At 55.5% G+C, this 56,104-nt stretch carries 55 protein-coding genes and 3 tRNA genes (1 of these 58 cut by a window edge); 36 read left to right on the plus strand and 22 right to left on the minus strand.

Features of this window, described 5'->3' with window-relative positions; all coding sequences use genetic code 11:
* On the plus strand, positions 1–408 hold a 408-nt coding region (sdiA, locus tag HMPREF1144_RS04610; RefSeq protein WP_009652028.1), incomplete at its 5' end, for a transcriptional regulator SdiA.
* A 67-nt stretch (positions 409–475) separates the two neighbouring features.
* On the opposite strand, the gene HMPREF1144_RS04615 is transcribed toward sdiA, so the two are convergent.
* The gene (locus HMPREF1144_RS04615; RefSeq protein WP_004852198.1) at positions 476–700 is read right to left on the minus strand and encodes a DUF2594 family protein; all 225 of its coding nucleotides are present in this window, start codon (positions 698–700) and stop codon (positions 476–478) included.
* A 462-nt stretch (positions 701–1,162) separates the two neighbouring features.
* Here HMPREF1144_RS04615 and uvrY point away from each other — a divergent pair, with 462 nt between their 5' ends.
* From uvrY to HMPREF1144_RS04655, 8 genes are all read left to right on the plus strand, one after another.
* Positions 1,163–1,819: a UvrY/SirA/GacA family response regulator transcription factor gene (uvrY, locus tag HMPREF1144_RS04620; RefSeq protein WP_004122102.1), complete on the plus strand. Its 657-nt coding sequence runs from the start codon at positions 1,163–1,165 to the stop codon at positions 1,817–1,819.
* Positions 1,816–3,648 (plus strand): excinuclease ABC subunit UvrC, encoded by a 1,833-nt coding sequence (gene uvrC / locus HMPREF1144_RS04625; protein WP_004852196.1) that lies wholly within the window; start codon positions 1,816–1,818, stop codon positions 3,646–3,648. The genes uvrY and uvrC overlap by 4 nt, the downstream gene beginning before the upstream one ends.
* A 57-nt stretch (positions 3,649–3,705) precedes the next feature.
* Entirely contained in the window at positions 3,706–4,254 is a 549-nt protein-coding gene (pgsA, locus tag HMPREF1144_RS04630; protein ID WP_004122100.1) for a CDP-diacylglycerol--glycerol-3-phosphate 3-phosphatidyltransferase, read from the plus strand.
* A 151-nt stretch (positions 4,255–4,405) separates the two neighbouring features.
* Positions 4,406–4,481 (plus strand) — tRNA-Gly (locus HMPREF1144_RS04635).
* 38 nt (positions 4,482–4,519) lie between these two features.
* Positions 4,520–4,593 (plus strand) — tRNA-Cys (locus HMPREF1144_RS04640).
* Between the two features lie 13 nt (positions 4,594–4,606).
* Positions 4,607–4,693, plus strand: a tRNA-Leu gene (locus HMPREF1144_RS04645).
* Positions 4,694–4,889: 196 nt separating this feature from the next.
* A complete protein-coding gene (locus tag HMPREF1144_RS04650) occupies positions 4,890–5,777 on the plus strand; it encodes a dihydrodipicolinate synthase family protein (RefSeq protein ID WP_004852193.1) in 888 nt (295 codons plus the stop codon).
* Between the two features lie 66 nt (positions 5,778–5,843).
* Entirely contained in the window at positions 5,844–6,512 is a 669-nt protein-coding gene (locus HMPREF1144_RS04655; protein WP_042927040.1) for a YecA family protein, read from the plus strand.
* Positions 6,513–6,542: 30 nt separating this feature from the next.
* Here the strand turns inward: HMPREF1144_RS04655 and tyrP are convergent, their stop codons facing one another.
* Positions 6,543–7,754 (minus strand): tyrosine transporter TyrP, encoded by a 1,212-nt coding sequence (gene tyrP, locus HMPREF1144_RS04660; RefSeq protein ID WP_009651979.1) that lies wholly within the window; start codon positions 7,752–7,754, stop codon positions 6,543–6,545.
* 193 nt (positions 7,755–7,947) lie between these two features.
* Here tyrP and HMPREF1144_RS04665 point away from each other — a divergent pair, with 193 nt between their 5' ends.
* The gene (locus HMPREF1144_RS04665) at positions 7,948–8,187 is read left to right on the plus strand and encodes a YecH family metal-binding protein (RefSeq protein WP_042927065.1); all 240 of its coding nucleotides are present in this window, start codon (positions 7,948–7,950) and stop codon (positions 8,185–8,187) included.
* Positions 8,188–8,229: 42 nt separating this feature from the next.
* Here HMPREF1144_RS04665 and ftnA read toward each other — a convergent pair whose 3' ends face one another.
* Positions 8,230–8,727: a non-heme ferritin gene (gene ftnA / locus HMPREF1144_RS04670; RefSeq protein WP_004852185.1), complete on the minus strand. Its 498-nt coding sequence runs from the start codon at positions 8,725–8,727 to the stop codon at positions 8,230–8,232.
* Between the two features lie 422 nt (positions 8,728–9,149).
* Here ftnA and HMPREF1144_RS04675 point away from each other — a divergent pair, with 422 nt between their 5' ends.
* A complete protein-coding gene (locus HMPREF1144_RS04675) occupies positions 9,150–9,788 on the plus strand; it encodes an RpiB/LacA/LacB family sugar-phosphate isomerase (protein ID WP_004122087.1) in 639 nt (212 codons plus the stop codon).
* A 52-nt stretch (positions 9,789–9,840) separates the two neighbouring features.
* Here HMPREF1144_RS04675 and HMPREF1144_RS04680 read toward each other — a convergent pair whose 3' ends face one another.
* Entirely contained in the window at positions 9,841–11,262 is a 1,422-nt protein-coding gene (locus HMPREF1144_RS04680; RefSeq protein ID WP_009652053.1) for an MFS transporter, read from the minus strand.
* A gap of 206 nt (positions 11,263–11,468) precedes the next feature.
* Here HMPREF1144_RS04680 and azuC point away from each other — a divergent pair, with 206 nt between their 5' ends.
* Together azuC and HMPREF1144_RS04685 are read left to right on the plus strand one after the other, a co-directional pair.
* Positions 11,469–11,552 carry a stress response protein AzuC gene (gene azuC, locus HMPREF1144_RS32565; RefSeq protein WP_014229869.1) on the plus strand — a complete coding sequence of 28 codons (84 nt, stop codon included), beginning with the start codon at positions 11,469–11,471 and terminating at the stop codon, positions 11,550–11,552.
* Between the two features lie 79 nt (positions 11,553–11,631).
* Positions 11,632–11,883: a DUF2766 family protein gene (locus HMPREF1144_RS04685; protein ID WP_004103438.1), complete on the plus strand. Its 252-nt coding sequence runs from the start codon at positions 11,632–11,634 to the stop codon at positions 11,881–11,883.
* 46 nt (positions 11,884–11,929) lie between these two features.
* On the opposite strand, the gene HMPREF1144_RS04690 is transcribed toward HMPREF1144_RS04685, so the two are convergent.
* Together HMPREF1144_RS04690 and HMPREF1144_RS04695 are read right to left on the minus strand one after the other, a co-directional pair.
* Complete coding sequence (locus tag HMPREF1144_RS04690) at positions 11,930–13,441, minus strand: MFS transporter (RefSeq protein ID WP_042927043.1); 1,512 nt, start codon at positions 13,439–13,441, stop codon at positions 11,930–11,932.
* Positions 13,442–13,766: 325 nt separating this feature from the next.
* The gene (locus HMPREF1144_RS04695) at positions 13,767–14,270 is read right to left on the minus strand and encodes a non-heme ferritin-like protein (RefSeq protein ID WP_009652044.1); all 504 of its coding nucleotides are present in this window, start codon (positions 14,268–14,270) and stop codon (positions 13,767–13,769) included.
* 500 nt (positions 14,271–14,770) lie between these two features.
* On the opposite strand from HMPREF1144_RS04695, the gene HMPREF1144_RS04700 reads away from it, so the two are divergent.
* The 6 genes from HMPREF1144_RS04700 to otsA all read left to right on the plus strand — a co-directional run bounded on the left by HMPREF1144_RS04700 (position 14,771) and on the right by otsA (position 21,529).
* Positions 14,771–15,328 (plus strand): DJ-1/PfpI family protein, encoded by a 558-nt coding sequence (locus tag HMPREF1144_RS04700; protein WP_009652004.1) that lies wholly within the window; start codon positions 14,771–14,773, stop codon positions 15,326–15,328.
* 288 nt (positions 15,329–15,616) lie between these two features.
* Positions 15,617–16,597, plus strand: coding sequence for an arabinose ABC transporter substrate-binding protein (locus tag HMPREF1144_RS04705; protein ID WP_004852174.1), 981 nt, complete (start codon positions 15,617–15,619; stop codon positions 16,595–16,597).
* 61 nt (positions 16,598–16,658) lie between these two features.
* Complete coding sequence (araG, locus tag HMPREF1144_RS04710; RefSeq protein ID WP_009652032.1) at positions 16,659–18,173, plus strand: L-arabinose ABC transporter ATP-binding protein AraG; 1,515 nt, start codon at positions 16,659–16,661, stop codon at positions 18,171–18,173.
* A 14-nt stretch (positions 18,174–18,187) separates the two neighbouring features.
* Positions 18,188–19,168: an L-arabinose ABC transporter permease AraH gene (araH, locus tag HMPREF1144_RS04715; RefSeq protein ID WP_004852169.1), complete on the plus strand. Its 981-nt coding sequence runs from the start codon at positions 18,188–18,190 to the stop codon at positions 19,166–19,168.
* A gap of 158 nt (positions 19,169–19,326) precedes the next feature.
* Positions 19,327–20,130: a trehalose-phosphatase gene (gene otsB / locus HMPREF1144_RS04720; protein ID WP_004852167.1), complete on the plus strand. Its 804-nt coding sequence runs from the start codon at positions 19,327–19,329 to the stop codon at positions 20,128–20,130.
* Complete coding sequence (otsA, locus tag HMPREF1144_RS04725; protein WP_004852166.1) at positions 20,105–21,529, plus strand: alpha,alpha-trehalose-phosphate synthase; 1,425 nt, start codon at positions 20,105–20,107, stop codon at positions 21,527–21,529. Before otsB ends, otsA begins: the two co-directional genes overlap by 26 nt.
* Positions 21,530–21,555: 26 nt before the next feature.
* Here the strand turns inward: otsA and uspC are convergent, their stop codons facing one another.
* Together uspC and HMPREF1144_RS32850 are read right to left on the minus strand one after the other, a co-directional pair.
* Entirely contained in the window at positions 21,556–21,984 is a 429-nt protein-coding gene (uspC, locus tag HMPREF1144_RS04730) for a universal stress protein UspC (protein ID WP_004852164.1), read from the minus strand.
* A gap of 103 nt (positions 21,985–22,087) precedes the next feature.
* Complete coding sequence (locus HMPREF1144_RS32850) at positions 22,088–22,273, minus strand: hypothetical protein (RefSeq protein WP_157214905.1); 186 nt, start codon at positions 22,271–22,273, stop codon at positions 22,088–22,090.
* A gap of 75 nt (positions 22,274–22,348) precedes the next feature.
* Here HMPREF1144_RS32850 and HMPREF1144_RS04735 point away from each other — a divergent pair, with 75 nt between their 5' ends.
* Positions 22,349–23,932 (plus strand): MFS transporter, encoded by a 1,584-nt coding sequence (locus HMPREF1144_RS04735; protein ID WP_009652039.1) that lies wholly within the window; start codon positions 22,349–22,351, stop codon positions 23,930–23,932.
* Positions 23,933–23,936: 4 nt separating this feature from the next.
* Complete coding sequence (locus HMPREF1144_RS04740; RefSeq protein ID WP_009651993.1) at positions 23,937–25,076, plus strand: glycoside hydrolase family 105 protein; 1,140 nt, start codon at positions 23,937–23,939, stop codon at positions 25,074–25,076.
* Between the two features lie 120 nt (positions 25,077–25,196).
* Here HMPREF1144_RS04740 and argS read toward each other — a convergent pair whose 3' ends face one another.
* Complete coding sequence (gene argS / locus HMPREF1144_RS04745; protein ID WP_009652018.1) at positions 25,197–26,930, minus strand: arginine--tRNA ligase; 1,734 nt, start codon at positions 26,928–26,930, stop codon at positions 25,197–25,199.
* Positions 26,931–27,160: 230 nt separating this feature from the next.
* Between argS and HMPREF1144_RS04750 the strand changes: the two genes are divergently transcribed.
* Together HMPREF1144_RS04750 and cutC are read left to right on the plus strand one after the other, a co-directional pair.
* Positions 27,161–27,730, plus strand: a complete 570-nt coding sequence (locus HMPREF1144_RS04750) for a VOC family protein (protein ID WP_004852155.1) — start codon at positions 27,161–27,163, stop codon at positions 27,728–27,730.
* Positions 27,731–27,806: 76 nt separating this feature from the next.
* The gene (cutC, locus tag HMPREF1144_RS04755; RefSeq protein ID WP_009651997.1) at positions 27,807–28,550 is read left to right on the plus strand and encodes a copper homeostasis protein CutC; all 744 of its coding nucleotides are present in this window, start codon (positions 27,807–27,809) and stop codon (positions 28,548–28,550) included.
* A gap of 97 nt (positions 28,551–28,647) precedes the next feature.
* Here the strand turns inward: cutC and cmoB are convergent, their stop codons facing one another.
* The 5 genes from cmoB to HMPREF1144_RS04780 are packed head-to-tail and all read right to left on the minus strand — an operon-like array spanning position 28,648 to position 32,280.
* Entirely contained in the window at positions 28,648–29,670 is a 1,023-nt protein-coding gene (gene cmoB / locus HMPREF1144_RS04760) for a tRNA 5-methoxyuridine(34)/uridine 5-oxyacetic acid(34) synthase CmoB (RefSeq protein WP_004852151.1), read from the minus strand.
* Complete coding sequence (gene cmoA, locus HMPREF1144_RS04765) at positions 29,667–30,410, minus strand: carboxy-S-adenosyl-L-methionine synthase CmoA (protein WP_009652021.1); 744 nt, start codon at positions 30,408–30,410, stop codon at positions 29,667–29,669. Before cmoA ends, cmoB begins: the two co-directional genes overlap by 4 nt.
* Positions 30,411–30,449: 39 nt before the next feature.
* Positions 30,450–30,845 carry an MAPEG family protein gene (locus tag HMPREF1144_RS04770; protein ID WP_004852147.1) on the minus strand — a complete coding sequence of 132 codons (396 nt, stop codon included), beginning with the start codon at positions 30,843–30,845 and terminating at the stop codon, positions 30,450–30,452.
* A 53-nt stretch (positions 30,846–30,898) separates the two neighbouring features.
* Positions 30,899–31,717 (minus strand): DUF72 domain-containing protein, encoded by an 819-nt coding sequence (locus tag HMPREF1144_RS04775; protein WP_004852145.1) that lies wholly within the window; start codon positions 31,715–31,717, stop codon positions 30,899–30,901.
* A complete protein-coding gene (locus HMPREF1144_RS04780) occupies positions 31,714–32,280 on the minus strand; it encodes a hydrolase (RefSeq protein WP_009652068.1) in 567 nt (188 codons plus the stop codon). The genes HMPREF1144_RS04775 and HMPREF1144_RS04780 overlap by 4 nt, the downstream gene beginning before the upstream one ends.
* A gap of 268 nt (positions 32,281–32,548) precedes the next feature.
* Here HMPREF1144_RS04780 and aspS point away from each other — a divergent pair, with 268 nt between their 5' ends.
* From aspS to ruvB, 6 genes are all read left to right on the plus strand, one after another.
* Positions 32,549–34,336, plus strand: coding sequence for an aspartate--tRNA ligase (aspS, locus tag HMPREF1144_RS04785; RefSeq protein ID WP_042927047.1), 1,788 nt, complete (start codon positions 32,549–32,551; stop codon positions 34,334–34,336).
* Between the two features lies 1 nt (position 34,337).
* Positions 34,338–34,781 (plus strand): dihydroneopterin triphosphate diphosphatase, encoded by a 444-nt coding sequence (gene nudB / locus HMPREF1144_RS04790; protein ID WP_004852138.1) that lies wholly within the window; start codon positions 34,338–34,340, stop codon positions 34,779–34,781.
* A gap of 30 nt (positions 34,782–34,811) precedes the next feature.
* Positions 34,812–35,552, plus strand: a complete 741-nt coding sequence (locus tag HMPREF1144_RS04795) for a YebC/PmpR family DNA-binding transcriptional regulator (RefSeq protein WP_009652060.1) — start codon at positions 34,812–34,814, stop codon at positions 35,550–35,552.
* A 37-nt stretch (positions 35,553–35,589) separates the two neighbouring features.
* Positions 35,590–36,111 carry a crossover junction endodeoxyribonuclease RuvC gene (ruvC, locus tag HMPREF1144_RS04800; RefSeq protein WP_004852133.1) on the plus strand — a complete coding sequence of 174 codons (522 nt, stop codon included), beginning with the start codon at positions 35,590–35,592 and terminating at the stop codon, positions 36,109–36,111.
* 81 nt (positions 36,112–36,192) lie between these two features.
* A complete protein-coding gene (gene ruvA / locus HMPREF1144_RS04805; RefSeq protein ID WP_004103390.1) occupies positions 36,193–36,804 on the plus strand; it encodes a Holliday junction branch migration protein RuvA in 612 nt (203 codons plus the stop codon).
* An 8-nt stretch (positions 36,805–36,812) separates the two neighbouring features.
* Entirely contained in the window at positions 36,813–37,823 is a 1,011-nt protein-coding gene (gene ruvB, locus HMPREF1144_RS04810; protein ID WP_004852130.1) for a Holliday junction branch migration DNA helicase RuvB, read from the plus strand.
* Positions 37,824–38,031: 208 nt separating this feature from the next.
* Here the strand turns inward: ruvB and znuB are convergent, their stop codons facing one another.
* Both znuB and znuC read right to left on the minus strand, forming a co-directional pair.
* The gene (znuB, locus tag HMPREF1144_RS04815; RefSeq protein ID WP_004852127.1) at positions 38,032–38,817 is read right to left on the minus strand and encodes a zinc ABC transporter permease subunit ZnuB; all 786 of its coding nucleotides are present in this window, start codon (positions 38,815–38,817) and stop codon (positions 38,032–38,034) included.
* Entirely contained in the window at positions 38,817–39,569 is a 753-nt protein-coding gene (gene znuC / locus HMPREF1144_RS04820) for a zinc ABC transporter ATP-binding protein ZnuC (protein ID WP_009652030.1), read from the minus strand. The genes znuB and znuC overlap by 1 nt, the downstream gene beginning before the upstream one ends.
* 78 nt (positions 39,570–39,647) lie before the next feature.
* Here znuC and znuA point away from each other — a divergent pair, with 78 nt between their 5' ends.
* From znuA to lpxM, 3 genes are all read left to right on the plus strand, one after another.
* Positions 39,648–40,592: a zinc ABC transporter substrate-binding protein ZnuA gene (znuA, locus tag HMPREF1144_RS04825; RefSeq protein ID WP_004852123.1), complete on the plus strand. Its 945-nt coding sequence runs from the start codon at positions 39,648–39,650 to the stop codon at positions 40,590–40,592.
* Between the two features lie 15 nt (positions 40,593–40,607).
* Positions 40,608–41,930, plus strand: a complete 1,323-nt coding sequence (mepM, locus tag HMPREF1144_RS04830) for a murein DD-endopeptidase MepM (protein ID WP_004852121.1) — start codon at positions 40,608–40,610, stop codon at positions 41,928–41,930.
* 117 nt (positions 41,931–42,047) lie between these two features.
* The gene (gene lpxM / locus HMPREF1144_RS04835; protein ID WP_004122055.1) at positions 42,048–43,034 is read left to right on the plus strand and encodes a lauroyl-Kdo(2)-lipid IV(A) myristoyltransferase; all 987 of its coding nucleotides are present in this window, start codon (positions 42,048–42,050) and stop codon (positions 43,032–43,034) included.
* 26 nt (positions 43,035–43,060) lie between these two features.
* Here lpxM and dcuR read toward each other — a convergent pair whose 3' ends face one another.
* The 3 genes from dcuR to HMPREF1144_RS04850 all read right to left on the minus strand — a co-directional run bounded on the left by dcuR (position 43,061) and on the right by HMPREF1144_RS04850 (position 46,537).
* Positions 43,061–43,777: a two-component system response regulator DcuR gene (gene dcuR, locus HMPREF1144_RS04840; RefSeq protein WP_009651985.1), complete on the minus strand. Its 717-nt coding sequence runs from the start codon at positions 43,775–43,777 to the stop codon at positions 43,061–43,063.
* Between the two features lie 64 nt (positions 43,778–43,841).
* Positions 43,842–45,527 carry an NAD-dependent malic enzyme gene (locus HMPREF1144_RS04845; protein WP_009652035.1) on the minus strand — a complete coding sequence of 562 codons (1,686 nt, stop codon included), beginning with the start codon at positions 45,525–45,527 and terminating at the stop codon, positions 43,842–43,844.
* A 62-nt stretch (positions 45,528–45,589) separates the two neighbouring features.
* Positions 45,590–46,537 carry an AEC family transporter gene (locus HMPREF1144_RS04850; protein ID WP_009651978.1) on the minus strand — a complete coding sequence of 316 codons (948 nt, stop codon included), beginning with the start codon at positions 46,535–46,537 and terminating at the stop codon, positions 45,590–45,592.
* A 411-nt stretch (positions 46,538–46,948) separates the two neighbouring features.
* On the opposite strand from HMPREF1144_RS04850, the gene HMPREF1144_RS04855 reads away from it, so the two are divergent.
* Positions 46,949–48,283 carry a 2-hydroxycarboxylate transporter family protein gene (locus HMPREF1144_RS04855; RefSeq protein WP_009651968.1) on the plus strand — a complete coding sequence of 445 codons (1,335 nt, stop codon included), beginning with the start codon at positions 46,949–46,951 and terminating at the stop codon, positions 48,281–48,283.
* Positions 48,284–48,346: 63 nt separating this feature from the next.
* Here the strand turns inward: HMPREF1144_RS04855 and pyk are convergent, their stop codons facing one another.
* Positions 48,347–49,789 (minus strand): pyruvate kinase, encoded by a 1,443-nt coding sequence (gene pyk / locus HMPREF1144_RS04860; protein ID WP_004852109.1) that lies wholly within the window; start codon positions 49,787–49,789, stop codon positions 48,347–48,349.
* Positions 49,790–49,914: 125 nt separating this feature from the next.
* Entirely contained in the window at positions 49,915–50,820 is a 906-nt protein-coding gene (locus tag HMPREF1144_RS04865) for a MurR/RpiR family transcriptional regulator (protein ID WP_161505349.1), read from the minus strand.
* Positions 50,821–51,145: 325 nt separating this feature from the next.
* On the opposite strand from HMPREF1144_RS04865, the gene zwf reads away from it, so the two are divergent.
* From zwf to HMPREF1144_RS04880, 3 genes are all read left to right on the plus strand, one after another.
* Positions 51,146–52,621: a glucose-6-phosphate dehydrogenase gene (gene zwf / locus HMPREF1144_RS04870; RefSeq protein WP_004122041.1), complete on the plus strand. Its 1,476-nt coding sequence runs from the start codon at positions 51,146–51,148 to the stop codon at positions 52,619–52,621.
* A gap of 220 nt (positions 52,622–52,841) precedes the next feature.
* Positions 52,842–54,653, plus strand: a complete 1,812-nt coding sequence (edd, locus tag HMPREF1144_RS04875) for a phosphogluconate dehydratase (protein ID WP_009651973.1) — start codon at positions 52,842–52,844, stop codon at positions 54,651–54,653.
* Positions 54,654–54,690: 37 nt separating this feature from the next.
* Complete coding sequence (locus tag HMPREF1144_RS04880) at positions 54,691–55,332, plus strand: bifunctional 4-hydroxy-2-oxoglutarate aldolase/2-dehydro-3-deoxy-phosphogluconate aldolase (RefSeq protein ID WP_004103368.1); 642 nt, start codon at positions 54,691–54,693, stop codon at positions 55,330–55,332.
* Positions 55,333–55,378: 46 nt separating this feature from the next.
* Here the strand turns inward: HMPREF1144_RS04880 and purT are convergent, their stop codons facing one another.
* Positions 55,379–56,104, minus strand: partial view of a formate-dependent phosphoribosylglycinamide formyltransferase gene (purT, locus tag HMPREF1144_RS04885; RefSeq protein ID WP_004852102.1) — the 3' portion only. 453 nt of this gene lie beyond the right edge of the window; 726 of the gene's 1,179 nt are visible here — the last part of the coding sequence; its start codon lies beyond the right edge, outside the window; its stop codon occupies positions 55,379–55,381.

The raw sequence follows: 56,104 nt of genomic DNA on the forward strand, positions 1-56,104 counted from the left end.
TTATGGGACGGCGCGCGCGAGCATGGATTACGTAAGGGCGTCACGCAGTGCCTGACGCTGCCGAACCATGCTCAGGGATTCTTATCCGTTTCAGGAACCAGCCATTGCCAGGGACCCTTTGCAGAAGATGAGCTGGAGATGCGCTTAAGAACGCTAACCGAATTGAGCCTGCTGACGCTTTTGCGCCTGGAGGACGAGATGGTTATGCCGCCGGAAATGAAATTTAGTCGACGAGAACTGGAGATTTTGAAATGGACGGCGGAAGGGAAAACTTCGGCTGAGGTGGCAATGATTCTCTCTATCTCAGAAAATACCGTCAATTTCCACCAGAAAAATATGCAGCGAAAATTCAACGCGCCAAACAAAACCCAAATCGCCTGCTATGCCGTAGCGACGGGCTTAATTTGATCTCATGTGTTGTTCTGCGTGCCAGACGTAAGACCGGCTGTTAGTAATACCTTCAGCCGGTAATTGATTACTGACGATATGCCTGCTTAATTTGCTTGACGGTGCTGGAGAATACGGCAGCCTGAGCCTCATCTTCCATCTGCGCGATTTGTTTTTCCATTTTAATAATCACGCGGCCTGCATCAGCCTGACCCATGGCCTGCAGCATCAGCGTTATCATTGCTTTCAGACACGTAACTTCCTGTGCCAGTTCTTGGTTATTTTCCGCAGTGGAAAAATCTGGAGTACTCATCTATATCCTCGATTGCTTTCTGCGCAATTGCGCATGACTAAAAGTGAAGGCGGCGCAGTATACCACAAGCAAAGCAAAAAAAAGGAGTGCTTGATTTCTGTTCTTTCATCGGAATGGTGAATGATTTAATTGACTGAATAATACGTATTCATGAGATCTAAGCGTGTTAATTTTTTCAACGCGCCCTTTGCGTGTTAATAATTGTTACATATTCAGGCAGGTATTTCTCACCTACGCAATGTGTTGTGTTTTTACGTAATCTGTATGATGAATGTTAAAAAATAACGGTTGTACAACTCTATGTTATGTATGGCTTTCCAGCGGGTGTGCAGACAAATTTCCATAATTGCGCAAGAAATCTCTCCCAGAACATTTTTTGGCTTTTGAAGTTAGCTTAAAACCCGGTAATATGTGGGAGATAAGCTATCAGTAGCGTTATCCCTAATTCTGGAGAATATTCCTTTGATCAACGTCCTTCTTGTTGATGACCACGAACTGGTGCGCGCAGGGATACGACGCATTCTGGAAGATATAAAAGGGATTAAAGTTGCCGGCGAGGCCTGCTGCGGTGAGGATGCCGTGAAATGGTGCCGCGCGAATCCCGTTGATGTAGTCCTGATGGATATGAACATGCCGGGTATCGGCGGCCTTGAGGCTACACGAAAAATTGCCCGTTCCGTTGCTGATGCCAAAGTGATTATGCTGACCGTGCACACGGAGAACCCGCTGCCGGCGAAAGTCATGCAGGCCGGTGCTGCTGGCTACCTCAGTAAAGGCGCCGCGCCGCAGGAGGTCGTGAATGCGATTCGCTGCGTGGCATCGGGTCAGCGCTATATCGCCTCTGATATCGCCCAGCAGATGGCGCTAAGCCAGATTGAACCGGAGAAGGCGGAGTCGCCGTTTGCCAGTTTGTCTGAGCGAGAATTGCAGATTATGCTAATGATTACTAAAGGTCAGAAGGTCAACGAGATCTCAGAGCAGTTGAATCTGAGTCCCAAGACCGTGAACAGCTACCGCTATCGTATGTTCAGTAAACTGAACATACATGGCGACGTGGAGCTGACGCACCTGGCAATTCGCCATGGCCTGTGCAATGCGGAGTCGTTAGCAAGTCAGTGAGTGATGTTTTTGATGCAAAAGCTTTCCTGAAAACAGTAACCAGCCAGCCGGGCGTCTATCGTATGTATGACGCTGGCGGTACTGTCATCTATGTAGGTAAAGCGAAAGACCTGAAAAAGCGGCTGAGCAGCTATTTTCGCAGCAACCTGGCTTCGCGTAAAACCGAAGCGCTGGTGGCGCTTATCGCCCAGATTGACGTTACTGTGACCCACACCGAAACGGAAGCGCTGCTGCTTGAGCATAACTACATCAAACTATACCAGCCGCGTTACAACGTGCTGCTGCGTGATGATAAATCCTATCCCTTTATTTTCCTTAGCGGCGATACGCATCCTCGGCTGGCGACGCATCGTGGGGCGAAGCATGCGAAAGGCGAATATTTTGGGCCGTTCCCCAACGGTTACGCGGTTCGCGAGACGTTAGCGTTGCTGCAAAAAATCTTCCCTATCCGCCAGTGTGAGAACAGCGTCTATCGCAACCGTTCGCGGCCTTGCCTGCAGTATCAAATTGGCCGCTGTCTGGGGCCGTGCGTCGCCGGACTGGTGAGCGAGGAAGAGTATGCCCAGCAGGTCGACTACGTGCGCCTGTTTCTGGCGGGCAAAGACGATCAGGTACTGACTCAGCTGATTGCCCGCATGGAAAAGGCCAGCCAGGCGCTGGAATTTGAAGAGGCAGCGCGGATCCGCGACCAGATTCAGGCCGTACGTCGGGTAACGGAGAAACAGTTCGTCTCCAATACCGGTGACGATCTGGATGTTATCGGCGTCTCGTTTGATGCCGGCATGGCGTGCGTCCACGTGCTGTTTATCCGCCAGGGTAAAGTCCTTGGCAGCCGTAGCTATTTCCCTAAAGTGCCGAATGGCACCGAACTCGGTGAAGTGGTGGAAACCTTTGTCGGGCAGTTCTATTTGCAGGGCAGCCAGATGCGGACGCTGCCGGGCGAGATCCTGCTGGATTTTAACCTGGGCGACAAAACCCTGCTGGCGGATTCGCTCTCAGAGCTGGCCGGGCGCCGGGTTAACGTACAGACCAAACCCCGCGGCGATCGCGCCCGTTACCTGAAGCTGGCGCGCACGAACGCCGCGACGGCGCTGACCACGAAGCTTTCCCAGCATTCAACGATTACGCAACGTTTGCGGGCGCTGGCGACATTACTCAAGCTTCCGGCCGTCAATCGGATGGAATGCTTTGACATCAGCCATACGATGGGCGAACAGACGGTGGCGTCGTGCGTGGTTTTTGATAGCAACGGACCGCTGCGCGCAGAGTATCGCCGTTACAATATTACCGGCATCACGCCGGGAGATGATTATGCGGCGATGAATCAGGTCCTGCGTCGTCGCTACGGTAAGGCAATAGAAGAGAGTAAAATTCCCGATGTTATCCTGATCGACGGCGGTAAAGGCCAGCTTGGGCAGGCGAAGACGGTTTTTGCCGAGCTGGACGTGCCGTGGGATAAAAGTCATCCTCTGTTATTGGGCGTGGCAAAAGGCAGCGATCGTAAAGCGGGCCTGGAGACGCTATTCTTTGAACCGGAAGGCGAGGGCTTTAGTCTGCCGCCGGACTCCCCCGCGCTGCATGTGATTCAGCATATTCGCGACGAGTCGCACGATCACGCCATTACCGGCCACCGTAAGAAACGGGCAAAAGTAAAAAGCACCAGCACGCTGGAAACCATTGAGGGAGTCGGACCCAAACGCCGGCAGATGCTGCTGAAATATATGGGCGGTCTGCAGGGGTTGCAGAAAGCCAGCGTCGAAGAAATTGCGCAGGTACCGGGTATATCTCACGGTCTGGCAGAAAAGATCTTCTACTCGTTGAAACATTAGGGGCTCTGTAGCAACATAGGGCTAATTTTTACTTACAACAGATAGTTACCCGTTACTATGCAATTTAATATCCCTACGTTGCTTACTCTGTTTCGCGTCATTCTTATCCCGTTCTTTGTACTGGCATTTTATCTGCCGTTTACCTGGGCCCCTTTTGCCTGTGCGCTAATTTTCTTTGTCGCAGCGGTGACCGACTGGTTTGATGGTTATCTGGCGCGTCGCTGGAATCAGAGCACGCGTTTCGGCGCTTTCCTCGATCCGGTCGCGGATAAAGTCATGGTGGCTATTGCGATGGTACTGGTTGCCGAGCATTACCATACCTGGTGGGTGACGTTACCGGCCGCCACCATGATCGCGCGTGAAATTATTATCTCCGCGCTGCGCGAGTGGATGGCCGAACTGGGCAAGCGCAGCAGCGTGGCGGTATCATGGATAGGCAAAGTCAAAACTACGGCGCAAATGGCCGCGCTGGTGTGGATGCTGTGGCGCCCAAATATCTGGGTTGAATGGGCGGGGATTGGTCTGTTCCTTGTGGCGGCGGTGCTGACGCTGTGGTCCATGCTGCAGTATTTGAACGCGGCACGCGGCGATTTGCTTGATCAGTGATCGTTTCGGCGCAATTTTCAGCAAACAACACAAGGTTTTAAAAAATATCGTTGACTCATTGCGCCAGGTAAGTAGAATGCAACGCATCGAACGGCAGCACTGTCTGACAGACGATAACAAAATCAAGTAATTAGCAAATTAGCTTGATGATGCGGGAATAGCTCAGTTGGTAGAGCACGACCTTGCCAAGGTCGGGGTCGCGAGTTCGAGTCTCGTTTCCCGCTCCAGTTTAAAACATCGGCATCAGCGGGTGTTCAGGCATTAAGGCGCGTTAGCAAAGCGGTTATGTAGCGGATTGCAAATCCGTCTAGTCCGGTTCGACTCCGGAACGCGCCTCCAATTTCTATCCCGAGCCCGGATGGTGGAATCGGTAGACACAAGGGATTTAAAATCCCTCGGCGTTCGCGCTGTGCGGGTTCAAGTCCCGCTCCGGGTACCATTGGGATAAAGCAGAATAATCAAAGCAATAAGCAGTGTCGTGAAACCACCTACGGGTGGTTTTTTTGTTTTTGTATTTCCATAACTTCGCTTTTGAACCTTAGCCCCACCTCATTCATTTTTGTCATAGGACAAATCCCGCTTCTGTTGTTACTCTGTGTCGGCAATCTATCATTATCTCAATAAGTGGGGATAAAATGTTTACTGGCCTCTGCGCTTTTCCTCTGACTCCGTTACATCAGCATAGCGTTGATGAAACGGCTTTTGCCCGGATTGTCACTCGCCTCGCCGAATCTGCCGTCGATGCTCTCGGTGTGCTCGGCTCCACTGGAAGCTATGCCTGGCTCAGCCGTGAGCAGAGAATGCAGGTTATCCGACAGGCCAAATCGCATGCCGGAGCGGTGCCGCTTATGGCAGGGATCGGGGCGTTGGGGACCGATCGGGTCCTTCGTCTGGCAGAGGATGCGCAGCGGGCTGGCGCTAACGCGCTGCTCCTGCCGGCAATCGCCTATCAGCCCCTGACGGAAGAGGAGATTTTGGCTTTTTACCAGACCGTCACCCGCGAAGTCTCCGTGCCCGTCTGCGTTTACGATAACCCCGTTACCACGCATGTGACGACCTCGGATACGCTTAAAGGCGCGATCGCTGCGCTGCCGGGAATCGCCTCAATTAAAATACCGGGCCCCGCTAAAAATGACGTCGCACGGCGCGTTCAGAGCCTGCGACGGCAGCTACCGGCTGAGGTGACGATCGGGATTAGCGGAGACGCCTGCGCGGCCGATGGCCTGAACGCCGGCTGCGAAGTCTGGTATTCGGTATGCGGCGGCCTGTTTCCGCACGTAGCCAAAGAGCTGGCGGCGGCCGCGACGCGGGGGGAGGCTCAGCGGGCGGAGGCAATAAGCGCCAGGCTGGAGCCGCTGTGGACGCTCTACAGGAAGTATGGCGGAAGCCTGCGGGTCACTGCCGCAGCGGCGACGATCCTCGGTCTGTGCGGTGAGGATTGTTTGCCGCGTCCCCTGCTACCGCTTTCGCCGGATGCCTTTCGTGAGATTGCTGAGACGCTGCGCAGCCTGAACCTTGAGTAGCCGGGTGGTTTTCTCTCGCTATTTCCGCTACTGTAAGCGCCATTTTTTACGACGATGAGCCTGTTTATGAAAACTGGACCCCTGAACGAAAGCGAAGTTGAATGGCTGGATGATATCCTGTCGAAATACGCGGTAGAAGGCACCATCATGGACGTTGCCGAGCTTGATGGGCTGCTGACGGCCATTCTCTCCGGGCCGACGGAGATTGAACCCGCGCAGTGGCTGCTTGCTATCTGGGGCGGAGCGGATAACGTGCCGCGCTGGGCCAACGATCGCGAGCGGGATCGTTTTGTGAACCTGACGCTGCAGCAAATGAGCGACATTGCCGAGCGTTTAAGCGATTATCCCGAACAGTTCGAGCCGATGTTTGGCAGCCGGGAAGAGGAAGGGCAGGAGCTTACGATTGTTGAAGAGTGGTGCTTCGGCTATATGCGCGGAGTGGGATTGAGCGACTGGTCCGCGCTGCCGGCTTCGCTGCAGCCTGAGTTGGATGTGATTGCCCTGCACGGTACCGAGGAGCGATTCGAGGCGCTTGATGAATTATCCGCGGAAGAGTTTGTCGCCAGCGTTGAGCGAATTCGTCCTGCCGCCCTGGCGCTTTATAACTACTGGACTGAGCACGCGCAACCGGCGGAAGTTCAGCAGCCCATCCGGAATGAGGCGAAGGTGGGGCGCAACGATCCTTGCCCGTGCGGCAGCGGCAAGAAATATAAGCAGTGCTGTTTAGCCAAATAAAAGAAGGGGGCCCATATGGCCCCCTTCTTTTTACCCTACCGCGGGCAGCAAGCCTGCGACAATCGCAAACTGGATCGCGACGATGCCGATCCCGCAGAGCAGGACGAGCCACAGCGCCGCTGAGCCTCCCGCAACCCGCCATGCTGCATCAGGATGCTGTTTGCGGCTCTTCATGACCAGCAGCGCAGGCAGCATGAGCGCCAGCACGGCCAGCGCGACGCCCGCATAGCCTAACGCCATCACGAAGCCACGCGGATAAAATAGCGCGAACGCCAGCGGGGGCAAAAAGGTAATCAGGCCGCTCTGTATCCGTCCACCGGCGCTGTTCTGGCGTTGAAACAGATCGGCCAGATAGTCGAATAATCCAAGCGCCACGCCGAGGAACGACGTCGCCAGCGCCAGATCGGCAAACAAATGTACCGCCAGTTCAACGTGCGCAGAGGCAACCACTTCGCGGATAGCTTCCAGCAGGCCATTAAGCCCGGCATTTTTTGCCAGCAGCGCGGTAAAAATGGGAGAGTCAATGCTGCCGAGCGTCGCCAGCTGCCAGAAAATATAGGCGACCAGCGGAATAAAGCTCCCGATGACAAATACCCGGCGCAGCTTGCGAATATCCCCGCCCAGATAGCTCACAATACTGGGTATGCTGCCGTGAAAACCAAAGGAAGTAAAAATCACCGGAATCGCTGACAGAGCCAGTCCCTGCTGTAGCGGCAGCGTCAGTAAATTTACCTGGTGAATATGCGGCAGCAGCAGAGCCAGCATAATGGCGAGAAAGATAATTTTTGCGCTGAACAGAAAGCGGTTAAAAAGATCGACCAGCGAGGTTCCGATACACACTACCGTCCCGCCGATCCCGGTAAAAATCAGGACGCCTGCCGCAGGAGGCAGTCGCCAGTCCAGCCACTGGTTGAGGCTGGAGGCCAGCAGCTCGCCGGCGCCGCTAATATAGGCGGCGGTGAGAGCGTACAGCAGAAACAGCATGCAAAACCCGGTAGCCCACTGCCCGTAGCGGCCGAGATAGCGCGCGGCCAGCGACCCCAGTCCCATATCAGCCGGCACGTGCTGATACACTTCCAGCAGCAGCAAAGCGGTATAACACATCAGCGCCCACAGCGTTATCAGCAAACCAAACGTTACGCCGAAACCCACGCCCGCCGAGGCCAGCGGCATCGCTAACATCCCTGCGCCGATTGTTGTGCCGGCAACGATTAAAATACTACCCAGAGTGCGGTTCTTCACGCTTTTCTCTATCCATCACGGAATACACAATTAATTATGCCGCGCAGAGTATGTGAAATCAGTGAGTTCGTCAAATGAGGGTTACAGGGAGTGTAATGATAACTTTACGATGCCAGGGGTTGGGCGAAAGCTGCGCTGGCGCAAGAATCCGCCGCTCTGGCTGGTTTATTCTTCGGCCTTTACGGGAGGGGTTATGCCATCGATACATGGTCACGAAGTGCTGCAAATGATGATTTCATCAGGCGAGTCTTACACTGTTGCTACACTGGAAGCGGCGATTATCGACCGTTTTGGGAAAGAGGTTCGATTCCATACCTGCTCGTCGGAAAATCTGAGCGCGGCGGAGCTGGTGGCGTTTTTGCAGAAAAAAGGCAAGTTTATTGCCGCTGAGGAAGGATTCAATACGCACGAAAGTAAAATTTGCCGCCATTAATACTCATACGGCAGCGAACGCCGGGCGTCGCTGCCGTAATTATTAATTTTGTGTATCGAGCGTTGCCAGCTCTTTATCGATAAAGTACAGGCCTTCACCGCTTTTACCGGCAAGGGTCAATTTATCAATAACGGATTTAAACAGTTTCTCTTCTTCGTGTTGCTCAGCAACGTACCACTGCAGGAAATTAAATGTCGGATAATCCTGGCTGGTCATTGCGGCATGGGCCAGTTCGTTAATTTTCTGGGTAATCAGCTGTTCATGTTCGTAGGTAACGCGAAATAGCTCATCCAGGGACGCATATTCGGCAAAGGGCGAGGCGATAGCAGTGATGCAGGGCAGGCTGCCGGTATCGGTCAGATAGTCAAACAGGCGCTGCATATGAGTCATTTCTTCCTGCGCGTGGCGACGCAGAAACGCGGCGGCGCCTTCAAAACTGTGGTAGCTGCACCAGGCGCTCATTTGCTGATAAAGCAGAGAGGAATAAAGTTCGAGATTCATCTGCGCATTCAGCTTGTCGATCATTTCAGTTTTTAGCATCAGGCTGCTCCGGGATAATAGAATTAAGGATTATTGTGCGCTCACTATAATTTGTTATTAATTTATTTGCAAAAAGTAAATTAATAAAATCATTTATTAATAATGCAAATGGGAATAACACGCATTGGCGATTTAAAAATAATGAGAATGGTTTTAATTTAATATTCCATGCGAAAAAACGTTGAGCCAAATTTTGCGGCGAAAATAGACCCGCCCGGCGGCCGCGACGGGATTAGCTCGACGCGGGTAAGGCGGGGGGATGTCGTATCAGCCGGCGGCGGAAGTCAAAAGTGTGAGGCGAGATGCAATTTATAAAACAACTTTTCATAAAATTTGAAAGTATGTTCGTAAGGTAGTATTGTTCATAGCAACGCTAACGAACTATCGCGGGAGTGCCCGCAGAGCATTCAGGAGAGTAAAGCATGAAAATCGCACTGATGATGGAAAACAGCCAGGCGAACAAAAACGCCATCATCCTCAATGAGTTAAACGCCGTTGCAGACGAGAAAGGTTTCCCGGTTTACAACGTCGGTATGAGCGATGAAAACGATCATCACCTGACCTATATTCATCTGGGGATCATGGCCAGCATCCTGCTGAATTCGAAAGCGGTGGACTTTGTGGTGACCGGCTGCGGTACCGGGCAGGGCGCGCTGATGTCGCTGAATATTCACCCGGGCGTGGTTTGCGGCTACTGCATCGATCCTGCGGATGCCTTCCTGTTTGCGCAGATTAACAACGGTAACGCGCTTTCTCTGCCGTTTGCGAAAGGGTTTGGCTGGGGCGCAGAGCTGAACGTCCGCTTTATCTTTGAAAAAGCCTTCACCGGCCGTAATGGTGAAGGCTATCCGCCGGAGCGTAAAGAGCCTCAGGTACGTAACGCCGGGATCCTGAACACGGTGAAAGCTGCGGTTGTTAAGGAGAACTACCTGGATACGCTGCGCGCCATCGATCCGGAGCTGGTGAAAACCGCCGTTTCTGGCCCTCGTTTCCAGCAGTGCTTCTTTGAGAACTGCCAGGATAAAGAGATCGAAGCGTTTGTACGCCAGATCGTCGGTTAATATCCCGTCATGATGAGATGCTAAAGGCCAGCGCTGCTGGCCTTTTATTTGTCTACTTCTTTTTGTTCGATACGCTGCTACCCGCCTCCTTGGCCAGATGCAGGCTATCAATCATGCCGACCAGGCAAATCAGCGCGATAAAAATAAACGACAGGCGGAAGCTGATGCCCGGCAGGTGAGAAAGCGTAAACCATTCGCTGAACGTTTCCCCAAGACGAATACCTATCGCGCCGAGCGTGATGCCCAGCCCCACGGCCAGCTGTGACGCGGTGCTGAACAGGGTATTGGCGTAGCTCATTTGCGCGGAAGGCACATCGGCAAACGCGAGCGTGCTGATGCCGGTAAACTGTACAGAACGGAAGACCCCGCCGAGATAGAGAATCACAAAGATCAGCCAAACCGGCGTTTGCGGCGTTAAAAAAGCGCAGGCCAGCAGCGAAAAAACGTTTAATGCGCCGTTAATCAGCAGCAGGCGGCGAAAGCCCAGCCAGCGGATCAGCGGCGTTGTGAGGGGCTTGATGGTTAAGTTGCCGACGAACACGGCCAGCACCAGCAGCCCCGAGTGGAAGGGGTCCATACCAAATCCGACCTGGAAAAGCAGCGGTAGCAGAAACGGCACGGCGCTAATGGAGGCGCGGAACAGGGAACCGCCGTACATGGTGACCCGGAAGGTGGGGATCTTGAGCGCATCAAGGCGCACCATCGGCCACCTGGTGCGGCGGAAGTGCCGCAGCGCGAAGAGCATACAGCCCAGGCCCAACGCCAGCAGCGCCAGCGTCTGCCAGCCCAGAGGCTGGCGCTCGCCGAGAAGCTCCATGGCGGCAACCAGGCTAACCATCGCCACCGAGGTGGCAACAAAGCCGGAAAGGTCGAAGGGACGCTGCTCATCTTCGCGAATATTCGGAATGATACGCAGCGACAGGGCGATAGCGATAAGCCCGAGCGGCACGTTAATAAAGAAGATCCAGTGCCAGCTGGCGTAGCGGGTGATAAATCCGCCCAGCGGTGGGCCAATAATGGGCGCGACCAGCGCCGGCCAGGTCAGGGTGGCAATCGCCTTAATCAACTGGTGCTTCGGTGTGGTACGCAGTACCGCCAGCCGGCCAACGGGCACCATCAGCGCGCCGCCTATCCCTTGCAGAATACGCATCGCGACGAACACATCGACGTTGGTCGACAGCCCGCAAAACACCGAAGCCAGGGTAAAAATCGCCAGCGCCAGAGTAAAGATTTTCCGCGCGCCAAAACGATCGGCGATCCAGCCGCTGGCCGGTATCAGAACCGCAAGGGTAATAAGATAAGCGCTAATCCCGATATTGAGGTCGACCGCCGTCACGCCAAAATCTTTCGCCATGTCGGGCAGGGCGGTGGCTATCACCGTGCCGTCGAGAAACTCCATAAAAAAGGCGCCAGCCACCAGCAGCGCAGGTGCTGAAAAAGAACGGTCGTCCCTGAAAGAGGTGTTTGTACTCATTATTGTGTCGCTGCCATAGCAAAGAGAGCGCAGATGGGTCCGAAGCGTTCGGCTCTTCACTGTCCGGTTCCGCTCATTTTGTTTAAAAATTAAATTATTTTTGTAAAAATAGGTGATTTAGCGCACGTTTAGATTGATTTTTGTGATGCAAGTCATATTATAACCATCAGGGCATTAACACCTGCATAACAAAAATGGAGTCAACCATGAAACTGCGCAAAATCCTGAAGAGCATGTTCGAAAACTACTGCAAAACCTTCAAAGACGTACCGCCTGGCGCTATGTTCTGATAAAAAAACCTGCTGCGGCAGGTTTTTTTATATCCCGGGATTTAGGGTACTATTACGCTCCTGAAAAAAGGAGTGAAAAATGTCTCAACATCTTACCGAGCACGACGAGCTGGTCTCTGACGTGGTTGCCTGCCAGTTAGTTATCAAACAGATCCTCGACGTCATTGATATCATCGCCCCCGTCGAGGTGCGCGAAAAAATGACCACCCAGCTGAAAGCCATCGATTTTGCCAGCCACCCGGCATCGGCTGACCCGGTGACCCTGCGGGCGGTACAAAAGGCCATCGCGCTGATTGAACTGAAATTCACCCCGCAGGAAGAAGCGCACTAGCGGCGTCAGCCCCGCCATCATTATGATAGCGGGGCGTTATCACCTGTTAGTGGGAGACGGCGGTTTGAACGGCGCCTTCCCGCGTATCTTTAAACAGCCTGCTGTTGCCCCAGCACTCTTCGTACCGGTGGCCGACTAAATCTTCAACGACAAGGCGAACGTCCGGTGCGATATCGGCGATCTTACCGCCTGCTTTAATACGCGCGACTTCCTGCAGCACTACCAGATGCGCCTTGCGATCGAGTTTCATCTGCTTACTGAACACAATAGCTGCCAGCGCCAGCAGAATCACGCCCGCACAAAACACCACCGCAATCGCGGTGACCGCGCTCTCTGGCTGCGTATGCGCTTTCGACTGAAAGCCGTAGAAGCTGAGGATCGCCCCCATGGAAAAGACGATAATCGAGCGCAAAATTTTACCGGAGAAGGTCATGGCTCCCGCATAGATCCCTTCGCGGCGACGGCCGGTATAGATTTCATCGACATCCGCCAAAAAGGTGTAAACGGTCCAGGGAATGTAGTAGACGCCGCCGGTGCCGAGACCGAACAGCACCGTGATGCCAAACATCAGGATGGTGGCCAGGCTTGAAGGCAGGTGGAAGAACCACAGCGAGGTGTAGAGCAGCACGGCAAAGATAACCACGCTCAGCGCCAGAATATACGGCTTACTGAAGCCTTTCTTCACGCACAGGCCGATAAACAGGGCCGTTGATACCAGCTGCAGGATGGAGTTCAGACTGTTAAGCCCGGCCACCATCGCCGGATCGTGCTGTAGCACGAATATAACAAAGTAGGTGAAGATCGAGGCAAAAAGCCACTCGGCGCCGAAGCCGCAGAGATACATGCCCAGGTGTTTGCGGAATACGCGCAGGTAAAACGTTGATCGCATATCTTTCGCCAGCATGAGCAGAGTATTAAACAGTCCCTTTTTCTCTCCCTTGCTTATCTCCTCTTCGCGGGGACGCTCCCAGCTGCAGTACCACAGGCAGGAGATGGCCACGACAAGAATGACGCCGTAGGTCAGCCCGGTGAGAAAAAACGGGGTGGCGGATTCTTTACCATAAAGCAGGATGAACTGTCCGGGGATAAAAGCCGCGAGAAAGTTGGCCAGTTTGCCGAAAATCGCTTTATAACCGGTAAGCTTCGAACGCAGTGAGAAATCGTCGGTCATTTCGGTCGCCAATGTTTCATAGGGGACCATAATCGAGGTATAAATGATTTCAAAGACGACGTAGGTGCACAGGTAGTACCAAAAGCCGAGGCCTTCTACCCACAGCAGCGGGTAGAACATCATCAGCGGAATGCCAATCAACAAAAAGAAACGGCGACGACCAAAGCGTTTACCCAGCCGCGTTTTGCCAAAGTTATCGGTGAGATAGCCCATCAGCGGGTTACTAATCGCGTCGATAATGCTGGCGACGGAAAAAATAAAGGAGGCTTCGATCAGCGTCAGCCCACAGAAGGTTGTATAAAAATAGAGCAGCCATGCGCCGCTGATCGCCAGTGCGCCGCTTCCCAGTAAATTCCCGCCGCCGTAGGCTAACTGATGGCGTAACAAAATCGGTCTTCCCTGCAGCCCCTGTGGGGCTGAAGCCGTATATCTTGCCATTAAAGTAAACTCCGTGTTTTAAGTTTTTGAAACAGTGTTTTTATATTCTCAACCCGTAGCTTTAAATGTGATCCAGATCACCAATACCCTGCTAATTCCTCCGGCGGAACAGGAATGAGATCTGGTTAAAAGTTTTTAATGCTTTTCTGGAATAAAAAAAGGCGCCAAAGCGCCGAAAAAGAAGGGGGACAGGGAACCTGTGATTAAAGAGAGCGCTGGCCCGAACAGGCGAGTTCTGATGATTTATCGCCGGCGAGCATCCGTCGGCATGGCGTTATACGCGCTGTTGACTGACCAGATCCAGCAGGTGGCTATCGGTTTGTTGTACGCTGGTTCCGGCATTTTTCGCATGACGGATTTCTTCAAGAATGGTCTCCAGCAGCATGCCATCCTGATCCTGCTCTTCAGCAAGCAGCGTCAGAAAACGCAGGGTTGATTCATCGCTTTGCGCCTTCGCCTCTTCCGCCAGGCTGGAAAGTATCGTGCTGCGCTGCTGATAATCTTCGACGGTTTTGCTAAAGAGATCTTCCAGGGACGAACATTCAGTGCCGTAGGTTCCTTCCGCTTTCACAACGGGCCAGGCGCCTGATTTTTTCATAAAATCAAAGACCCGCATCATCTGCGTGATACTGGCTTGCGCTCGGTTACGGAGAAAAGTGGCGGTACCGTTCAACCGTTGCTGAGTACACCAGTCGCTCAAATGCAGATACAAATTTGAGGTATAGAACTCAAGATTCATCTGGTTATTCAGCTTTTGAACCATTCCTGGTACGACCATACAAATATCCTTATTCACTTTGGAGGGGGCGGGCGTCATATCTTGACGCATCTACATCAGGGTCGCCTTAGAAATTACGATGCACAGAGAGAGTCCTGATTAATAGTATTCAGGATTTCTGTACAGCCGTTTCCATTAAATTTCTTATCTCAACAAATATAGAATAGCGCTATATTTGAATTGAGAAAACTCTCAATGAGTGATATTTACATTTCGTTACAACATCCGTATTTATCTTGAAAAGCGGGGCTTTTGTAAGAATAAAAGCTGATGATTAACGAGCGTAAATAAGTTTAATTTTATGATTTTAAATGTTTTTATTTATACTCCTCATTAATTGATAGTAGTTTTAATGATTTTGTTGAAATAGGGTTTTAAAAATAATGATTAATAATTCTATTTTGTGGTAGCCTGCGAGTAAGAAAATGATGAGGTTAATTTAAAAAGATGCTGTTTTTGTAAACACATTATTGCTAACAGGCTATCTGAAGGAGTCGGAAATGAAAAAAGTTGCGGTGCTGCTGGCATCGGGTTTTGAGGAAGGTGAAGCGATTGTGGTGATTGATATTCTTCGTCGCTTACACCTTGATGTCGAACTGCTCTCCTGCGCCAATTCGCGCGCGGTGGTGAGCTATCACGATATCCCCATGGTGGCGGACAGCACGCTAACAGAGCGCGCCGGGATACTGTACGACGCGGTGATTCTGCCCGGCGGCCCGCAGGGAAGCGTCAGTCTTGCCGCCAGCCGGGACGTCGTGGCGTTTATTTCGGCCCACGATACCGCGGGAAAGCTGATCTGTCCGATCTGTTCGGCGGCGGCGAGAGTGCTCGGCGGCAACGGGCTGCTCAAGGGGCGACGCTACGTCTGTTCGGGAGAGTTATGGCAGCACGTTATGGACGGAGAGTACGTGGACCAGGCGGTAGTGGAGGACGGTAATTTGATTAGCGGTAAAGGCCTGGGACACGTTTTTGACTTTTCGTTTACCGTAGCCGCCCGTTTATTGGGGGATGAGGCGCCCGTTCGCAATCATGCGGAGCACATTTATTGTCGCTGGTAATCTCTACAGGGATAACTCTGCTGATGATATAGAGAATATTGCTACGGCCTGCGCTAATTGTCTGACAATTAGCGCTTTTTTTATGTCATTTTTCGCTGTTTATATGCACGCAATTACTGTAATTCCGCGATGTGATTGGGCTCTCGTATGGAGAAATAATTTCCGGTTAATACTATTTAAACAACGGCACTTAGCGTTGAGATTTTTCTAATGCCTTGTTTTTCGTCCGATTAAAAATTTAAGACTTATTATTCCCTACATAAAAGCGAATTAAAGCTGGAGTTTACCATGCACAAATTTACTAAAGCGCTGGCGGCAATCGGTCTTGCCGCGGTTATGTCACAATCAGCTATGGCTGAGACGCTTAAGCTGGGTTTTCTGGTGAAACAGCCTGAAGAGCCATGGTTTCAAACCGAGTGGAAATTTGCCGATAAGGCCGGTAAAGATTTAGGTTTCGATGTGATTAAAATCGCTGTTCCCGACGGCGAAAAAACCCTTAACGCGATTGATAGCCTGGCTGCCAGCGGAGCCAAGGGCTTCGTCATTTGCACCCCGGACCCGAAACTCGGGGCGGCTATTGTCGCCAAAGCGCGCGGCTATGATATGAAAGTAATTACCGTCGATGACCAGTTCGTCAACGCCAAAGGCAAACCGATGGACAGCGTACCGCTGGTGATGATGGCGGCCAGCGAAATCGGCGCGCGCCAGGGGCAGGAGCTCTATAAAGAGATGCAGAAACGCGGTTGGGACGTGAAGGATACCGCGGTTATGGCCATTACTTCCGACGAGCTGGATACCGCCCGCCGCCGCACTACCGGCTCAATGGACGCTCTGAAAGCCGCTGGTTTCCCGGAGCAACAAATCTATCGCGTGCCAACCAAATCTAACGACATCCCCGGCGCGTTTGACGCCGGTAACTCCATGCTGGTTCAACATCCTAATGTTAAGCACTGGCTGATCGTCGGCATGAACGACAACACCGTGCTGGGCGGCGTGCGCGCCACCGAAGGCCAGGGCTTTAAAGCGCCTGACGTTATCGGTATCGGTATCAATGGCGTCGATGCGGTGAACGAACTTTCTAAAGCGCAGGCCACAGGTTTCTATGGCTCTTTGCTGCCAAGTCCGGATATTCACGGCTATAAAACCAGCGAAATGCTTTACAACTGGGTGACAAAAGACGTTGAACCGCCGAAATTCACCGCGGTAACCGACGTGGTGCTGATTACCCGCGACAACTTTAAAGAAGAGCTGGCGAAAAAAGGGCTGTAAGGCCAGTTGACCGGGCCTCTTGCCTTGCGTGAGAGGCTCTGTACAGAAAAGCGGAGTCGTTATGCAACAGTCTACCCCTTATCTCTCATTCCACGGCATCACCATGACATTCCCGGGCGTTAAAGCGCTGTCCGATATTAGCTTTGGCTGCTATGCCGGACAGGTGCACGCCCTGATGGGAGAAAACGGCGCCGGGAAATCCACGCTGCTGAAAATTCTCAGCGGCAACTACATACCGACCGCCGGCAGCCTGCAAATCCGCGGCCAGCAGATGACGTTTACCCACACCACCGAGGCGCTGAACGCCGGGGTGGCCATTATCTATCAGGAGCTGCATCTTATCCCGGAAATGACCGTGGCGGAAAATATCTACCTCGGCCAACTGCCGCATAAAGGCGGGATTGTGAATCGGTCGCTGCTGAATTATGAAGCCGGCCTGCAGCTGAAGCATCTGGGGCTGGATATCAATCCGGAAACGCCGCTCAAGTATCTCTCTATCGGCCAGTGGCAGATGGTGGAGATCGCCAAGGCGCTGGCGCGTAACGCAAAAATTATCGCCTTTGATGAGCCGACCAGCTCCCTGTCTGCGCGGGAAATCGAAAACCTGTTTCGGGTTATCCGCGAGCTGCGTCAGGAAGGACGGGTCATTATTTACGTTTCCCACCGTATGGAAGAGATCTTCGCGTTAAGCGACGCGATTACGGTGTTCAAAGATGGTCGCTACGTGCGCACCTTCGACAATATGCAAGAGGTTAACCACGACGCGCTGGTACAGGCGATGGTGGGGCGCGAGCTGGGCGATATCTACGGCTGGCAGCCGCGTGAATATGGCAAAGAGCGTTTGCGTCTTGATCAGGTGAAGGCGCCTGGCGTGCGGCAGCCCATCAGCCTTTCGGTGCGCAGTGGAGAAATCGTCGGTCTGTTTGGGCTGGTTGGCGCCGGGCGCAGCGAGCTCATGAAAGGCTTATTCGGCGGCAGCAGAATAACCGGCGGCCAGGTTTATATCGACGGGGAGGCCATTGATATTCGCAAGCCGGCCCAGGCGATTCAGGCCGGGATGATGCTCTGCCCGGAAGACCGCAAAGCGGAAGGGATTATTCCGGTCCACTCGGTGCGCGACAACATCAATATCAGCGCTCGCCGCAAGCATATTCTCGCCGGCTGCGTTATCAACAACGCCTGGGAAGCGCAGAACGCCGACCAGCATATCAAATCGCTGAATATCAAAACGCCCGGCGCCGAGCAGCTGATTATGAACCTCTCCGGCGGCAACCAGCAGAAGGCGATCCTCGGCCGCTGGCTGTCGGAAGAGATGAAAGTCATCCTGCTTGACGAGCCAACGCGCGGTATTGACGTGGGCGCTAAACATGAAATCTACAACGTTATCTACGCATTAGCGGCATCGGGCGTCGCGGTGGTCTTTGCCTCCAGCGATTTACCGGAAGTTCTCGGCGTCGCCGATCGCATCGTGGTTATGCGCGAGGGTGAGATCGCCGGAGAGCTGCTGCATGAACATGCGAATGAACAGCAGGCATTGAGCCTTGCCATGCCAAAAGTGAGCCAGGCGGTCGCCTGAGTAAGGAGTCTATGATGTCATCAGTTACCACTTCAGGTACTACCCGGTCGGCTTTTAGCTTCTCCCGCATTTGGGATCAGTTCGGCATGCTGGTTGTTTTCGCGGTGCTGTTTATTGGCTGCGTGATTTTTGTGCCTAATTTTGCCTCGTTTATTAATATGAAAGGCCTTGGGCTGGCTATTTCTATGTCCGGAATGGTGGCCTGCGGAATGCTGTTTTGCCTGGCATCGGGGGATTTCGATCTGTCGGTCGCCTCGGTTATCGCCTGTGCTGGTGTGACCACGGCGGTGGTGATTAACCTGACGGAGAGCATGTGGGTGGGGATCGGCGCCGGTCTGCTGCTCGGCGCGCTGAGCGGCCTGGTCAATGGTTTTGTGATTGCCCGCCTGAAGATTAACGCCCTGATCACCACCCTGGCCACCATGCAGATCGTCCGCGGTCTGGCCTATATCATCTCTGACGGTAAAGCGGTTGGGATTGAAGACGAGCGTTTCTTTACCCTCGGCTACGCCAACTGGTTTGGCCTGCCAGCGCCTATCTGGCTGACCATTGCCTGCCTGATTGTCTTCGGCCTGTTGTTGAATAAAACCACCTTTGGCCGCAATACCCTGGCGATTGGCGGTAACGAAGAAGCGGCGCGTCTGGCGGGCGTGCCGGTAGTGCGGACCAAGATCATTATTTTCGTCCTTTCCGGCCTGGTTTCCGCGGCGGCAGGCATTATCCTGGCTTCACGAATGACCAGCGGACAGCCGATGACCTCAATTGGCTATGAGCTGATTGTCATCTCGGCCTGCGTGCTGGGGGGCGTATCGCTGAAAGGCGGGATCGGTAAGATCTCCTACGTGGTGGCCGGCATCCTGATCCTGGGGACGGTGGAGAACGCGATGAACTTGCTGAACATCTCGCCGTTCTCGCAGTATGTCGTACGCGGCGTGATTTTGCTGGCGGCGGTGATCTTCGACCGCTACAAACAGAAAGCGAAGCGCGCCGTTTAATCCGGCCAACTTTTCAGTTTAATCCTAATCCATTGCCAGCGCTCGTTGCGCTGGCAATGACTATCAAAAATGGCGAGGCTGGTCACACTGTCTATACTTACATGGCTACAATAAATTAACACCCAGCATGTTGCTGGCCATGATAAGGAGGAAACAGGGTGGCTGACCAGATTTATGTACCGCCTGCGTTAACCGGAAACTACGCTTTTTTCTTTGACCTCGACGGTACCCTTGCCGGTATCAAACCCCATCCCGATCAGGTGGTCATTCCTGCCGATGTTCTGCAGACGCTGCGCCAGCTCGTACAGCAGCACAACGGCGCGGTGGCATTGATTTCAGGGCGCTCAATGGTTGAGCTGGATGAGCTTACCCGTCCTTACCGGCTGCCGCTTGCCGGTGTCCACGGGGCTGAACGCCGTGATATCAATGGTAAAACGCATATTGTCTCTTTACCGGATTCTCTCCAGAAGGCGCTCTCTGCGGAACTGACCGCGGCGCTGGATGACTTGCCGGGATGCGAACTGGAAAGTAAGGGGATGGCCTTTGCGCTGCACTACCGACAGGCGCCGGAGCATCAGCACGCGGTGCTGGCGCTGGCGCAGGCCGTCGTGCAGCGCCATCCCATTCTGGCGTTACAGCCGGGTAAGTGCGTGGTGGAGATCAAACCGCGCGGAGTGAATAAAGGTGAAGCGATAGCCGCTTTTATGCAGGAAGCTCCATTCAGCGGGCGCAGGCCGGTGTTTGTCGGTGATGACTTAACCGATGAAGCGGGTTTTAGCGTCGTCAATCAACTGAGTGGCGTATCGGTCAAAGTGGGCGGCGGTGGGACCCAGGCGCACTGGCGCCTGCCGGATGTCGCCGCTGTTCATCTTTGGATTAGTAACATCGCGAATCATGGGCAACAACCAGATGCGCTAACCGACAGGAGAGATGGCTATGAGTCGCTTAGTCGTAGTATCTAATCGTATTGCCCCGCCGGATGACAAAAAGGCCAGCGCCGGTGGCCTTGCCGTGGGGATTATGGGGGCATTAAAAGCAGCCGGAGGACTGTGGTTCGGCTGGAGTGGGGAAATCGGTGACGACCAGCAGCCGTTAAAAAAAGTGAAGCAGGGGAATATCACCTGGGCTTCCTTTAACCTTAGCGAGCAGGATCACGACGAATATTACAACCGCTTTTCCAATGCCGTTTTATGGCCCGCATTCCACTATCGTCTCGATCTGGTCGATTTTCAGCGTGAAGCCTGGGAAGGCTATCAGCGCGTCAACGCAACGCTGGCGGATAAACTGCTGCCGCTGATCGAACCTGACGATATCGTCTGGATCCACGATTACCACCTACTGCCGTTGGCCAGCGAACTACGCCAGCGCGGGGTCAATAATCGCATCGGCTTCTTTTTACATATTCCGTTCCCGACGCCGGAAGTCTTTAACGCGCTGCCGCCGCACGCGGAGCTGCTTGAACAGCTGTGCGATTACGATTTACTGGGTTTCCAGACCGAGAGCGATCGCCTGGCGTTTCTTGACTGCGTATCGATGCAGACTCGCCTGACGACGCGCGGCGGCAAAAAGCATGTGGCCTGGGGGAAACCTTTCCACACTGAAGTCTATCCGATCGGTATCGATCCGGAAGAGATTGCGCGCAGCGCAAAAGGGCCGCTGCCGCCGAAGCTGGCGCAGCTAAAGAGCGAACTGAAAAGCGTGCAGAATATCTTTTCCGTGGAGCGGCTGGACTATTCCAAGGGGCTGCCGGAGCGTTTTCTCGCCTACGAGGCGCTGCTGGAGAACTATCCGCAGCATCACGGCAAGATTCGCTATACCCAGATTGCACCGACGTCGCGCGGCGATGTTCAGGCCTACCAGGATATTCGTCATCAGCTTGAAACCGCGGCCGGCCGCATTAATGGCCGGTATGGCCAGCTGGGCTGGACCCCGCTTTACTACCTGAATCAGCACTTTGAACGCAAGCTGCTGATGAAAATCTTCCGCTACTCGGACGTCGGGCTGGTTACGCCGCTGCGCGATGGGATGAATCTGGTGGCGAAAGAGTATGTGGCCGCGCAGGACCCGCAAAATCCGGGTGTGCTGGTGCTGTCGCAGTTTGCCGGTGCGGCGAACGAGCTGCCGACGGCCTTAATCGTCAATCCTTACGATCGCGACGAGGTCGCGGCTGCGCTGGACCAGGCGTTAACCATGCCGCTGGCCGAGCGTATTGCCCGCCATTCGGCCATGCTGGCGGTGATTAAAGATAACGATATCCATCGCTGGCAGGAGCGGTTCATTGCCGATCTAAAGGAGATTGAGCCAGGAAGTGAGGAGAGCCACTTAGCGCGCAAGGTCGCGACCTTCCCCAAGCTCGCCTGAGGTGATCGCGGTTAGCGCTTTCGGCGCTAACCTTTTTCCAGACACACCAGCAGCACGTCAACGCCGCTGCTGCCCACGATATCTTTCGCCGAACAGGTGGCGCGAGAAAACAGGCTCTGGTTGTGGTTGCCGCAAATCACCAGATCAACGCGGTGCCGCTGGCAAAAATCCTTCACATGGTGGGCAATCCCGCCGCTGGCGATAGTCATTTTCTCTATCGGGTAGTCGGCGTGGCGGGCGAGCTCGGCCAGAAAGCCGCGCGTCTCCTCCTGCATCACTTCGCGTAAATTTTCCATCATTGGCGCCGCAAACTGGTTATACAGCTCCGGGTCCGTTGCCAGGGTAATCAGGCTGACCTTCGCATTGACCGGACGGGCGATGGAGACGGCTTTCTGAATGAGGACCCGGCTTTCCGGGGTTGGCGCCACGGCGACCAGCAGATGTGAGTAGGGCATCAAGCCTCCTTGATATACGCGAAACAACCCTTTTCTTATTGTCTTTACTCCCATTCCTTAGCATTCGCAAGGTTTATCCGCAGCGAAATACATCGCCCAAATTTCATTCCACGACGCGCCGTTTCGGTGGCCATATCTTAGTTTTTGGTCCGATCTTTTGCATTAAAAGAAACACTGTTTTATAAATCGGTGAGGCCCGTTCATCGACTCTTTGTGTTTTTGCCAGTGAACGCTTTTGGCTGGCAAAAATGAAAAGGTAACGCCGTTCCCATGTTCTTAATGTAGCCATGTATCAACCCCTTTTGGCTGAATGGGCCAAAAAGCGGTTCGGAGTTCTCTAAAAAAAGACACAGGATTTACGGCGATGAAAACACGTAAAATCGGTTTGGTTAACTACCTTGCCTATGGATCGGGCGACTTCCTTGGTGCGGGAACGACCGCACTCACAGCAGCCTGGCTGCTCTACTTCTACACCACCTTTTGCGGTCTTTCCCCTATCGAGGCGACGCTTATTTTTGCCACCGCCAGGGTTCTGGATGCGGTAATCAGTCCGCTGATGGGCTTTCTGACGGATAACTTTGGCTCAACCTGGCTGGGGAAACGTTTTGGCAGGCGTAAGTTCTTCATCCTGCTCGGCATCCCCTGCGTGTTTAGCTACTCCATCATGTGGGTAGGGGATATGGGGTTCTGGTACTACCTGCTGACCTATCTTCTTTTTGATATTGTCTACACCATGATTCTGGTGCCGTATGAAACGCTGGTACCGGAAATGACCGATGATTTTAAACAGAAAACCAAATTCTCCGGCGCGCGCATTTCTATGGCGCAGATGTCGGCGATTCTGGCTTCCTTCCTGCCGGGCGTTCTGCTGACTATCTTTGGTAAGGACAACGCCGTTTCTTTCTTCTATGCCAGCCTGGTGTTCTCGGTGCTGTGCGCCATGATGCTGACCTTCGTCTGGTTCTTTACCTGGGAACGCCCGCGTGAAGAGTGGACGGAGGCCGCGCTGCGCGCCGAAGAGGAGAAACAGAACCTGAGCCTGTCGCAGAGTCTTAACCGCCTGTTCATTGAGTTAAGTTCGACCCTGCGCATTAAAATTTTCCGTCAGCATCTGGGTATGTATCTGGGGGGCTATATCGCCCAGGACGTCTTCAATGCGGTCTTTACCTACTATGTGGTGTTTGTCCTGATGCAGGAAGCCTCAATGGCTTCTAACCTGCTCGGAACCATGGCGATCTTCCAGTTTATTGCGGTTATCGCCATGATCCCGCTGTGTATTCGCTTCGGGCCGGCGCCATCGTACCGCATGGTGGTGGTGCTGTTCGGCCTGAGTTCGCTCTCTTATGCGGTGCTGTACTACGCTGGCCTCAGCGATGTCTATTCGCTGCTGCTGCTGATATCCGCAGTGGCGGGCCTGGGCCGCGGCGGCATCAATTACGTTCCGTGGAACACCTACACCTATATTGCCGACGTGGACGAAGTGATCACCGGCCAGCGCCGCGAAGGCATCTTCGCCGGGATCATGACCCTCACGCGTAAAGCTTCCCAGGCCGGAGCGGTGATGCTGGTGGGGATTATCATGCAGATGTCGGGCTTTGTCTCCGGACAGAAAACGCAGCCCTATGAAGTGAGCCATACCATTCTGCTGATCCTCAGCGTGGGCACCTTACTGGTGCTGGCCTGCGGTTTCCTCGTTTCCCTGCGCTTTAAGCTCAATCTGCAAACCCACAGCGTCCTGCGCGCGGAAACGCTGAAAATGCGTGAATCCGGCCGCGCTCAGCCAGAACTGGCCAGCGCCGGGGATCGTGAGGTGGTGGAGATGCTGGCCGGGATGCCGTACGACGCCCTGTGGGGAAACAACAATATTGGTTATCTGAATCGGAATAAACCCGCTGCGCCAGCGCTGAAGCCGCGTTCAGCCATGAATTCGACATACAACAGAGGTTAAGGATATGAAAGTTTGGCCTGTCAAACATAGCCCACTACTGCGCCAGCCGGAGCGTTTTATCGCCCGCAATGAACTGCAGGCGCTGATTCAGAAGGTGACGCACAATCTGGTCAACATTAAGGACGAAAGCGGGCAATTTTTACTGCGGCTGGACGACGGACGCGTTATCGACACCAAAGGGTGGAACGGCTGGGAGTGGACTCACGGCGTCGGCCTGTACGGTATTTATCAGTATTACCAGCAGACCGGCGATACGGCGATGCGCGACATTATTGATGGCTGGTTTGCCGATCGCTTTGCCGAAGGCGCGACCACCAAAAACGTCAATACCATGGCGCCGTTTCTCACCCTGGCTTACCGCTACGAAGAGACGGGCAACCCCGCGTATCTGCCCTGGCTCGATAGCTGGGCGGAGTGGGCGATGAACGAAATGCCGCGCACTGAGTCTGGCGGCATGCAGCACATCACCCTGGCGGAAGAGAATCATCAGCAGATGTGGGACGACACGCTGATGATGACGGTTCTGCCGCTGGCGAAAATAGGCAAGCTGCTTAATCGTCGGGAATACGTAGAGGAGGCGGTATATCAGATTCTGCTGCACGTGCAGAATCTGATGGACCGTGAGACCGGCCTGTGGTTTCACGGCTGGAGCTACGCGGGGCGGCATAATTTCGCCCATGCTCGCTGGGCGCGCGGCAATAGCTGGCTGACTATCGTGATTCCGGATTTTCTGGAGCTGGTGGATTTACCCGAGAACAGCGCGGTACGGCGTTATCTGGTGCAGGTGCTGAATGCGCAGATTGCGGCGCTGGCCCGCTGTCAGGACGACAGCGGCCTGTGGCATACGCTGCTTGACGATCCCGGCTCCTATCTGGAAGCATCGGCGACCGCCGGTTTTGCTTATGGGATCCTCAAAGCGGTGCGCAAGCGCTACGTGAGCCAGGCGTATGCGGAGGTTGCGGAAAAAGCGATTCGCGGCATCGTGCAGAATATCTCAGCGCAAGGGGAGCTGCTGCAAACGTCGTTCGGTACCGGTATGGGTTCGAATCTGGATTTTTATCGCGACATTCCGCTGACGTCGATGCCGTATGGCCAGGCGATGGCGATCCTGTGCCTGACGGAGTATCTGCGGAAGTATTTCTGAGAAGGGCGGAATTTCCCCGGTGGCGCTTACGCTTACCGGGGCTACAATGATGCTGCAGGTCTGATGAGCGTGGCGCCATCAGGCGTGATAAAACAAACCCGGCTTTCGCCGGGTTTGTTTTTACATCCGTTCTACGGTTTCGATACCCAGGGTATCCAGACCCAGCTTCAGCGTTTTCGCCGTCAGCAGAGCCAGCTTCAGGCGGCTGTTGCGCGTCTCTTCGCTTTCGGCGCTCAGGATCGGGCAGTGCTCGTAGAAGCCGGAGAACAGACCCGCCAGATCGTACAGGTAAGAACACATCACGTGCGGTGTGCCTTCACGCGCGACGACCGTCAGGGTTTCTTCAAACTGCAGCAGACGGGCCGCCAGCTGGGCTTCGCGCTCTTCGGTGATGACCACCGGCGCCGCCGCCAGCGCGCTTTCATCGATATCCGCCTTGCGGAACACGGAGAGCACGCGAGTATAGGCATACTGCATATAAGGTGCGGTATTACCCTCAAAGGCCAGCATGTTGTCCCAGTCAAAGATGTAGTCGGTGGTGCGGTTTTTAGACAAGTCGGCATATTTCACCGCGCCGATCCCGACCGCGTTCGCCAGTTTTTCCAGCTCATCGGCGGGCATATCCGGGTTTTTCTCCGCCACCAGACGGCGCGCGCGCTCCAGCGCTTCGTCCAGCAGGTCGGCGAGCTTCACGGTACCGCCGGCGCGGGTTTTAAACGGTTTGCCATCTTTGCCGAGCATCATGCCAAACATGTGGTGCTCCAGCGGGACGGAATCCGGCACGTAGCCGGCTTTACGCACGATGGTCCACGCCTGCATCAGGTGCTGGTGCTGGCGAGAGTCGATGTAGTAAAGGACGCGGTCCGCATGCAAGTTTTCGTAACGGTATTTTGCGCAGGCGATATCGGTGGTGGTGTAGAGATAGCCGCCATCCTTCTTCTGGATGATAACGCCCATCGGTTCGCCTTCCTTGTTTTTGTACTCATCAAGGAACACCACGGTCGCGCCTTCGCTTTCTACCGCCAGACCTTTGGCTTTCAGATCGGCAACGATACCCGGCAGCATCGGGTTATAGAGGCTTTCCCCCATCACGTCGTCGCGGGTCAGGGTAACGTTGAGGCGGTTATAGGTTAACTGGTTTTGCGACATGGTGATGTCGACCAGTTTGCGCCACATTTCGCGGAAGTACTCGTCGCCGCCCTGCAGCTTAACGACATAGCTGCGCGCGCGCTCGGCGAAGGCTTCATCTTCATCGTAGTGTTTTTTCGCTTCGCGATAGAAACCTTCGAGGTCGGCCAGCGCCATTTCACCGGCGTTTTCCTGCTGCTGTTTTTCCAGGTACGCGATGAGCATGCCGAACTGGGTGCCCCAGTCGCCTACGTGGTTAGCGCGGATCACTTTATGGCCGAGAAACTCCAGCGTACGCACCGCGGCGTCGCCAATAATGGTGGAGCGCAGATGGCCTACATGCATCTCTTTCGCCACGTTCGGCGCGGAGTAATCGACGACCACCGTCTGCGCCTGCGGCTGAGCCACGCCCAGACGTTCCGATTTCAGCGCGCTGCTGACGTTTTCCGCGAGGAAGGCCGGATCGAGGAAAATATTAATAAAGCCAGGGCCGGCGATCTCTACCTTATTAGCAATCCCGCTCAGATCGAGATGAGACAGGACCTGCTCTGCAAGTTGTCGCGGCGCCATGCCCAGTTTTTTGGCAACGGCCATCACGCCGTTGGCCTGATAGTCGCCGAACTGGACTTTTGCTGACTGGCGGACCTGAGGTTCGCAATCGGCAGACGCGCCTGCCGCGATCAGGGCCTGACTGACTTTTTCTGAGAGAAGAGCCTGAATATTCACCGAAACACCTTACGTTTAACACGCCGTCACCCTGCTGGGGCGGCGCGGGAATGTGGACAAATTAGGGCAGGAGTATACTGCATTTGCACCCACGCGTCAGCACCGCGCGGAGGTTGCTGAGCCTCGCGCTCAACGAATAACCGTTCGCGGGACGCTGCCGGCGATTGACGGTTGGTTGGTCGCGGAAAACGCGATAGATTAGCGCTTTTTAGCGAGTACCGAGGCTTACGATGGCGAACTGGCAGCAGATAGATGAACTGAACGATATTTCCGCGGACCTGCCGCGCTTTACCGAGGCGCTGAACGCGCTTGCTCACCGGCTCGGTCTCGATATTACGCCCCATAACGCCGACCATATTTCCCTGCGCTGTCACCAGAACGCTACGGCGGAGCGCTGGCGTCGCGGCTTTGAACAATGCGCTACTCTGCTGTCGGAAAATGTTATTAACGGTCGACCCATCTGCCTGTTCAGGCTGGATGAGCCGGTGGTCGTGGCGCACTGGCGTTTTAGCGTCGTTGAACTGCCGTGGCCGGGCGAAAAGCGCTATCCGCATGAAGGCTGGGAGCATATTGAAATCGTTCTGCCGGGCGATCCTGAAACGCTCAACACCCGCGCGCTGGCGCTGCTTTCCGATGGAGGGCTGGGCCAGCCGGGCATTTTTGTGAAGACCAGCGCGCCGAAAGGGGAGCGTGAGCGTTTACCGAATCCGACCCTGGCGGTAACGGATGGCAAAGTGACGATCAAATTTCACCCGTGGTCGATTGAGCAAATTGTCGCCAGCGAACACGCTGAACGATAACTGTGTGAAGCGACGCGGCGTCTGCCGGAAGAAATCGTGACATTCTGTCGTGCCTGCCCTATCGACGGAGAGAAGAATGACCTTACTGGAAGTCTGTTGTTACAGCATGGAGTGCGCGCTGGAGGCCCAGCGCTGCGGTGCCGACCGCATCGAGCTATGCGCCGCGCCGCAGGAGGGAGGGCTGACGCCTTCCTCGGGCGTTCTTAAAACGGTGCGTGAGTCGGTGACCATCCCCGTTCATCCAATTATTCGCCCGCGCGGCGGTGATTTTTGCTATACCGCCGGCGAATTTGCCGCGATGCTTGATGATGTGGCCGCGGTGAAGGATCTCGGTTTTCCCGGCATGGTGATCGGCGTTCTGGACGCCGACGGTCGGGTGGATAGGGTGCGAATGAAAAAAATAATGGCGGCGGCGGGAACCCTGGCCGTCACCTTTCATCGGGCCTTTGATATGTGCGCCGACCCGCGCCAGGCCAGCGCTGAGCTGGCTGAACTCGGCGTTCAGCGTATCCTGACTTCGGGCCAGCAGTCTTCAGCCGAAAAAGGAATTTCATTAATCAGGGAACTTATTTCCCAAAGCGATACTCCTATTATTATGGCCGGTGCAGGCGTCCGCGCCGCCAACCTGCCGCTGTTTTTGCAGGCGGGGGTAAAAGAGGTCCACAGCTCGGCAGGCCAGTGGCTACCGTCCCCGATGCGCTTTCGTAATCCCGGACTGTCGATGTCTACGGATGCCGAAGCAGATGAATACTTACGCTACGCCGTCAATGGCGAAGCGGTAGCGGAAATGAAGAACATTATTATCGCGCAGAGAAATTAAACCGTTTTTTGCTGCACATCATGTCGCCCAATATGATGATTGCCCGTACCAGGCCCCTGCCCATTAAACAGGGGCCTTTTTTTATCCTGAAAACGCGTTAGCCAGGCTGTTTGTCGGCCCGCTTTTTCGCCGCCAGCGACTGTTCTGTTTCCGGTTTGGTAGCAATAAGCACCGCGCGCAGCGGGGCAGGGTAGCCTTCGCGGGTTTTGCTGCTGTCCTGCGGATCGAGGAAGTCGGCCAGCGACTCGGTGGTCATCCACTCGGTGCGGCGCTGCTCTTCGGTGGACGTCACGCAGGCGTCGACGATGCGTACATCGATAAATCCGCATTTCTCCAGCCACTGCTTTAGCGCGGCGGCAGAAGGGATAAAGTAGACGTTGCGCATCTGCGCATAGCGATCGCCCGGCACCAGCACGGTATTTTCGTCGCCCTCGACGACCAGCGTCTCCAGCACCAACTCGCCGCCGGGAACCAGCTGATCTTTGAGCTGCCACAGGTGATCGAGCGGGGAGCGGCGGTGGTACAGCACGCCCATCGAAAAGACGGTATCAAAGGCGTTCAGCGCCGGAAGCTGCTCAATGCCCAGCGGCAGCAGATGCGCGCGCTGATCGTTGCCCAACAGTTTTCGCACCGCTTCAAACTGGCAAAGGAACAGCTGGGTGGGATCGATGCCCACCGCCAGACGAGCCCCGGCGCCAATCATCCGCCACATGTGGTATCCGCTGCCGCAGCCGACATCAAGGATGGTACGTCCGGTGAGGTCGGAAAGGTGCGGCAGTACGCGTTCCCACTTCCAGTCGGAACGCCATTCGGTGTCGATATTCACGCCGTAAAGCGACCAGGGTCCTTTACGCCACGGCATCAGATTCTTCAGCAGGTTTTCAATCCGCAGACGCTGGCCGTCGCCCAGCGGCGTTTCGCTCTCCGCGGTGACGCTATGCAGCAGATCCAGTCGGTAGGGCGAAAACTCGGGCAGAAACTCGACGGCCCGCTCCCATTCCCGGTATTTCCCGTGCAGCGCGTCACGCTGCCAGGCCGCCACCTGGGCGGGCAGCGTCTCCAGCCAGTGCGACAGCGGGCTTTTGGCAATCAACTGATAAAAGTTGCTGAAATCAATCATGCCTGGTCCCCGGATTTTACGGCGATTAACGATCCGAAGTTAAAGCACTGGAACCACAGTTCGGCATGTTCGAAACCGGCCTTGCGCAGGCGCGCTTTGTGGGTTTCCACGGAATCGGTGAGCATCACGTTTTCCAGCATGCTGCGCTTTTGGCTGATTTCCAGCTCGCTATAGCCGTTGGCGCGTTTGAAATCATGATGCATGTTGAACAGCAGTTCGCCGACGTTGTCATCTTCGAAGCTGAATTTTTCCGACAGCACCAGCGCGCCGCCCGGATTGAGCCCCTGATAGACCTTATCAAGAATGGCCTGGCGTTCGCCCGGTTCGAGAAACTGGATGGTGAAGTTCAGCACCACCATCGAGGCGTTTTCTATCGTGACGTGGCGAATATCGCCTTCAATCACTTCGACCGGCGTCGGCGCCTTATAGGCGTCAATATGGCGACGGCAGCGTTCGACCATGGCCGGCGAATTATCAACGGCGATGATTTTGCAGCCGGCATGCGCAATATTGCGGCGCACGGACAGCGTGGCTGCGCCAAGCGAGCAGCCGAGATCGTAAACCTGGGTATCCGGCTGAACGAAACGTTCCGCCAGCATGCCGATCATGGAAATGATATTGGAATAGCCGGGAACAGAGCGCTGGATCATATCCGGGAAGACTTCAGCAACCCGTTCATCAAAGGTCCAGTCGCCGAGGCTGGCAATCGGCGCGGAAAAAAGCGTATCGCGGTGAGACATAACGTTAAACCCGAAAAATCGAAAACGGCGTATTGTGCGCTAACGGACGGAGAAAACCAACTCCCAGGGCATATACCAGAAGTTCGCCAGCACCATCAGCAACAACGAACACCACGTCGCGCTCATGCCGGAACGACGCCAGCGGTAGAGACGATGATGAAAGCCATAGGAGTGCATCAGGCGCCCGGCGATCAGTAAAATACCGCATATATGGACCATCCAGGTCTGCGCGCCGTTCATTTCCATAAACAGCAGCAGAATCAGACCAATGGGAACATATTCCACCGCGTTCCCGTGCACGCGTATAGCAACCTGCAGTTCGCTAAAACCGCCGTCGCCGTAGCCAACGCGATATTGCGTCCTCAGTCGTACAACGTCCCAGGAAAACTTAATAAGCAATAACGCACCTAAAACCGCATACAGCGCGCTGACCATACTCAAAACTCCCTTTTATCGCATCCGGTGGCTCAATTGAGGATAGCAGGATATCAGAAAAGAGAGGTTTGCTGCGGAATTGACGGCGCCGCCCCTATTTCCGGTAGGGCGGCGCGCAGATCGCTCCACAGGGTGTCGACCAGTTCCGGCGCCTGGGCGATATCCGGGGTATGGAGGAACAGGTACGGCGTGGTTGTCTGTGTCCATTTTGGCAGCGTGCGTAACCACACGCTAAACAGCTCACGATTTTGCGCCATGTCATCGCTGCCGATAAAACGCACCATCGGATGGTGGGCCGTCACCAGCGCATGGACGGGGACTTTTGGCTTCTTTCTTTGCGCGTCGAGCATCGCCGGGCTGCGGGCGACGGCGCTATGAACCGGACGGCTATCCAGGATCACGCGGTTGACGTTTCGCTGATGCAGCCCGCGATTGAGCTGCTGTTCCGCTTCCTCTTTGGCGAAAAACTCCGGATGCCTTACCTCAACGCCGTAGCTGAATTCGCGCGGCAGGCTGTCAAGGAACTGCCAGAGCGCGGGAAGATCCCGAGGGCCGAACGTGGCCGGCAGCTGCAGCCAGTATTGACCGATGCGCGATGACAGCGGCGCCAGGCGGGTGAAAAACTCGTGGCTTAAGTCATCGCAGTTGCGCAGCGATGCCTGGTGCGAAATGGTGGCCGGAAACTTGAAGCAGAAGCGAAAATCATCGTGGGTTTGTTCATACCAGCGGCTGACAATCTCAGCTTTCGGTAAAGCGTACAGGGTCGTGTTGCCCTCCACGCAGTTAAAATGGCGGGCATACTCTTCAAGGCTGGTGATACCCAGGCGCACCCACTTCGGGTGCGCCCATTGGGGAAGCCCAATATAGATCATAACGCGGCAAGTACCTCCTCGGTACTGCGCACGCGGGCAATACGCGGGAAGATGTGCGTCATGCTGCCCTGATGCTGTTCAGCCGTTGCTGCGCTGCAGGCGTCTTCAACGAGAATCAGATTGAAGCCCAGCTCCCAGGCGTTGCGCGCCGTCGATTCGACGCCGATATTGGTTGAGATACCGCACAGGATAATCGTATCGATACCGCGACGGCGAAGCTGCAGCTCCAGGTCGGTACCGTAAAAGGCTCCCCACTGGCGTTTGGTGACTTCGATGTCGCTCTCCTGTTTTTCCAGCGCCAGCGGATAGGTCCACCAGTTTTCCGGTAGCGTATGGGCGCCTGCCTGGGCATCGACAGGCTGCTTCAGCGCTTCGGCGAAATCCGCCGACCAGCCAACGCGAACCATGACCACCGGGGAACCCTGCTGGCGGCACTTTTTGGCCAGACTCGCGGCGCGCTCAACCACGTCGTCAGCCCGATGCGGGCCGCCGGCAAACGGTAAAATGCCTTCCTGCAGGTCTATAACCACCAGCGCGGTTTTTTTTGCATTGAGTTCTAACATGATATCCCCGTATCTTCTTCTGTTGTCAGGTCGCTACAATACCGTTGCCGATCTCGCCCGAGGGTAACAAATTTTGTTAATTTTTGTGAGTACAAGCAATAAGCGCGCAGCAAAGCAACGCAGCGCGCTGCGCCGGGCTTATCGTGCGCCATAATTTCCAGTATAATAGCCGCCTTTTTTCATTCAGTTGTGACATCAGCTAAAGCTGCGACCTCGTCGCCTGCAAGACAGGCAACAATCCGCCTGCGGCTAAGTTAAGGGATATCTCATGCGTACAGAATATTGCGGGCAGCTTCGTCTGTCCCACGTAGGGCAGCAAGTGACTCTGTGTGGTTGGGTCAACCGTCGTCGTGATCTCGGTAGCCTTATCTTTATCGATATGCGTGACCGCGAAGGCATCGTACAGGTGTTTTTCGATCCGGATCGTGCCGACGCATTAAAGCTGGCCTCTGAACTGCGTAATGAGTTCTGCATCCAGATCACCGGTACCGTGCGCGCGCGTGACGAAAAAAACATCAATAGCGATATGGCCACCGGCGCCATCGAAGTGCTGGCATCGGATCTGACGATTATCAACCGTGCTGAAGCGCTGCCGCTGGACTCCAACCACGTCAATACCGAAGAAGCGCGTCTGAAATATCGCTACCTGGACCTGCGTCGTCCGGAAATGGCGCAGCGCCTGAAGACCCGTGCGAAAATCACCAGCCTGGTGCGCCGCTTTATGGATGACCACGGTTTCCTCGACATCGAAACGCCGATGCTGACCAAAGCCACGCCGGAAGGCGCGCGCGACTACCTGGTCCCATCCCGCGTGCATAAAGGGAAATTCTACGCGCTGCCGCAGTCTCCACAGCTGTTCAAGCAGTTGCTGATGATGTCCGGTTTTGACCGCTACTATCAGATCGTTAAATGCTTCCGCGACGAAGACCTGCGTGCCGACCGTCAGCCGGAATTTACCCAGATCGATGTGGAAACCTCCTTCATGACCGCCGGGCAGGTGCGTGAAGTCATGGAAGCGCTGGTGCGTAACCTGTGGCAGGAAGTGAAGGGCGTGGATCTGGGCGATTTCCCGATCATGACCTTCGCCGAAGCCGAGCGCCGCTACGGTTCTGACAAACCAGACCTGCGTAACCCGATGGAGCTGGTGGACGTCGCCGATCTGGTGAAAGCGGTAGAATTCGCCGTCTTCGCCGGCCCGGCTAACGACGCCAAAGGGCGCGTTGCCGCGCTGCGCGTACCGGGCGGCGCTGCGCTGACCCGTAAGCAAATCGACGAATACGGTAAGTTTGTCCAGATCTACGGCGCGAAAGGGCTGGCTTATATTAAAGTAACCGAGCGGGCGAAAGGCCTTGAAGGCATCAACAGCCCGGTGGCTAAATTCCTCAACGCCGACATCGTTGAAGCGATCCTTGAGCGCACCGGCGCGCAGGATGGCGATATGATCTTCTTCGGCGCGGATAACAAAAAAGTGGTCGCCGACGCGCTGGGCGCGCTGCGTCTGAAGCTGGGCAAAGACCTGAATCTGACCGATGAAGACAAATGGGCGCCGCTGTGGGTTATCGACTTCCCGATGTTTGAAGACGACGGCGAAGGCGGCCTGACCGCGATGCATCATCCGTTCACCTCGCCGAAAGACATGTCCGCCGCCGAGCTGAAAGCCGCGCCGGAAGACGCGGTGGCCAACGCCTACGATATGGTCATCAACGGCTATGAAGTGGGCGGCGGTTCCGTGCGTATTCACAGCGGTGAGATGCAGCAGACCGTATTCGGCATCCTGGGCATTAACGAGCAGGAGCAGCGCGAGAAGTTTGGCTTCCTGCTGGACGCGCTGAAATACGGTACCCCGCCGCACGCGGGCCTGGCTTTTGGCCTCGACCGTTTGACCATGCTGTTGACCGGTACCGATAATATTCGTGACGTTATCGCCTTCCCGAAAACCACCGCAGCCGCTTGCCTGATGACCGAGGCGCCAAGCTTCGCTAACCCGGCATCGCTGAGCGAACTCGGTATTCAGGTGGTGGCGAAAGAGGCAAAAGAGTCTCTGGAGAATAAGTAAGATGTCATTCAAGCTCCCCGTTTCCGTACTGGTGGTGATTTACGCCGAAGATACGAAGCGGGTGCTGATGTTGCAGCGGCGCGACGATCCCGCGTTCTGGCAGTCGGTTACCGGCAGCCTGGAAGAGGGAGAAACCGCGCCGCAGGCTGCCGCACGTGAAGTTATGGAAGAGGTCGCCATCGATGTTGCCTGCGAGCAGCTGGCTTTGGTTGATTGTCAGCGTACGGTAGAATTCGAGATATTTTCTCATTTACGTCATCGCTATGCGCCGGGCGTTGAGCGCAATACGGAGTTTTGGTTCCGTCTTGCGCTCCCCCATGAACGCCAGATTGTTTTTACGGAACATCTGGACTATCGCTGGGTTGACGCGGCGGAAGCCGCCACGTTGACCAAGTCCTGGAGCAACCGGCAGGCGATTGAAGAATTTGTAATTAACGCCGCCTGAAAAGGCGCGCTTTTTTTTGGAGAGTTTTTTATGGCAGGTCATAGTAAATGGGCCAACACCAAACACCGCAAAGCGGCACAGGATGCCAAGCGCGGTAAGATCTTTACGAAAATTATTCGCGAGCTGGTCACCGCCGCGCGTCTGGGCGGCGGCGATGCGGGCTCTAACCCGCGTCTGCGCGCGGCAATCGACAAAGCGCTGAGCAACAACATGACCCGCGACACCCTGAACCGTGCTATCGCGCGTGGCGTGGGCGGCGATGATGATGCGAACATGGAAACCATCATCTATGAAGGTTACGGTCCTGGCGGCACGGCGGTAATGGTTGAATGTCTATCCGACAACCGCAACCGTACCGTGGCGGAAGTACGTCATGCCTTCAACAAAACCGGCGGTAACCTGGGGACCGACGGTTCCGTTTCCTACCTGTTCAGCAAAAAAGGCGTTATCTCCTTCGAGAAAGGCGACGAAGATGCGATCATGGAAGCAGCGCTGGAAGCGGGCGCGGAAGACGTTGTGACCTATGACGACGGCGCGATTGACGTTTATACCGCCTGGGAAGAGATGGGCGCGGTACGCGATGCGCTGGAAGCCGCCGGCCTGAAAGCGGACGCGGCCGAAGTCTCGATGATCCCGTCAACCAAAGCGGATATGGACGCGGAAACTGCGCCGAAACTGCTGCGTCTGATCGATATGCTGGAAGATTGCGACGACGTGCAGGAAGTTTATCACAACGGCGAGATCTCTGATGAGGTCGCCGCAACGCTCTAATGTTGCCGACCGTTAAACCACTAATCGGAGGCGCGTGATGGCCATTATTCTCGGCATTGACCCGGGGTCGCGCGTCACTGGTTATGGCGTCATCCGCCAGGTTGGACGCCAGCTGAGCTACCTGGGCAGCGGCTGTATTCGCACGAAAGTGGATGATTTACCGTCTCGCCTGAAGCTTATCTATGCGGGCGTCACGGAAATTATCACCCAGTTCCAGCCGGACTATTTCGCCATCGAACAAGTGTTTATGGCAAAGAACGCCGACTCGGCGCTGAAGCTTGGCCAGGCGCGTGGCGTGGCGATTGTCGCGGCGACGAATCAGGACCTGCCGGTCTTTGAGTACGCCGCCAGGCAGGTAAAGCAGACCGTGGTCGGCATTGGCAGCGCGGAAAAGAGCCAGGTGCAGCACATGGTGCGCACGTTGCTTAAGCTGCCGGCTAACCCGCAGGCGGATGCGGCGGATGCTTTAGCCATCGCCATCACCCATTGCCACGTCAGCCAGAACGCGGCTCAGATCGGCGAAAGCCGCCTGAGCCTGGCGCGCGGACGCTTACGATAAGCTGAAATCAGGCTGGATATCTATCCAGCCTTTTTTTATGATACCGCATTAGACTTTCGGCCCTTAATCCAGGAGCTCCATGTGATAGGCAGACTCAGAGGCATCATTCTCGAAAAACAACCCCCGCTGGTTTTACTTGAAACGGGAGGCGTAGGCTATGAGGTTCATCTACCGATGACCTGCTTCTATGAGCTGCCGGACGTGGGTAAAGAGGCGATCATTTTCACCCACTTTATCGTCCGTGAAGATGCCCAGCTGCTGTATGGCTTTAACAACAAGCAGGAGCGCACGCTGTTTAAAGAGCTGATTAAAACCAACGGCGTCGGTCCGAAGCTGGCGCTGGCGATCCTTTCCGGCATGTCGGCGCAGCAGTTTGTCAATGCCGTTGAGCGCGAGGAGCTGGCGGCGCTGGTGAAGCTGCCGGGTATCGGCAAGAAAACCGCGGAACGCCTGATTGTCGAGATGAAAGACCGCTTCAAAGGACTGCACGGCGATCTGTTTACGCCGGCAGCGGATCTGGTCCTGACGTCGCCGGCCGGCCCGTCTGACGATGATGCTGAACAGGAAGCGGTTGCCGCGCTGGTGGCGCTGGGCTATAAACCTCAGGAGGCCAGCCGGATGGTCAGCAAAATCGTACGCCCGGATGCCAACAGTGAAACGCTAATTCGCGAAGCGCTCCGCGCCGCGTTGTGAGGTAAGGGATGATTGAAGCAGACAGGCTGGTATCGGCGGACAGCAGCGGTTTTGAAGAGGCGGCCGATCGCGCAATTCGTCCTAAATTGCTGCAAGAGTACGTGGGCCAGCCGCACGTCCGTTCGCAAATGGAGATCTTTATCCAGGCGGCGAAGCTGCGCGGCGACGCGCTCGATCACCTGCTGATTTTTGGCCCACCGGGGTTGGGGAAAACCACCCTGGCAAACATCGTCGCCAACGAGATGGGCGTTAACCTGCGTACCACCTCCGGCCCGGTGCTGGAGAAGGCGGGCGATCTGGCGGCGATGCTGACCAATCTTGAGCCCCACGATGTTCTGTTTATCGACGAGATCCACCGCCTGTCGCCGGTGGTCGAAGAAGTCCTGTATCCGGCAATGGAAGATTATCAGCTGGATATCATGATTGGCGAAGGGCCCGCGGCGCGTTCGATAAAAATCGATCTGCCGCCGTTTACCCTGATTGGCGCGACGACTCGCGCAGGTTCATTGACTTCGCCGCTGCGCGACCGTTTTGGCATTGTTCAGCGCCTGGAGTTCTACCAGATCCCGGACCTGCAGCATATTGTCAGCCGCAGCGCCCGCTATATGGGACTGGAGATGAGTGAAGAGGGGGCTCTGGAGGTTGCGCGCCGCGCGCGCGGTACGCCGCGAATCGCCAACCGCCTGCTGCGCAGGGTGCGTGACTTTGCCGAGGTTCGCTACGACGGGCGTATCTCTGAGGAGATTGCCGCTCAGGCGCTGGATATGCTCAACGTAGATGCGGAAGGCTTTGATTATATGGACCGTAAGCTGCTGCTGGCGGTCATCGATAAATTCTTTGGCGGGCCGGTCGGCCTGGATAACCTCGCGGCGGCCATCGGCGAAGAGCGGGAAACCATTGAAGATGTGCTGGAGCCGTATCTGATCCAGCAGGGCTTTTTACAGCGTACGCCGCGCGGGCGAATGGCAACGGTACGGGCCTGGACCCACTTCGGCATTACGCCGCCGGAAATGCCGTAATCGTTGTCCGGCTATAAAACAGCAGACCGCAGGGGCCAGTAGCCCGGCTAAGCGGAGCGCAAGCCGGGGAGATAGCTGAAGCGGTATTGCGGTTTGATGCCCCGGCTTGCGGCGTGAACGCCTTAGCCGGGCTACAACGTCCGCAGACGGCCGTGAGCCCATAGCCGTCTGCCGAGTTTTGATGGCGGCTGACGCGGGCACATAAGCGTCAGGCGGCCGGTTTCTTGCTCATGCTGAAGATAAACAGCAGCGCAGCGCACAGCACCACGGAAGGCCCCGCAGGCGTGTCGTAGAACGCTGAGAGGGTCAATCCTCCGGTAACCGCAATCATTCCCACGCCAACCGCCACTCCCGCCATTTGCTCCGGCGTACGGGCAAAGCGGCGGGCCGTTGCGGCGGGAATAATCAACAGCGACGTGATAATCAGCGCCCCGACGAACTTCATCGCCACGCCGATGGTCAGCGCGGTCACCAGCATCAATAGCAGCTTGACCCGCTGAAGCTTAACGCCATCAACAAACGCCAGGTCCGGGCTAATGGTCATCGACAGCAGGTTGCGCCATTGCCAGAGCAGGATCGCCAGCACGATAACCACGCCAATCGCAATGGAGATCAAATCTTCCGGCGTCACCGCCAGCAGATCGCCGAACAGATAGGCCATCAGATCGACGCGCACGTTTGACATCAGGCTGACCACCACCAGGCCCAGCGACAGCGCGCTGTGCGCCATGATACCGAGTAGCGTGTCTACCGCCAGGTGGGGGCGTTTCTCCAGCCACACCAGGCCGCCCGCCAGCAGCAGCGTCACCGCGATGACCGCATAGAACGGATTGACGTTGAGCAGTAAACCAAAAGCCACGCCGAGCAGAGAGGCGTGGGCCAGGGTATCACCGAAGTAGGACATCCGGCGCCAGACGACGAACGATCCCAACGGACCCGCCGCACAGGCGAGCATCATTCCGGCCAGCCAGCCGGGGAGCAGTAATTCAATCATTAACGGTCATTTCCCCGACGCAGTACAATCCGCCCCTGCAGGTCGTGGCGGTGGTTATGATGATGGCGATAGATCCCTAGCTGTTCCGCGCCGCGCTGGCCGAACATCGAGATAAATTCCGGGTGCATAGAGACCACTTCCGGCGCGCCGGAACAGCAAATATGCTGATTCAGGCACAGCACTTCGTCGGTTTTGGCCATCACCAGATGCAGGTCATGAGAAACCATCAGTACGGCGCAATCAAGCTCCAGGCGCAGCTGGTTAATCAGATCGTAAAGCGCCACCTGACCGTTGACGTCAACGCCCTGCGTCGGCTCGTCGAGCACCAGCAGCTGCGGCTGATTGAGCAGCGCCCGCGCCAGCAGTACCCGCTGGGTCTCTCCGCCGGAAAGCTTCTGCATAGGGGCGTCGATCAGATGCCCGGCCTGCACGCGCTTAAGCGCTGGCAGAATGTCGCGTTTGTGCGTTCCCGGACGTAAAAGCATAAAGCGGCTGACGGTCAGCGGCAGGGTAGCATCAAGGTGCAGCTTTTGCGGTACATAGCCGATCCGCAGATGCCCGTCGCGTTTGATAACCCCTTCCGAGGGTGCTACCAGCCCCAGAACCACTCTCACCAGGGTCGATTTACCGGCGCCGTTTGGCCCCAGTAAGGTTAAAATTTTGCCCGGCTTTAGCGTTAGCGAAATGTCAGACAGCACGCGTCTTTGGCCATAAACGACCGCGACGTTTTCCAGAGTTACAAGATTTGTCATATCAAATTAGAGGTTGCACAAGCCAGTGAATGTTATAATATCACATCTTTCTCATTCTATACGATGATTAGACGCATTATGTTACATAAAAATACGCTTCTTTGCGCTGGACTTAGCGCCGCTTTTTTGTTCGCCCATGCGCCGTTGGCCAGCGCCGCGGTTGTCACTTCCCTTAAGCCACTGGGCTTTATTGCTTCTGCTATCGCGGATGGGGTGACACAGACGCAGGTACTGCTGCCGGACGGGGCCTCGGAGCATGACTATTCGCTGCGGCCATCGGATGCAAAACGCTTACAGAACGCAGACTTAGTGGTCTGGATTGGTCCAGAGATGGAGGCGTTTATGGATAAGTCAACGCAAAGCATTGCGCCGAACAAAAAGGTGACGATTGCCGAGCTTGACGGCGTGAAACCGTTACTCATGAAAGGCACCGACGACGACGACGACCATCACGGTCACGACCATGGCGCGGGGGAAAATAGTGACGACGATCACCATCACGGCATCTATAACATGCATCTGTGGCTTTCCCCAGAGATAGCGCGCCTTTCGGCGGTTGCAATCCACGATAAATTATTGGAACTTATGCCGCAGAGTCGAGCCAAACTTGACGCCAACCTGAAGGATTTTGAGGCAAAATTAGCCGCAACCGACAAGCAGGTTGGGACCGAGCTGGCACCGCTGAAAGGGAAGGGATATTTCGTTTTTCATGACGCCTACGGCTACTTTGAAAAACATTACGGTTTGACCCCACTGGGCCATTTTACTGTCAACCCTGAAATCCAGCCTGGTGCGCAGCGTTTACACGAAATCAGAACACAGCTGGTTGAGCAAAAAGCAACTTGCGTTTTTGCTGAGCCACAGTTCAGGCCAGCGGTCATCGAAGCTGTTGCCAGGGGAACGTCCGTGCGCATGGGAACCCTGGATCCACTTGGAATCGGAATTAAGCTGGGTAAAGAGAGTTACCCGCAATTCCTGAGCCAGATGGCGAATCAGTATTCAAGCTGCCTGAAAGGAGAATAACGAGGAAGTGAATACGTGCAACAGATAGCCCGCGCTGTCACTCAGGCATTTAACAATCTGCCACGACCTCACCGCGTTATGCTGGGGTCGCTTAGCGTTCTTACATTAGCGGTCGCCGTCTGGCGGCCTTACATTTACCACCATCCTGAATCCACTCCCATCACCAGAACCATCGAGCTGGAGCAAAGCGAAATTCGTTCGCTGCTGCCAGAAGCTTCGGAACCCATCGATCAGGCGCCTCAGGAAGAAGAGGCTATCCCTCAGGATGAGCTGGATGACAAGGCGGATAGCGATTCCGGTGGCCACGAATATGTGGTCTCGACCGGCGATACGCTTAGCAGCATTCTTAATCAGTACGGCATTGATATGGGCGATATCGCCCGGCTCTCCTCGGTGGATAAAGAGCTGCGTAATCTGAAAATTGGTCAACAGCTCTCCTGGACCCTGACGGCGGACGGTGACCTGCAAAGCCTGACCTGGGAGATGTCGCGCCGCGAAACCCGCACCTACGATCGGGTTGCAAACGGTTTCAAAATGAGCAGCGAGCTGCAAAAAGGCGACTGGGTCAATAGCGTACTGAAAGGCACCGTAGGCGGCAGCTTCGTCGCCAGCGCGCGTGATGCCGGCCTGACCAGTACCGAAATCAGTGCGGTGATCAAAGCCATGCAGTGGCAGATGGACTTCCGTAAGCTGAAAAAAGGCGATGAGTTCTCCGTGCTGATGTCGCGTGAAATGCTCGACGGTAAGCGCGAGCAAAGCCAGCTGCTAGGCGTGCGCCTGCGCTCGGAGGGTAAAGACTATTACGCGATCCGCGCTGAGGATGGCAAATTCTACGACCGCAACGGTACTGGCCTGGCAAAGGGGTTCCTGCGCTTCCCGACCGCACGTCAGTTTCGCGTCTCTTCGAACTTTAACCCGCGTCGTCTGAACCCGGTGACCGGCCGCGTCGCGCCGCATCGCGGCGTCGATTTTGCGATGCCGCAGGGCACGCCGGTGCTGTCGGTAGGGGATGGCGAAGTGGTGGTGGCTAAACGTAGCGGTGCGGCAGGTTATTACGTCGCCGTCCGCCATGGCCGCACCTATACCACCCGCTATATGCACCTGCGTAAGCTGCTGGTCAAACCCGGGCAGAAGGTGAAACGCGGCGATCGTATTGCGCTGTCGGGCAACACCGGGCGTTCTACCGGCCCGCATCTGCATTATGAAGTGTGGATTAACCAGCAGGCGGTCAACCCGCTGACGGCGAAACTGCCGCGTACGGAAGGGCTCAGTGGTTCCGACCGTACCGATTATCTGGCGCAGGCAAAACAGGTTATTCCGCAGCTGCGGTTTGACTAACCTTCCGTCAGTTAAAGCCGGCGCCAGCTGTGCGCCGGCTTTTTCTTTTGTACGTTACTCAACGTATCGCTAAACTAACTCATTATCTTTATTGAGCGGAACGTCTGCGGATTAGGCATGGAAACGAAAAAAAATAATATTGAATTTATTCCAAAATTTGAAAAATCCTTTTTACTGCCGCGCTACTGGGGCGCTTGGTTAGGGGTTTTTGCCTTCGCCGGTATCGCTCTGACGCCAGCGTCTTTCCGCGATCCGATTCTCGGCAAACTGGGGCGTTTTGTGGGTCGCCTGGCAAAGAGTTCGCGCCGTCGGGCGCAGATTAACCTGCTGTACTGTTTCCCGGAAAAGAGTGAGCAGGAACGAGAAGACATTATTGATGCAATGTACGCCTCCGCGCCGCAGGCGATGGTCATGATGGCGGAACTAGGCCTGCGCGACCCGCAGCGCATTCTTTCCCGCGTCGACTGGCAGGGCAAAGAGATCATCGATGAGATGCAGAGGAACAACGAGAAAGTGATCTTTCTGGTTCCTCATGCCTGGGGAGTGGACATTCCGGCGATGCTGATGGCGTCGGGCGGGCAAAAAATGGCGGCGATGTTCCATAATCAGGGCAACCCGGTCTTTGATTACGTCTGGAATACTGTACGCCGACGTTTCGGCGGACGTATGCACGCGCGCAACGACGGGATCAAACCGTTTATTCAGTCGGTGCGTCAGGGCTACTGGGGCTACTATCTACCGGATCAGGATCACGGCGCCGAGCACAGCGAATTCGTTGATTTCTTTGCCACCTATAAAGCGACGCTACCGGCGATTGGCCGTTTAATGAAAGTGTGCCGCGCCCGCGTCGTACCGCTGTTCCCGGTCTATGATGGCGAAACGCATCGCCTGACGGTGCTGGTGCGCCCGCCGATGGACGATCTGCTGGAGGCGGACGATACCACTATCGCCCGGCGGATGAACGAAGAGGTTGAAGTGTTCGTGAAGCCGCATACCGAGCAGTACACCTGGATCCTCAAACTGCTGAAAACGCGCAAGCCGGGTGAAATCGAGCCGTATAAGCGTAAAGAGCTGTACCCGCGAAAGTCGTCGCGCCAGGGTTAAAAATCGCAGCCAATGGGCTTCGGGGTTCATTGGCTGTATTGTTTGAGTAGCGCCAAATGGTCGACAACGAGCCGGTAACGATATTCTGGACGACCGGTGATGCCGTAATGATTGGTGGTGTAGAGAATATGTAGCTGCTCAAGCCAAATCAGGTATTTACGGCATGAAACTCTGGATATCTGCAATGCCGCAGCCAGCTCATTGGTCGAAAAATCACGTTCCTGCCAGGCGTCAATCCACTGGCACACCAGACGAAGCGTCTGCGGCGTAAGTCCTTTCGGCAAGCGGCGTGCGCTTTCCTGCTGCTGAACCCCGCTGCGCAGCAGGCTGTCCACATCGGCCTGGGCGTAGCTGGATTTCGCATTCTTCAGATCGCGCTTTTTACGCCATGACAACAGCGCCTCCTCAAAGCGCGGAAACTGAAACGGTTTAATCAGGTAATCGACCACGCCATAATGCAGCGCCGTCTGAACCGTGCACCTATCGGCAGCGGAGGTAATCATAATGACATCAATATTGCGCGCATCGGCGCGTAGCGCAGGCAGCAGCTCCAGCCCATTATCCTGCTGCATATAGACATCCAGCAGCACCAGATCGATCTGCGGCAAATGGCTAAGCATCCCCCTGGCTTCGCGGACCGTCGGGGCTATGCCGCAGCAGTGAAAATCAGCCACCCGGCTGAGAAACAGCCGGTTCAGTTCGGCCACCATCGAATCATCATCGACAATCAGCACATTAATCATGCGTGGGTTCTCGCTTCGGCGGGAAGCAGGGCGCTTCCCGCAGTGTTCACCCGGCAGCGGGCGTTTAAAATGGCGAGCGTTTATACGCGGTATAGCGCGCTCGCCAGAAGGTGCGATCGATATTCTCGGCCAACTGGGCTTCGCTGATAAGCGGCGCGACGCCGTCCTGCTGAGCCGCGCGAGCGACCTCTGCGGCAATCGCCCGGGAAATCATCTCAATCTCTTCGACCGGCGGCAGTAATCCGCCGGCTTCGCGGGTAGCTAAAGGCGAGTGGGCGGCGAGGGTTTTACTGCAGGTGATAAGCATTGCCTCGGTAACGCGTTCCGCTTTACTGGCCAGAATTCCCAGCCCCAGGCCGGGGAAGATATAGGCGTTGTTGCACTGGGCGATATCGTAGGTCTTACCGTCATAGCATACGGGCGCGAACGGACTACCGGTGGCAATCAGCGCGTTCCCCCGGGTCCATTCCAGCAAATCCTTCGGCTGGGCTTCGGCGCGGGACGTCGGGTTAGATAAGGGCATAATAATCGGGCGCGGGCAGTGCTGATGCATCTCTTTGATGATCTCTTCGCTGAACAGTCCCGGCTGGCCTGATACGCCGATCAGCACGGTGGGGTGGACGTTGCGTACAACATCCATCAGCGACAGGTGGGCCGCGTCGGTATCCCAGTGGGCAAGATGTTTCCGCGGCGTCACATGGCTGCGCTGAAAATCCAGCAAATTGGGCATCTCATCGGTTAACAGACCAAAGCGGTCAACCATAAAGATCCGATTGCGCGCTTCCTGCTCTGACAGCCCGTCATCAACCATCAGGGCCATGATTTTTTCCGCAATCCCGCATCCGGCGGAACCGCTGCCGAGAAACACCACGCGCTGGTCGCGGATCCGAGTACCGGCCGCAGCGGCGGCGGCAATCAGCGTGCCAGAAGTCACGGCCGCCGTGCCCTGGATATCATCGTTGAAACAGCAAAGCTGGTCACGATAGCGGTTAAGTAACCGGGTAGCATTTTTTTGCGCAAAATCTTCGAACTGCAGTAACACTTGTGGCCAGCGCTGGCTGATGGCATGCACAAACATGTCCATAAATTCCATGTACTGCTCGTCGCTAATACGCGGATGACGCCAGCCCATATACAGCGGGTCTTCCAGATGCTGGGCGTTGTTGGTGCCCACATCCAGCATAATGGGCAGCGTTGATGCCGGATGAATCCCCCCGCAGGCGGTATATAACGAGAGTTTGCCGATCGGGATCCCCATGCCGCCAATCCCCTGATCGCCGAGGCCCAGAATGCGCTCGCCGTCGGTCACGACAATGACTTTGATATCGTTGCGGGAGAAGCCCTGCAGCATCTCGTCAATATTGTGGCGGTTAGGCCATGAAATAAACAGGCCGCGCCCCCGACGATAAATTTCAGAGAAGTGTTCACACGCTTCGCCTACCGTTGGGGTATAAATGATCGGCAGCGTTTCTTTCATATGGTTGCGCAGCAGATTATAGAATAGGGTCTCGTTAGTATCCTGTATATTTCGAAGATAAATATGCCGCGATATATCCCGTTTAAACTGGCAAAACTGCCCCCACGCGCGCGCGGTTTGTTCTTCAATAGTTTCAACATTATGCGGCAGCAGCCCCTGAAGATTAAATGCGGACCGTTCACCATGAGTAAAAGCGAGACCTTTATTTAATAACGGGTTTTCCAGCAGGACGGCACCGTTATAAGGCGTGTATAAGGTTTCTGTGGCTAACATTGGATGACTCCTGAATATAATATCAAGTAATTGCCGGGATTCTTCCGGCTTTATTTCAGTGATTATGAGATTAAATAAATCATAATTCCTTCGGTAACGACGCCGATGGCGGTGCCCAGCAAAATAGAGGATGAGGCGGGCTCGATATAGGTATCGCTGCGCAGGGCAAACATCCCTGCCGCAATGGCGGAAGGCGTCGCGCCGATGATAATGACCTGCTGCATCAGGCTATGGCTGAGGCCAAAGGCTAAACCAGCCATGGCCATCATTGCCGGTTGGATCAGGTTTTTAATACTGATATTGGTACAGGTTTGAATATTGACCGTAGGACGCTCACCGTAAAAGAGCAGCCCAAGGGCGAACAGGGAGAGGCCGCCCGCCACTTTTCCCACCATCTCAATAGGCATACTGAGCATATGCGGCAGCTGTACCCCCGCGAGGCTGAGCAGCACGCCGGAAATCGGGATCCAGACTATTGGGTTTCTGACGGCTTTAAACAGGTTTTGCAGGATAAGCTGCAGCGCATTAGGCTGTTGTACATCAGCGCAGGTGCGCTTATCTCCCATGCGAATCAGAATGATGGTCAAGGGGATCATCAATACGCTGGTCACCAGGTTGCCGATAAGCACCCCGAGAAAGCCCTCGGGGCCAATCAGCACCGCAAGCACGGGGGCGCCAAAGTAGGCCATATCGGGGAAAGCGCACACCAGGGACTGAATTGCGCTGGTTTTTATATCATGGCGAAAAACGTAGCGTGAGATCAGGAGCGTGAGGAAATATGATCCCATAAGACCGATGACCAATACCGCCATAAAGGTGAAGTTTTTAATCTTATCGGGATGGGTATTCAATGCGCCGATAAACAGATGGAAGGGAAGTGCAAAACGAATAACCACCGTGGCCAGCACGGACGCGTCCTCGCGGCGGCTGTAGCCCAACTTGCCGCTTAGCCATCCAAGCAGCATGATAAACACCAGGGGAAAAAGGGATTCTAAGAGCAGTGAAGGCATAGGATATCCTGAAAATATATTATCGGCGACGTTGTATTTTTTAATCTAACGATCCCCTGGTATTTAAAAGGTGATAGTCATCACAGTCGCCGTGCTTTAAATAATTTCGCCTTGACTACTTTACTTACAAATAGGGAAAAGAGGGTGGGAACATCAACTTATATCCCTGGCATTCAATTATTACGACGACACTAACTTTAGTTTCGTGGTGATAAATTAAATTACTTAAAATGAATTTTGTGGTTTAGTCACAAAGTAGAACAGCGAAATTTGGATCTCGTTTTTAATTTTAAATTCCTGTGCTAACGTTTTTTTGTTTTATTGGCATTGTGGCTGGTACTCTTTTTTAATTTTATTACGCAGTTTTAATATTGCGTCGATACCCTACGTCATCATAATTCAGGTAAAAATATGGAAAATAATTCTCTGAACCACCCGATAGATAAAACGCTGCCGAGCGGGCAGGCGCCACGACTTTTATCCAATATTGAGGTCGGCGCCGTACCGTTGGCACTATTTATCGGGATAGCCGCAATTGTTGCTATCTCCGCGACCGCAGGCCTGCTGCCGAAGAACATGATTGGCGGTCTGGCGGTAATCATGACCCTGGGGTTCGCGCTGGCTAAAATTGGCCGGATGGTACCGATCCTCAAGGAGGTTGGCGGCCCGGCCATTTTGTGCCTGATGACGCCTTCCGTGCTGGTCTATTTCGGCATGTTCGAAGCGCATACCCTCGATACCGTGCATTTGCTGATGAAAGAGGCCAACCTCCTCTATTTCGTCATCGCCTGCCTGGTCGTCGGTAGCATTCTGGGCATGAACAGAACCATCCTGATTCAGGGAATGGTGCGTATGTTTGTCCCGCTGGTGGTAGGGACCGGGGCGGCGATCTTAACCGGCCTGCTGGTGGGCAGCCTGTTTGGCTACAGTTTCTACCACACCTTTTTCTTTATTATCGTGCCGATCATTGGCGGCGGTATCGGTGAAGGGATCCTGCCTCTGTCGCTGGCCTATTCAGCTATTCTCGGGCAAACGCCCGACGTTTACGTGGCGCAGCTGGCGCCGGCTGCCGTGGTGGGCAATATTTTCGCCATCATCTGCGCCGGTTTTCTGGCACGCATGGGGACGCGACGTCCTTCGCTCTCCGGCAGCGGAATGTTAATTCGTAGCCATGAAGATAACAGCGTCTTTGCGCAAAATCAGCGCGCGCAGCCCACGGATTTCCAACTGATGGGTGCCGGATTATTAATGATTTGCGCGTTTTTTATCGTCGGCGGTCTGCTGGAAAAGGTGGTGCATATTCCGGGGCCGGTGCTGATGATTCTGGCCGCGGTATTTTGCAAATACGCGAAGGTTATCCCGGCGGCGATGGAGCTCGGGGCGCACAGCTGCTACAAGTTTGTCTCCGCCGCGCTGGTTTGGCCGCTGATGATAGGCCTGGGAATGCTGTATGTTCCTCTGGAAAGCGTGGTCGCGGTCTTCTCGGTTGGCTACGTGGTGGTTTGTGGCTCAATCGTCATTGCGATGGCGCTGAGCGGCTTTCTTATCGCTTCTCGTCTGAATATGTACCCGGTCGAAGCGGCCATCGTCACCAGCTGCCACAGCGGGCTTGGGGGGACGGGAGACGTCGCCATTCTTTCGGCATCAAACCGAATGGGATTAATGCCTTTTGCCCAGATAGCTACCCGTATCGGCGGCGCGTCGACGGTGATTACCGCCACGCTATTGTTGAGCTGGCTTGCGTAGTATAGCGGGCGAGGGGGCAAAAAATACCTGCCAGCTGCGGTGCTGGCAGGTAGGTGGAGAGGCTTACTCGACGGTCAGAATGCGGGTGGTGTTGGTGCTACCGATGGTGCTCATCACGTCACCCTGAGTGACGATAACCAGGTCGCCGGTCACCAGATAGCCTTTATCACGCAGCAGCGTTACCGCGTCGTGCGCAGCGGCTACGCCTTCATTGACGCTATCGAAATGCACCGGGGTCACGCCGCGATACAGCGCGGTCAGGTTCAGCGTGCGCTCGTGGCGAGACAGCGCGAAAATCGGCAGGCCGGAGCTGATGCGGGAAGTCATCAGCGCGGTCCGACCGGATTCCGTCATGGTAATGATAGCGGTGACGCCCTTGAGGTGGTTCGCCGCGTACATGGCGGACATCGCAATGGCTTCTTCCACGTTATCGAACTGAATGTCCAGGCGGTGCTTGGAGACGTTGAGGCTGGGGATTTTTTCCGCGCCGAGGCAGACGCGCGCCATCGCGGCAACGGTCTCAGACGGATACTGGCCCGCGGCGGTTTCTGCCGACAGCATCACGGCGTCGGTGCCGTCCAGCACGGCGTTCGCCACGTCCATGACTTCGGCGCGGGTTGGCATCGGGTTGGTGATCATCGACTCCATCATCTGCGTCGCGGTAATGACCGAGCGGTTCAGCTGACGGGCGCGGCGGATCAGCGCCTTCTGGATGCCGACCAGCTCCGGATCGCCGATTTCCACGCCGAGGTCGCCGCGGGCCACCATGACAACGTCGGAGGCGAGGATCACGTCATCCATCGCGTCCTGATCGCATACCGCTTCCGCGCGCTCGACTTTGGCGACGATTTTGGCATCGCAGCCGGCATCGCGCGCCAGGCGACGAGCGTAGTTCAGGTCTTCGCCGCAGCGCGGGAAGGAGACGGCCAGGTAATCAACGCCAATTTTGGCGGCGGTGATGATGTCCGCTTTGTCTTTCTCCGTCAGCGCTTCGGCAGAGAGGCCGCCGCCCAGCTTGTTAATCCCCTTATTGTTGGACAACGGTCCGCCGACGGTGACTTCGGTGAACACCTTCATGCCCTGAACTTCCAGGACCTTCAGCTGTACGCGGCCGTCGTCCAGCAGCAAAATGTCGCCCGGAACCACGTCAGCCGGGAGGCCTTTATAGTCGATGCCGACTTTCTCTTTGTCGCCTTCGCCTTTACCCAGGTTTGCGTCGAGGAGGAATTTATCGCCGATATTGAGGAAAATTTTGCCTTCTTTGAAGGTGGAAACGCGGATTTTCGGCCCCTGTAGGTCACCGAGAATCGCGACATGACGGCCCAGTTTCGCCGCAATCTCACGGACTTTATCCGCGCGGATCTGATGATCCTCCGCGGTGCCGTGAGAGAAGTTCATACGTACCACGTTAGCGCCTGCGGCAATAACCTTCTCAAGGTTGTTATCGCGGTCGGTAGCCGGGCCTAAGGTAGTCACGATTTTGGTTCTGCGAAGCCTTCTGGACATGTAATACTCCGTTGACTGAAACAACTTTGGTGTTGCGTGAACATGGATTCGGTAGCGCCGACGAGCAAAGTCGCTATACCGGAACGTTACCGACGGTGTAATAGGATAGTGCTTTGTTTCTACTTTTATTGGTCATTGCTGTGTACGCTGAGCTCTTTATCAAAGCGCGATTCCTTGAGCGCTTCCTTGACCCTCTTCAAGTTATCTCTGAATTTTGCTCCCCGCCGCAGGGTGAAGCCGGTCGCCAGGACATCAATCACCGTCAGCTGCGCTAAGCGGGAGACCATCGGCATATAGATATCGGTATCTTCCGGTACATCCAGGGTAATCGCCAGCGTTGATTCCCGGGAAAGCGGCGTGCCGGGGGAGGTAATCGCGATCACCATCGCATCGTTTTCGCGCGCCAGCTGCGCCAGCTCCACCAGGCTTTTAGTCCTGCCGGTATGCGAGATGATCACCACCACATCATCGTCATTACAGTTCATACAGCTCATGCGTTGCAGGACGATGTCGTCGGAATAGATCACCGGCACGTTAAAACGGAAAAACTTGTTCATCGCGTCGTGGGCGACGGCGGCCGAAGAGCCCAGGCCAAAAAAGGCGATTTTCTTCGCCTGCGTGAGCAGGTCAACCGCGCGATTGATCGCCGACATGTCGAGAGAATGATGGACCTGATCTAAACTGGCCATGGCTGACTCAAATATCTTTCCCGTATAGGACTCAACGCTGTCGTCTTCATCGACGTTGCGGTTAACATAGAGCGTACCGTGCGCCAGGCTTTGTGCAAGATGCAGTTTGAAATCCGGGAAACCGCGTGTTTCCAGGCTGCGGCAGAAACGGTTAACCGTGGGCTCGCTGACGCCGGCTTCCAGCGCCAGGGCGGCAATGCTTGAATGAATGGCCTGCGCGGGGGTAGCAAGGATGACTTCCGCCACTTTGCGTTCAGATTTGCTAAGGTGTTCCAGCCGGGACTGGATTTTTTCCAGCATATTCATGGGTAATCGGGCGCTCATCAATGGAAGCGATTTCATTAATGGGTGAAATCATCAGGCGTTTTAGCAAGAATATACCCCTCCGTAGTCGGAAACGGTGAGGAATGACCTGAAAATATGTTGTTTTTTTTCATTACATGATCAGAGTCGTATTTTACTAACTGATATTCGGTCGAAACAACGAACAATATTAGCCGCATGCCCAAAATCTCAGCCTCTATTTTCCACCCTGTGCGATTTAGCAGCGGGAACGGCCGCTGAGGGTTTCGGGAAATTCGTAAACACAGTACGATGCAGTGAAAGAAAATTACAAATACAACTATAGTCTGGCATAAGCACCGGGCTATCAACTAAGGAGAATGACATGGCGGTAACGCAAACGGCCCAGGCATGCGATCTGGTCATTTTCGGCGCGAAGGGTGACCTGGCGCGACGTAAATTGCTGCCTTCCCTGTATCAACTTGAAAAAGCGGGCCAGATCCACCCTGACACCCGCATCATCGGCGTCGGTCGCGCCGACTGGGACAAAGACGCTTACACCAAGGTAGTGCGTGAAGCGATGGAAACCTTCATGAAGGAGAAAATCGATGAAGGTTTGTGGGAGACCCTGAGCGGGCGTCTGGATTTTTGTAACCTTGACGTCAACGATACCAAAGCGTTTACTCGCCTGGGCAAAATGCTCGATCAAAAAGAGCGGGTGACCATTAACTATTTCGCCATGCCGCCGAGCACCTTCGGCGCGATTTGCAAAGGTCTGGGTGAAGCGAAGCTGAACGCCAAGCCGGCCCGCGTGGTGATGGAGAAACCGCTGGGTACCTCCCTGGAAACCTCCCGCGAGATCAACGATCGGGTGGGTGAGTTCTTTGAAGAGTGCCAGGTCTACCGTATCGACCACTATCTGGGTAAAGAGACGGTGCTGAACCTGCTGGCGCTGCGCTTTGCTAACTCGCTGTTCGTCAATAACTGGGACAGCCGCACCATCGATCACGTCGAGATCACCGTGGCGGAAGAGGTGGGCATTGAGGGCCGCTGGGGCTACTTCGATCAGGCCGGGCAGATGCGCGACATGATCCAGAACCACCTGCTGCAAATTCTGTGCATGATTGCCATGTCCCCGCCGTCAGATTTGACTGCCGATAGCATCCGCGATGAAAAAGTGAAGGTGCTGAAATCGCTGCGCCGCATTGACCGCACCAACGTGCGTGAAAAAACGGTGCGCGGCCAGTACACCGCCGGCTTCGCGCAGGGCAAAAAAGTGCCGGGCTACCTCGAGGAAGAGGGAGCCAATAAGTCCAGCCATACAGAAACCTTCGTGGCGATCCGCGTGGATATCGACAACTGGCGCTGGGCGGGCGTACCGTTCTACCTGCGTACCGGTAAACGTCTGCCGACCAAGTGTTCCGAAGTCGTGGTTTACTTCAAAACGCCGGAGCTGAACCTGTTCAAAGAGACCTGGCAAGAGCTGCCGCAGAATAAGCTGACCATTCGTCTGCAGCCGGATGAAGGGGTGGATATCCAGGTGCTGAACAAAGTTCCCGGACTTGACCACAAGCATAACCTGCAGATCACCAAGCTGGATCTGAGCTACTCGGAAACCTTTAATCAAACCCACCTGGCGGATGCCTACGAGCGCCTGCTGCTGGAAACGATGCGCGGTATCCAGGCGCTGTTTGTCCGTCGTGATGAAGTGGAAGAGGCGTGGAAGTGGGTCGATTCCATCACTGAAGCCTGGGCTGCCGATCGCGATTCGCCGAAACCGTATCAGGCGGGTACCTGGGGGCCGGTTGCCTCCGTGGCGATGATCACCCGCGACGGTCGTTCGTGGAACGAGTTTGAGTAATCGCCAGTTCCTCCGTCAGGGTTATTTTACCGGTAACATGATCTGACGCAGCAAGTCGCGTAATTTTTAATCTTTTAAGCCCCGGAGGATTCACCCCCGGGGCTTTTTTTATTACACTGCTTGCAGATATTTTGCCCCTGAGCCCCAGTACTGGTGCCCTAAGCCCCTAAAAGTACCGCTAAAGCGCTGCGGCCGGACAGATGAAATTTGAGGAGCCTTTATGAATTCTGAAATGTTACGGGTAACAAATCGCATCATCGAACGCTCGCGCGCTACCCGCGAAGCCTACCTCGCCCGGATTAACCAGGCCAAAACCGACACCGTTCATCGCGCCCAGCTGGCATGCGGTAACCTGGCCCACGGCTTTGCCGCCTGCCAGGCGGATGACAAAGCCTCGCTGAAAAGTATGCTGCGCAATAACATCGCCATCATTACCTCCTACAACGATATGCTGTCCGCCCACCAGCCCTATGAGCGCTATCCGGATATTATCCGCAAAGCGCTGCACTCCGCGAACGCGGTAGGCCAGGTCGCCGGCGGCGTTCCGGCGATGTGCGATGGCGTGACGCAGGGGCAGGATGGGATGGAGCTGTCGCTGCTCAGCCGCGAAGTGATTGCCATGTCCGCCGCGATCGGCCTGTCGCACAACATGTTTGACGGCGCGCTCTACCTTGGCGTCTGCGATAAAATTGTCCCTGGCCTGGCAATGGCTGCGCTGTCGTTCGGCCACCTGCCGTCCATCTTTATCCCTTCCGGGCCGATGGCCAGCGGCCTGGCGAATAAAGAAAAAGTGCGCATTCGTCAGCTCTATGCGGAAGGCAAAGTGGATCGTATGGCGCTGCTGGAGTCCGAAGCCGCGTCTTACCATGCGCCTGGCACCTGTACCTTCTACGGTACCGCCAATACCAACCAGATGGTGGTTGAGTTTATGGGGATGCAGCTGCCCGGATCGTCATTCGTGCATCCGGATGCGCCGCTGCGCGAAGCGCTGACCGCCGCCGCCGCCCGCCAGGTGACCCGCCTGACCGGCAACGGTAACGAGTGGATGCCGCTGGGCAAAATGTTTGATGAAAAAGTGGTGGTCAACGGGATTGTCGCGCTGCTGGCAACCGGCGGCTCCACTAACCATACCATGCACCTGGTGGCCATGGCGCGGGCGGCAGGGATCATCATTAACTGGGATGATTTCTCCGATCTCTCTGACGTGGTGCCGCTGCTGGCGCGCCTCTACCCGAACGGCCCGGCGGATATTAACCACTTCCAGGCGGCTGGCGGCGTGCCGGTGCTGGTGCGTGAGCTGCTGAAAGGCGGCCTGCTGCATGAAGATGTTCACACCGTGGCCGGCTTCGGCCTCTCTCGCTACACCATGGAGCCCTGGCTTAATAACGGCGAACTTGACTGGCGCGAAGGGGCGACCGCGCCGCTGGACGAACAGGTTATCGCCACGTTTGATAAACCGTTCTCTCGCCACGGCGGCACCAAAGTGCTGAGCGGTAACCTCGGACGTGCGGTCATGAAAACCTCCGCCGTGCCGGTTGAAAACCAGATTATTGAAGCTCCTGCGGTGATTTTCGAGAGCCAGCATGATGTACTGCCCGCCTTTGAAGCGGGGCTGCTCGACAAAGATTGCGTGGTTGTCGTCCGTCATCAGGGGCCAAAAGCGAACGGCATGCCAGAATTACATAAACTTATGCCGCCACTTGGTGTATTATTGGACCGCCGTTTCAAAATTGCGCTGGTAACCGATGGTCGTCTCTCCGGCGCATCAGGCAAAGTGCCATCGGCGATCCACGTGACGCCCGAAGCGTACGATGGTGGCCTGCTGGCGAAAGTACGCGATGGCGATATCATCCGCGTCAACGGCCAGACGGGCGAGCTAACGCTGCTGGTCGATGACGCAGAGCTGGCCGCGCGTCAGGCGCATATTCCTGACCTGAGCGGTTCGCGCGTGGGAACCGGCCGGGAAATGTTCGGTGCGCTGCGTGAGAAACTCTCCGGAGCAGAACAGGGCGCAACCTGCATCAATTTTTAAGACGATTCGATTTATAGATCTGGCGAGAGAAAATCTGATGAAAAACTGGAAAACAACTGCAGAAGCAATCCTCACCTCCGGCCCGGTAGTACCGGTAATCGTGGTGAAAAAGCTGGAACACGCTGTGCCAATGGCGAAAGCGCTGGTTGCAGGCGGCGTACGCGTACTGGAAGTGACCCTGCGTACCGAGTGTGCGATGGACGCTATCCGCGCGATCGCCAAAGAAGTCCCGGAAGCGATTGTCGGTGCCGGTACCGTCACCAACGTTGAGCAGCTAAAAGAAGTGACCGAAGCGGGCGCGCAGTTTGCTATCAGCCCTGGCCTGACCGAATCCCTGCTGAAAGCGGCGACCGGCGAAGGCACCATTCCGCTGATCCCGGGGATCAGCACCGTATCCGAGCTGATGCTGGGTATGCAGTATGGCCTGAAAGAGTTCAAATTCTTCCCGGCGGAAGCAAACGGCGGCGTGAAAGCGCTGCAGGCGATTGGCGGCCCGTTCGCGCACATTCGCTTCTGCCCGACTGGCGGCATCTCTCCGGCGAACTATCGCGACTATCTGGCGCTGAACAGCGTACTGTGCATCGGCGGCTCCTGGCTGGTACCGGCGGATGCGCTGGAAGCCGGTGATTACGACCGTATCACCAAACTGGCTCGTGAGGCGGTAGAAGGCGCGAAGTAATCTTCGCGCACTCACCAGAGGCCCGGTCTGCGACCGGGCTTTTTTTTTATCCTGCGACCACGACCGCTGACGCCGCCGCTTTGGCGCGCGCAACCGCTTCCTCAACGTTATCGGCTATCGCCAGCGTCACGCCCAGACGACGCGAACCGTCGATTTCCGGCTTGCCGAACAGACGCAGCTGCAGCCCCGCACCGACCGCGGCCTGAATGTTGCTGAAGGTGACGTTCTGGCTGGTTAGCTGCGGCAGGATCACCGCCGAGGCCGCCGGGCCGTACTGGCGAATCGCGCCAATCGGCAGGCCGAGGAAGGCGCGAACGTGCAGAGCGAATTCGGATAAGTCCTGTGAAATCAGCGTGACCATACCGGTGTCGTGCGGGCGCGGCGAGACTTCGCTAAAAATCACCTCGTCGCCGCAGACGAACAGTTCAACACCGAACAGGCCGTAGCCGCCCAGCGCCAGCACCACTTGACGGGCGATTTCCTGCGCGCGTTCCAGCGCCAGCGCGCTCATTTGCTGCGGCTGCCAGGATTCACGATAGTCGCCATCTTCCTGGCGATGACCGACCGGCGCGCAGAAGTGTACGCCGTCCGCGGCGCTGACGGTGAGAAGGGTAATCTCGAAATCAAAATTCACCACGCCTTCAACGATAACGCGTCCGGCCCCGGCGCGGCCGCCCTGCTGCGCATACTGCCAGGCGTCAGCCAGCTGTTCGCTGGAACGAATAAAGCTCTGGCCTTTACCCGATGAGCTCATTACCGGCTTGACGATGCA

The organism is Klebsiella sp. OBRC7, assembly GCF_000293135.1.
Taxonomy (GTDB): Bacteria; Pseudomonadota; Gammaproteobacteria; order Enterobacterales; family Enterobacteriaceae; genus Klebsiella; species Klebsiella michiganensis.

What these genes read in the sequence shown, in the direction of transcription:
- HMPREF1144_RS04850 (WP_009651978.1), bottom strand. Translation starts at nt 46,537, where the DNA reads ATGCCTTCACTGCTCTTAGAATCCCTTTTTCCCCTGGTGTTTATCATG.
- HMPREF1144_RS04700 (WP_009652004.1), top strand. Translation starts at nt 14,771, where the DNA reads ATGAAAAAAGTTGCGGTGCTGCTGGCATCGGGTTTTGAGGAAGGTGAA.
- ruvC (WP_004852133.1), top strand. Translation starts at nt 35,590, where the DNA reads ATGGCCATTATTCTCGGCATTGACCCGGGGTCGCGCGTCACTGGTTAT.
- aspS (WP_042927047.1), top strand. Translation starts at nt 32,549, where the DNA reads ATGCGTACAGAATATTGCGGGCAGCTTCGTCTGTCCCACGTAGGGCAG.
- HMPREF1144_RS04650 (WP_004852193.1), top strand. Translation starts at nt 4,890, where the DNA reads ATGTTTACTGGCCTCTGCGCTTTTCCTCTGACTCCGTTACATCAGCAT.
- cmoA (WP_009652021.1), bottom strand. Translation starts at nt 30,410, where the DNA reads ATGTCTCACCGCGATACGCTTTTTTCCGCGCCGATTGCCAGCCTCGGC.
- HMPREF1144_RS04680 (WP_009652053.1), bottom strand. Translation starts at nt 11,262, where the DNA reads ATGAGTACAAACACCTCTTTCAGGGACGACCGTTCTTTTTCAGCACCT.
- uspC (WP_004852164.1), bottom strand. Translation starts at nt 21,984, where the DNA reads ATGCCCTACTCACATCTGCTGGTCGCCGTGGCGCCAACCCCGGAAAGC.
- edd (WP_009651973.1), top strand. Translation starts at nt 52,842, where the DNA reads ATGAATTCTGAAATGTTACGGGTAACAAATCGCATCATCGAACGCTCG.
- HMPREF1144_RS04750 (WP_004852155.1), top strand. Translation starts at nt 27,161, where the DNA reads ATGGCGAACTGGCAGCAGATAGATGAACTGAACGATATTTCCGCGGAC.
- araG (WP_009652032.1), top strand. Translation starts at nt 16,659, where the DNA reads ATGCAACAGTCTACCCCTTATCTCTCATTCCACGGCATCACCATGACA.
- azuC (WP_014229869.1), top strand. Translation starts at nt 11,469, where the DNA reads ATGAAACTGCGCAAAATCCTGAAGAGCATGTTCGAAAACTACTGCAAA.
- znuB (WP_004852127.1), bottom strand. Translation starts at nt 38,817, where the DNA reads ATGATTGAATTACTGCTCCCCGGCTGGCTGGCCGGAATGATGCTCGCC.
- HMPREF1144_RS04675 (WP_004122087.1), top strand. Translation starts at nt 9,150, where the DNA reads ATGAAAATCGCACTGATGATGGAAAACAGCCAGGCGAACAAAAACGCC.
- HMPREF1144_RS04795 (WP_009652060.1), top strand. Translation starts at nt 34,812, where the DNA reads ATGGCAGGTCATAGTAAATGGGCCAACACCAAACACCGCAAAGCGGCA.
- nudB (WP_004852138.1), top strand. Translation starts at nt 34,338, where the DNA reads ATGTCATTCAAGCTCCCCGTTTCCGTACTGGTGGTGATTTACGCCGAA.
- HMPREF1144_RS04665 (WP_042927065.1), top strand. Translation starts at nt 7,948, where the DNA reads ATGCCATCGATACATGGTCACGAAGTGCTGCAAATGATGATTTCATCA.
- zwf (WP_004122041.1), top strand. Translation starts at nt 51,146, where the DNA reads ATGGCGGTAACGCAAACGGCCCAGGCATGCGATCTGGTCATTTTCGGC.
- pgsA (WP_004122100.1), top strand. Translation starts at nt 3,706, where the DNA reads ATGCAATTTAATATCCCTACGTTGCTTACTCTGTTTCGCGTCATTCTT.
- araH (WP_004852169.1), top strand. Translation starts at nt 18,188, where the DNA reads ATGTCATCAGTTACCACTTCAGGTACTACCCGGTCGGCTTTTAGCTTC.
- pyk (WP_004852109.1), bottom strand. Translation starts at nt 49,789, where the DNA reads ATGTCCAGAAGGCTTCGCAGAACCAAAATCGTGACTACCTTAGGCCCG.
- znuA (WP_004852123.1), top strand. Translation starts at nt 39,648, where the DNA reads ATGTTACATAAAAATACGCTTCTTTGCGCTGGACTTAGCGCCGCTTTT.
- cmoB (WP_004852151.1), bottom strand. Translation starts at nt 29,670, where the DNA reads ATGATTGATTTCAGCAACTTTTATCAGTTGATTGCCAAAAGCCCGCTG.
- HMPREF1144_RS04770 (WP_004852147.1), bottom strand. Translation starts at nt 30,845, where the DNA reads ATGGTCAGCGCGCTGTATGCGGTTTTAGGTGCGTTATTGCTTATTAAG.
- lpxM (WP_004122055.1), top strand. Translation starts at nt 42,048, where the DNA reads ATGGAAACGAAAAAAAATAATATTGAATTTATTCCAAAATTTGAAAAA.
- HMPREF1144_RS04695 (WP_009652044.1), bottom strand. Translation starts at nt 14,270, where the DNA reads ATGGTCGTACCAGGAATGGTTCAAAAGCTGAATAACCAGATGAATCTT.
- HMPREF1144_RS04735 (WP_009652039.1), top strand. Translation starts at nt 22,349, where the DNA reads ATGAAAACACGTAAAATCGGTTTGGTTAACTACCTTGCCTATGGATCG.
- HMPREF1144_RS04845 (WP_009652035.1), bottom strand. Translation starts at nt 45,527, where the DNA reads ATGTTAGCCACAGAAACCTTATACACGCCTTATAACGGTGCCGTCCTG.
- HMPREF1144_RS04685 (WP_004103438.1), top strand. Translation starts at nt 11,632, where the DNA reads ATGTCTCAACATCTTACCGAGCACGACGAGCTGGTCTCTGACGTGGTT.
- HMPREF1144_RS04880 (WP_004103368.1), top strand. Translation starts at nt 54,691, where the DNA reads ATGAAAAACTGGAAAACAACTGCAGAAGCAATCCTCACCTCCGGCCCG.
- cutC (WP_009651997.1), top strand. Translation starts at nt 27,807, where the DNA reads ATGACCTTACTGGAAGTCTGTTGTTACAGCATGGAGTGCGCGCTGGAG.
- znuC (WP_009652030.1), bottom strand. Translation starts at nt 39,569, where the DNA reads ATGACAAATCTTGTAACTCTGGAAAACGTCGCGGTCGTTTATGGCCAA.
- HMPREF1144_RS04705 (WP_004852174.1), top strand. Translation starts at nt 15,617, where the DNA reads ATGCACAAATTTACTAAAGCGCTGGCGGCAATCGGTCTTGCCGCGGTT.
- HMPREF1144_RS04780 (WP_009652068.1), bottom strand. Translation starts at nt 32,280, where the DNA reads ATGTTAGAACTCAATGCAAAAAAAACCGCGCTGGTGGTTATAGACCTG.
- otsA (WP_004852166.1), top strand. Translation starts at nt 20,105, where the DNA reads ATGAGTCGCTTAGTCGTAGTATCTAATCGTATTGCCCCGCCGGATGAC.
- HMPREF1144_RS04615 (WP_004852198.1), bottom strand. Translation starts at nt 700, where the DNA reads ATGAGTACTCCAGATTTTTCCACTGCGGAAAATAACCAAGAACTGGCA.
- HMPREF1144_RS04865 (WP_161505349.1), bottom strand. Translation starts at nt 50,820, where the DNA reads ATGAAATCGCTTCCATTGATGAGCGCCCGATTACCCATGAATATGCTG.
- dcuR (WP_009651985.1), bottom strand. Translation starts at nt 43,777, where the DNA reads ATGATTAATGTGCTGATTGTCGATGATGATTCGATGGTGGCCGAACTG.
- HMPREF1144_RS04775 (WP_004852145.1), bottom strand. Translation starts at nt 31,717, where the DNA reads ATGATCTATATTGGGCTTCCCCAATGGGCGCACCCGAAGTGGGTGCGC.
- HMPREF1144_RS04740 (WP_009651993.1), top strand. Translation starts at nt 23,937, where the DNA reads ATGAAAGTTTGGCCTGTCAAACATAGCCCACTACTGCGCCAGCCGGAG.
- HMPREF1144_RS04655 (WP_042927040.1), top strand. Translation starts at nt 5,844, where the DNA reads ATGAAAACTGGACCCCTGAACGAAAGCGAAGTTGAATGGCTGGATGAT.
- HMPREF1144_RS32850 (WP_157214905.1), bottom strand. Translation starts at nt 22,273, where the DNA reads ATGGCTACATTAAGAACATGGGAACGGCGTTACCTTTTCATTTTTGCC.
- ftnA (WP_004852185.1), bottom strand. Translation starts at nt 8,727, where the DNA reads ATGCTAAAAACTGAAATGATCGACAAGCTGAATGCGCAGATGAATCTC.
- ruvB (WP_004852130.1), top strand. Translation starts at nt 36,813, where the DNA reads ATGATTGAAGCAGACAGGCTGGTATCGGCGGACAGCAGCGGTTTTGAA.
- HMPREF1144_RS04855 (WP_009651968.1), top strand. Translation starts at nt 46,949, where the DNA reads ATGGAAAATAATTCTCTGAACCACCCGATAGATAAAACGCTGCCGAGC.